The sequence below is a fragment of the Schaalia cardiffensis F0333 genome (genome assembly GCF_005886435.1).
Lineage (GTDB): Bacteria > Actinomycetota > Actinomycetes > Actinomycetales > Actinomycetaceae > Pauljensenia > Pauljensenia cardiffensis.
The window spans coordinates 288,356-345,627 of record NZ_CP040505.1; the positions used below are offsets into that span (position 1 = coordinate 288,356).

The following is a 57,272-nucleotide window of genomic DNA, read 5'->3' on the forward strand; positions in this document are numbered from 1 at the left end:
TGAACCGTTGTGAAGCTCTGAGAGCCGCAGAATCTTGCGGTTTTGGGACTTATGTCCACGGAGTTGTGAAGCGAGTGGGAGATCTAAATCCGTGAGGAGAGAGTTAGGGAAATGGGCTCTCACGTGTGCGGTGGAGAGGACTCTCGCGGGTTTCTTTCCTTGTGAGGACGAGGCCGCGGGCAATGGGCGCTCTTGAGTGTGGGTCCGAAGTCCTCCCTATAGGCAGGTGGGATTTTGGTGGGCGGCACCGGGTGAGTGAAGAACTCCTATTTAATAGGGGAGTGTTCACTGGCATGAAGGAGCCTGAACGGCCTGAGGGAACGTGAACGGCCCAGGGGAGGTCAGGGCCTGGAGGGACGTCCAGAAGCTGAGGAGTGTCAGGACCTGGAGGAGTGTCCAGAGGCTCAGGGAGTGTGCCTATCGGGTAAGGGGCCGGGGGCCGGAGCGTTAGGAGTGTCCAGAGGCCCGGGGAGTGTTCCGGTCGCGGTCCATCTGCGCTAGGGCGACGAAGGAACGTCCCCAGAACCGGGGAGTGTTCAGCGTTGGGAGAGCTCAGGAACCTGAGGGCGTACACCACCGACGACCCCTCGGCCTCCTTGAAGACGGAGCGCTCAGGCTCCCGAGGAATGTGCAGGCACCTGAACGCTGTCAGTGCCGTGAGCGTTCGTGGCCTTCGAGAGTGGGGAGCTCTCAAGGTTGCGGAGCATCCGGGTATTGCCCAAAGTATTGGGCTTGTAGGAAGCGAGGTCGAGGAACTCTTTCACTCCGTCGTCATGTGAACGCAGCATTTCGAGGAAGGCGTCTTCACCGACGGGAGTACCTGAGATTTCGTAGAAGCCGTGGCGCGCGAAGAAGTCGACTTCGAAGGTGAGGCAGAAGACCCGTTGGAGTCCAAGCTTTTGTGCGCGTGCGAGGAGGCTTTCAAGAATCGCCGAGCCGATCCCCTTGTGAAGGAACTCGGGGGCGACGGCGAGGGTGCGAATCTCAGCGATATCATCCCACATGACGTGCAGAGCGCCGCAGCCAACGAGCGCGTTCGTTTCCTCGTCGATCGCGACGACGAACTCTTGGATGTCCTCGAAGTAGGCGATGAGTTCTTTGTGTAAGAGGATGCGGCGCATCGCGTAGGGGGTGGTGAGTTCGGCGATGCGGCGCGCATCTTTGGGGCGCGCGTCGCGAATGCGAATGCTCACCTTCCGGTGCCTTTTGCTTGTACTGCACAAGAACGGACGAGTTCGAGAAGTTCGCGCGCAGCGCCATCATCGAGGACGAGGTCGGTGATGACTTTTGCTCGCAGAGCCCCTAGGAGGGGAAGGGCTTTCGAGGCGCCGGCAACAACGCAAAGGCGGCGGGGGATTCGGCGAAGGGTCTCGGGGGTGGGGCCAGACGCGCGCGAGTTCAATGCCATATCGGTCGAGCCGTCCTCGCGCAGCAGGACGGTGCACACATCGCCGACGACTCCGTCGCGCTGGGCGGCGGCGAGTTCTTCGGTGTCGAGGAATCCTCCTGAGTAGACATGCGAGGGGAGGCGTGCGGAAAGGGAGCCGATACCGAAGAGGGCGATATCGCAGTCCTCAATGGTTTTCAGGACTGCCTGGACGGAGCGCTCGCGCCAAAGGGCGTCTTTTGTTTCCGCGTAGTCGAAGAAGGTGGGGACGGGGAAGTGGACCATGCGCCCGCCGATTGCGCGAGCAGCGCGGGAAATGATCGCGTCAGCGTAGGGCATGCCTGATTCGGTGGCGGTGGCTGCTCCATTGAGTTGGACGACAGTGGAGCCGGGGAAATTCACTCGAGGCATGCAACGGGTGATTTCTGAGGTCGTATTGCCCCAGGCGATGCCAAGGGTGACGCCCGGCTTGAGCATATCGATGAGGCGTTCGGCGGCGACAAGAGAAACATTGTGGAGGCGGTTGACTTCGGTGTGGACGTCATGAACCGGGACAACGGAGGTCTGTACGCCGAAAATCTCGGAGATCTGCCCTGAAAGTGTGCCCTTGTTTCCGGGAGCCGCGCTGACGGAGATTCGAACGAGGCCGGTCTCGCGCGCGTAGGACAGGAGACGGGAGACTGAGGAGCGGGAGACTCCGAGGTGTCGGGCGATCGTTTCCATGGTTTGCCCTTGGAGGTAGTACATGGAAGCGGCTTCATGGGCTTGCTCGTCACGAATCGTCACGTGCCCTAGTGTGCCATGCACAGGCGTGCAATGGCCAGGCTCTGCATGTGCAGGGCGTGGATATGTAGAGCTGGGAGCGGACACGTATGACCGAAAGATTGATAAATCGTGTGCACAATTGGCCATATGGTCCGAATCGATGTGCATCGCCTGTCATACTTATTGTCGTCCTTGTGAGAACGTTGTCGTTCATCGAGATCGCAGTCTGAAGGTGCCGCTTGGAAAAAGAGCGGTTTTTCCACAATGAATCCCAAAGGTTCAAAGGAAATTCTCGGATCCGGGTGAGCCGAAAGCTGCGAAGGTGAAGCTCAACGCTCTCACTCTCGGAATAGTCGAACGGCTCACCGTTCGAAGATCCAATGCGATGAAGCGTTGGAGAAAGATAGGGAAAATGCTCGCAACACTTCTTCCCATGGCGCCGCAAGAGGTGACGATGACTCAGATCTTCATGTCGGAGTTCATGGGGACGGCAGTCCTCCTCCTCCTCGGTGGCGGTGTCGTCGCCACCAACCTCCTTCCAAAGTCGAAGGGGCGTAACGGAGGCTGGCTCCTCATCAACTGGGGGTGGGGTCTCGCTGTTCTCGCCGGTGTGTACGTCGCTTACGGCACGGGCGGCCACCTGAACCCGGCCGTGACGATCGCGAAGGTCGTCGGCCACATGTTCAACCCTGAGGTCACCCTCAATGGTCCGGCGCTCGCTGAAGGCGGTATCCCCGTCACCGTCGCCAATGTCGTCGTCTACATCGTCGCCGAGTTCCTCGGAGCCTTCGTTGGCGCGATCCTGTGCTGGCTGACCTTCAAGCAGCACTTCGATGAGGACCTCGACCCGGCCCTCAAGCTCGGCGTCTTCTCGACCGCCCCGGAGATCCGCTCCTACGGTTGGAACACCCTCACGGAGGCCATCGGCACCGCCGTCCTCATCCTGTGGATCTGGGTTTCGGGTTACACCCAGACCGCTATCGGACCGCTCGCTGTCGCGCTCATCATCGTCGTGATCGGTAACTCCCTCGGCGGCCCGACCGGATACGCCATCAACCCGGCTCGTGACCTCGGCCCGCGTGTCGCGCACGCCATTCTCCCGATCAAGGGCAAGGGCGGCTCCGACTGGGGCTACTCCTGGGTTCCCGTTGTCGGCCCGACCATCGGCGCGATCGTCGGTACCGTCATCGCCTTCGTTACCGGCCTGGCCTGATCCGAGCATCCAGAGATGGCGGGGTCCCGGGCGGACGCCTCCGGGACCCCGCCTCCATCTCCATCCTTATGAGAGCTCGCCGTCGAGCTCCATCTTTAGCTCCGTATAACACACACGAGGAGCAGGGGCCTTCGTGCCCCGTATTCCACTAGGAATCGTCTTCACCACAAAGAAGTGACAGAAGGGAATTCGTCCATGTCTGAAGAGAAATTCGTTCTCGCGATCGACCAGGGCACGACCTCAAGCCGTGCGATCATCTTCAACCACTCCGGCGAGATTGTCGCCGTCGGCCAGAAGGAATTCACTCAGATCTTCCCGAACCCGGGTTGGGTCGAGCATGACCCGGTCGAGATCTGGGAGTCGGTCCGCGCCGTCGTCGCCTCTGCCCTCCAGAAGGCTGAGATCAACGCCTCGCATCTCGTGGCAGTCGGCATCACCAACCAGCGCGAAACCACCATCGTCTGGGACAAGAACACTGGCGAACCCGTCTACAACGCCCTCGTCTGGCAGGACGTGCGCACCGGCGACATCGCCCGCGAAATCGCTGCCGGCGACCCGCTCGGCACCGAGCGCTACCGTCAGATCACCGGCGAGAACATCTCGACCTACCCCTCGGCCACGAAGGTCAAGTGGATCCTCGACAATGTCGAGGGCGCCCGCGAGCGCGCCGAGGCCGGAGACCTCCTCTTCGGTACCCCGGACACCTGGGTCCTGTGGAACCTCACCGGTGGCGTGAACGGCGGCGTCCATGCCACCGACGTCACCAACGCCTCTCGTACGCTCCTCATGGACGTTCGCGAGCTCAAGTGGCGCGAGGACATCTGCAAGGACTTCGGCATCCCGATGTCGATGCTCCCGGAGATCAAGCCCTCCGCCGCGATCTACGGTAAAGGCCGCTCGAACGGTCTCCTCGCAGGCGTCCCGATCTCGGGCATCCTCGGCGACCAGCAGGCCGCGACCTTCGGCCAGGCCTGCTTCGAACCGGGTGCGACGAAGAACACCTACGGCACCGGCTGCTTCACCCTCATGAACACCGGCACCGAGCCCGTCTTCTCCAAGAACGGCCTGCTCACCACCGTCCTCTACCAGCTCGGCGATGAGGCTCCGGTCTACGCCCTCGAAGGCTCTGTCGCCGTCGCAGGCTCCCTGGTCCAGTGGCTACGCGACAACCTCGGCATGATCGTCAAGTCCTCGGACATTGGCGCCCTCGCCGAGTCGGTCAAAGACAATGGCGGCGTCTACTTCGTCCCCGCTTTCTCCGGCCTCTTCGCACCCTACTGGCGCGATGATGCCCGCGGCGCGATCGTGGGCCTCACACGCTACGTGAACAAGGGCCACATCGCGCGCGCGGTCGAAGAGTCAACGGCATTCCAGTCCGCTGAACTCATCGAGGCGATGAACGCCGATGCGGGAGTGCCTCTCAAGGAGCTCAAGGTCGACGGCGGCATGACGCACGACGAGCTGCTCATGCAGTTCCAGGCGGACATCTCCGGCTGCGACGTGGTTCGCCCCGTTGTTGCTGAGACCACCGCCCTCGGTGTCGCCTACGCGGCCGGTATTGCCGTCGGATTCTGGAGTAGCACCGAGGATGTCGTTGCGAACTGGCAGGAAGGCAAGCGCTGGAGCCCGTCTATGGACAAGGCTGAGCGCGACCGCACCTACCGCCTCTGGAAGAAGGCCGTCACCCGTACTTTCGACTGGGTTGACGAGGACGTGAAGTGAGCGTCTGAGTCCGCTCACACGGGGCACTCTCTGACTTTTGTTCAGGGAGTGCCCCTTTTTCGCGCTCGGGCCGTAGTGTTGAGGTATGGGAATGTATTCATCTAATGGCAAAACCTATTTGATCGTTGATGGTGAGAACATCGATGCGACCCTCGGTCTGTCGGTGCTCGAGCGTCGGCCCAGCCCTGAAGAGCGCCCCCGATGGGATCGTGTCCTCGAAGGTGCACGTCGTGCTTTCGACGAGGAAGCTAAAGGACTGTTCTTCCTCAATGGTTCTTCCGGCGCCCTCCCAATGGGCTTCGTTCAGGCACTGACCGCAATGGACTACACAGTGATCCCCCTGTCTGGACCGGAGGATGTGAAGGTCGTGGACGTCGGCCTCCAACGCACGATGGAGGCGATCGGGGAACTTGAATCCGGTGATGTCATCTTGGCCAGCCATGATGCCGACTTCGTTCCCCAGGTTGAGCATCTTCTCGACCTGGGACGCAATGTCGCGGTCATGTGCTTCCGCGAGTTCCTCGCCTCGGGTTTGCATGAGCTGGAGGAAAAGGGCCTCAAGGTCATTGACCTCGAGTACGACGTACACGCCTTCCAAGTGACCTTGCCGAGGCTGCGCATCATTGATGTCGACGACTTCAACCCCTTCGACTTTTTGTGATCCTCGCCGGGCGTCGCTCAAGCTGGCGCTCTTCGTGTCAGTGTTGTTGCGGCGCCCGTGCTGCATGCTGTGTTCGTGCGGCAGTCGCCACAGGGGGAGGGTTCGGATCAATCGGCCTTGGTTCGCCCCTTCGTTTACTCTCCCGCCTGCGAGTATGCGTGCCGAGACTCCAGTGACAGGGAGCTGGATCCCAAAGCCTTCCCTCCCCAGCCGACCTGCGACCATGCGAGCCGAGAGTTCAGTGACAGGCTGAAGGAGTACCCACCGCGAAGCACAGCCCGGCCTCGCCCACTAGAATGGGCGGAGGTCTGAACATGACCCCATAGTCTTCTTGAGGAGTTGCAGTGCCCACTGGAAAGGTGAAGTTCTTCGATGCCGAGCGCGGTTTTGGCTTCATCGGAGGCGATGACGGCGTCGAGGTGTTCCTCCACGCCTCGGCGCTGCCCGAGGGGGCTGCGGCGCCCAAACCGGGGACTCGAGTCGAATACGGGGTCGCCGATGGGCGCAAGGGCCCGCAGGCCCTGACCGTGAAAATCTTGTCGCCGACTCGTTCTGTTTCAGCGGCCCGCAGGCGCAAGCCCCAAGCGATGGTCCCCGTCGTCGAGGACCTCATTAAACTCCTCGACGCTTCCTCCACCGCCTTGCGCAACGGAAAGTACCCCGAGAACTCACGGGCCATCGCGAAGGTTCTTCGCGCAGTGGCGGATGATTTCGATGCCTAAGGAAGCCACCCGGGCCGTGCGGACACGAGCCCCGAAGATCGATCAGGTTCTCGCCAAGGCTGTTGACGTGGCGAGACAATCCGCCGAAGCCCTCGCATACCCGCGCCCTATTGGTGAACACTTGGGCTTCACAATGGATGCTGAGCGCCTCGGCACCCACTGGTTCGCTTCGAGTGACCCGGGCTATGTTGGCTGGGCGTGGGCTGTGACCCTCGCCAGGGTTGCGCGCTCGCGGACGGCGACCGTGTGTGAAGTCGATATGATCCCCCGCGAGGGTGCGCTTCTCGCTCCCGAATGGGTCCCCTGGGAGGAGCGGCTTCGCCCCGGTGATCTCTCACGCGAGGACGCCTTGCCCTACCAGGCGGAAGACGCCCGCCTTGAGCAGAGCTTCGAGGACGTTGGCGACGATCCAGATATTGCGCAGTTCGCTGAAATTGGTTTGGGACGTAAACGCGTCCTCTCTGACGAGGGACGTCAAGCGGCTGTGACACGCTGGTACAAGTCCGACCAGGGGCCCAAACCGGGGCGCCCCCCGAAGAACACGTGCTCAACCTGCGGTTTCCTCGTGAAAATGTCGGGTTCGATGCGCACGATGTTCGGAGTGTGTGCGAACGAGTGGGCCCCCGACGACGGGCGAGTCGTCAGCCTCGACCACACCTGCGGCGCGCATTCAGAAACGGATGTGCCCAAGCAGGCAAGCGTGTGGACTGTGCGCCCCTCACGTGTCGACGATTCCGCTGTCGTGAGCGAACCGATGCCCAAAGCGGGACCAGCACCACAGGAGTAAAGCTCCGAGGCCCGTGGACCTTTCGTGGAGATCGGATAGAGAAGGGGTGCGAGCGGCGGAGAGGCGAATGAAGCGCACTTCTCTCAGTGGACAAGGGCGAACTGAAGACGAGCCTATGCTGTGAAGTGTGTCGCGGCGCACGAATTTTGCGCAGATTCGGCTCAAAAAGGCACGATTAGCGCGTGAGCACACAAAAGAAGACCGTCGCATCCCCATCTGCGACGGCGTCCTCGTCGACCATCGACCGTTTCTTCCATATCACTGAACGAGGCTCGAGCATCGCCCAGGAAGTCCGTGGCGGTTTCGTCACCTTCTTCGCGATGGCCTACATCCTCGTCGTGAACCCGATCATCCTCTCGACGACCCTCCCAGCTGAAGCGGGCTTCGCCTTCGCCGACATCGCTGCGGGAACCGCCCTCGTCGCAGGCATCGTCACGATCCTCATGGGCCTTGTTGCGAACTTCCCTTTGGCACTCGCTGCGGGAATGGGCCTCAACGCCGTCGTCGCATTCACCCTCGTCGGAGGCAATGGACTGAGCTACCAGGAGGCCATGGGCCTCATCGTGTGGGAAGGCATCCTCATCACGATTCTCGTCCTCACCGGCTTCCGTGAGGCCGTTTTCAAAGCCGTTCCGCGCCAGCTCAAGACCGCGATCTCCGTCGGAATCGGCCTGTTCATCGCATTCGTCGGACTCATTAACGCGGGCATCATCCGCCCCGGCGGCACCCCCGTCCAGCTCGGCATCAACGGCTCTCTCGCCGGACTGCCCGCCCTAGTCTTCGTCTTCGGACTGCTTCTCACGGTTGTTCTCTACATCCGTAAGGTCAAGGGCGCCATCCTCATTGGCCTCCTGTCCTCAACCGTTCTCGCGATGATCTTCCAAGCGATCTTCCATGTGTCGGCCATGAAGGACGAGACCGGTGAGATCGTGAACCCGACCGGTTGGGGGCAGACCATCCCCGAGCTTTCCGGTTCGATCGTCTCCCTGCCGAGCTTCGGCTCGCTCTTCCAGGTCGATATGTTCGGCGCCTTCTCCAAGCTCGGCCCCGTCGCTGTCGTTCTTCTCATCTTCTCCCTCATGCTCGCCGACTTCTTCGACACGATGGGCACCATGGTCGCCATCGGCGGTGAAGCGAAGCTCCTCGATGAGAACGGCAACCCGCCGCGCTCGCGTGAAATCCTCCTCGTCGACTCTCTCGCGGCAATCGCAGGCGGCGTCGGCGGCGTGTCCTCGAACACCTCCTACATCGAGTCTTCTGCGGGCGTCGGAGAAGGCGCGCGCACCGGTCTCGCCTCGGTCGTGACAGGGCTGCTCTTCCTCGCTTCGACCTTCCTCTCGCCCCTCGTCGCTCTCGTTCCGACCGAGGCCGCATCCACGGCTCTCGTCTTCGTCGGCTTCCTCATGATGATGCAGGTCGCGGACATCGACTGGTCGAAGGCTGAGATCGCGATCCCCGCCTTCCTGACGATCGCATTCATGCCTTTCGCATACTCGATCACGGTCGGCATCGGCGTCGGCTTCGTCACTTACACGCTCATTCGCATTGCGAAGGGTCAAGCGAAGAGGGTTCACCTGCTCATGTGGCTCGTGTCGATCCTGTTCATCGTCTACTTCCTCCTCGGTCCGATCGAAGCTTTGATCGGCTGAATGATCGCCTACTGAAGCGGAAAACGCGGGCCCGCGGGAGTGACCTCCTGCGGGCCCGCGCCTCGTAAAAACGTGACCTGGAAAAGGAAGAGCGACTGGACTCATACGGGATGGCCCCGCTCAGGGTTTGTCGACGAGCTTGGCGGACTTGTCGACGACTACGCCGAGTGCTCGAGGAGCCAATTGAGGCACGCCACCAGAGCCTCAACATCCGAGACCGGCGTCGTCGGCCAGGTCCCAATGCGCAGCTGCTTGTCTCCGACCCCTCGGTAGGGATCCACATCAACGATCCCCTGTGCGCGCAGCGCCGCCGAGAGAGCCTTCGTATCAACGGACTCGTCGAATTCGAGGGTCACGACGACATGGGAGCGGTGAGAGGGCTCGGACACGAAAGGCCTGACCAGGGCAGAAGAATCCGCCCAACGGTAGAGCACCTCAGAAGCCGCGCGAGAACGCGCCTCCATGCCATCGAGGCCACCTTCATCCAACATCCACGCGATCTGCCGATCCAACATGATGAGCGTCGCGATCGCGGGAGTATTCAGAGTCTGATCCTTGACAGAGTTCTTCACTGCAAGGGAAAGATCCAGGAAGGACGGCATCCAACGATCTGAAGCACAGTGGAGTTCTTCTGCCCTCTCCATTGCCCGAGGAGAGACAAAGGCGAGCCACAGGCCCCCATCGGAGCCGAAAGCTTTTTGCGGCGAGAGGTAGTAGGCATCCGTCGCCGAAACATCGACCTGAGCTGCTCCCGCAACAGAGGTTGCGTCCACCACAGTCAGCGCATCATCACAGCCGATCCTCTCAACCGGGCTGAGAACACCCGTCGAAGTCTCATGATGCGGGTAGGCGAAAACATCCGGCGAAGCCCCGTCCTCGTTCGTCTCGGTGCCGGTGAGACGAGCCAGGGCCCCGGCCTTTGCACTCACACGGATTGCAGCATCGAGATGTGGTGCCCGATCAACTTCAGCTGCAAACTTGGAGCCGAACTCGCCGAAAACTCCGAAGGCTGCGCGTTCACGCACGAGCGAAGTGACGGCGACATCCCAGAACGCTGAGGCGCCGCCATTACCGAGGACGACCTCGTAGCCCTCGGGTAGGGCGAAAAGAGAACGCAAGCCCTGCCTGATCGAGGCGACAAGGGACTTGACCGGGGCCTTGCGGTGAGAGGTTCCCATGAGCAGGGGAGCGTGCAGAGCTTCGATCTGCTCGGGGCGGATTCGGGAGGGGCCGGAACCGAAACGGCCGTCCTTGGGGAGCAGATCGGCGGGAATGGGTGCGATATTCACCATGTGCTCAGCCTAGTCGCCTTGCCGTTCACGGCGTTTTCAGTACCGGGACTTGAGTGAAATAGGCGCAGGGCACGAAAATGCGACGAATGGAAAATCGCATATTTTCCCACTTGGGGGGAGGACTGTGACACAAGACCATATCCTTGAGGCACACAGGAGAGGCGAGAACGGAAGGGGAGGGTCGGAGTGGGCGACCTCATTGACACCACCGAGATGTACCTCAAGACCATTTTCGAGATGGAAGAGGATGGAGTCACGCCCTTGCGCGCGCGGATCGTCGAACGACTTGAGCATTCTGGCCCGACTGTTTCTCAGACGGTGAATCGTATGGAGCGCGACGGCCTTGTGCACGTGCTGGGAGATCGGCGCCTCGAACTCACTCCCGAAGGGCGCCGCCAAGCTACTGAGGTCGTGCGTAAACACCGCCTCGCCGAACGTCTTCTCATCGACGTCATTGGACTGGAATGGCAGTGCGCCCACGAGGAGGCCTGTCGTTGGGAGCATGTCATGTCCGACACAGTTGAGGAACGTCTTGTCTCGCTCCTCGAGGATCCGAAGACCGATCCTTATGGCAACCCGATCCCCGGCTCTGGTGAGTCCCTCCCCGGCGAGTCACTTGAGCTCGCGGTGAAAACGCGCGAAGGTGAGGCCTTGCGCCTCCTTCGAATCGGGGAACCGATCCAGGCGGACAAGGGGATCATTGCGAACTTCGCCGCTTGTGAGGTGAAACCGGGTACACAGATTGAAGCTGCAGCTGAAGGGAACTTCGTCCGTCTCCGTTCTCTTGAAGAAGGCGCCGATATGCAGGGCTTTAAGATCCCGATGGCACTCGCTTCGCACCTGTTCGTCACGCTCTGAGTGTTCGGCATGCTCTAAGCGTTCGTCACACTCCACGTGTTCTTCGCCATAGTGTCGCTGCTGTTTCGCGTCCTGCGTGCGGACGAAGCTACTTCTTCCTCGCTGTTCTCGGCTGAGATTCTGCTGTATGCACGCTGTGAATCCACTCTGGGTGTAGCTCACATTCTCGTTATGAATACGTGACATTTGGGGGTGGAGCGGTTTACAGTGGACCTCGGCTGATAAAGCCAACCGTCTCTCAGACACCGAAGTCGGACCCTGAGAGAACGGCATCACAGGTCCGACACGGGGGAACCACTTATGGCCGAAAGGCCTTGGGGTGAAGCCTGAATCTTCAGGCCGGGCTCTCCTGCCCGAATCCGACAGCTGACCTCGCAGGTAAGAAGGAGATGCATACCAGGTGACTACAGTTAGGCCAGCGCCTCGACACAGGCGCGCCCGCCGTCCGCTTCAGCCTCTCACCGATATTGCGGACACTCTCACCGCGATGAGCCCCGTTCGTCCGGCGGCTATCGCCTCAGTGACCGGTCTTGCGCTCACCGCTGTTGTCGGTGGCGCGGCACATGCGGCCCCCGGTTCAGCCCAGTCGGGCGAGGATACGGCAGCGCCGACCACTACGACCGCCCCAACCACCACGGCGACCACCGTCTCGGTCCCTGATATCGCTTGGACCGCCGAAGAGATCACGGCCACCGCTGAAGCTCCTGCGAGTGCAGCCGCTCCTCAAGCGCAGCAGGACGCCGCTGCGGATCGTTCTGAAGCCCGCCCTGAACTTTCGGTCGACTCGGGCGCAGCCGCCCGTTATAACGCCGCAGGAGCCGATGTTGTTGCCGCAGCCCTTGCTCTTACCGGCATTCCCTACGTCTGGGGCGGCGAAAGCCCTGCAGGTGTTGATTGCTCAGGTCTGACGAAGCTCGCTTACGCGGCTGCTGGAATCACTCTTCCGCACTCCTCCTCCGGTCAGGCCGCGATGGGAGTTCGTGTTTCCGCAGCCGAAGCCCAGCCGGGCGACCTCATTGCTTACCCGGGCCATGTGGCGATCTACATTGGCGGCGGCCAGATGGTTGAGGCCGTCGACTTTGGCACCCTCTCTCGGGTCTCCGCGGTCCGTGGCGGAGGAACCTTCATCCGCATCTGAATCTCAGGCGTGAACGGGAGGCTGGATCACATGATCCGGCCTCCCGTGTTTTCACAGGTCTTCACGTATTTCCACCCTGGTTCAGTTCCCTAAAGCGGGCTCATGGGGCACAATGGTCGTGACATACATCACGAGGAGGCCATGATGGGTTCCACCGAAGTCACTCTCGTCGGCGTCGACGGCTCAAAGGAGAGCCTCGCAGCCGTCAAATGGGCAGCGGATAGGGCGATCCGATTCGGCGGTCGGGTTCATGTTCTGTGCACCTACGCTCTCGCCTCGTACTCTGCGGCGGCACTCGACGGCGGCTACGCAGTTCTCGACGACGAAGCGCTCAAGCGAGGTGCACAGCAGGTCGTTGAAGAAGCTGTCGAGATAGCGAAATCCAGAGGAGAAGTGCGAGTCTCCTCCTCGATCGAACCGGGTGACCCTGCGGGCGTCCTCGTTGAGATGAGCCGTGAAGTTGACCTCGTCGTCGTCGGCTCACGAGGTGGGGGCTCTTTCGCTGATCGCCTCCTGGGCACCGTGTCCTCGGCGTTGCCCGCACACGCACAGTGTCCGGTTGTCGTCGTCCCGCGCCACACCGCGGGCAAGAAGTTCATGCCGGTTGAGCGCATCGTCGTCGGCGTCGATGGTTCTGAAGTTCCCTCTTCGGCTCTGCGTAAGGCCGTCGACGAGGCCGAGGGCTGGGGAGCGCGGCTCACAGCGGTTTCCGCAGTCCCAATCGGGAGCGGTACCTCGATGATGGCGTGGACCCCGAATGTCGATCACTCGGCTCTGCTCGACAATGTACGCAAGGGGATGGGAGAGGCCATCGACCAGGCTCTTCACGGGCGCACGATGGAAGTCGCGCGCCACGCTCTCGACGGTGCCCCGGCTTCGCTCCTCATTGAGTTCTCGACGGCCGTTGACCTTGTTGTCGTCGGTACGAGGTCGCGGGGTGGACTCGCAGGCGTCCTGCTCGGCTCCACATCGCAAACGGTTTTGTCGCACTCGACCTGCCCCGTCATGATCGTCCCCTCCGATCACCTCGGTAAGGCCGAATCCGCGGCCGCACCCGACTGGGGACGGCGCTAGTAGCGCGTAGCCCAGCAGGGCGCGAAGAGCTTGGGCTCTTCGCGCCCTGCGCTTTGAGATGCCGGGAAAAGCGTGACTGTGGAGAAAATGCGGGGGAGCACACGCCTCAGCTCTCGGCACTGGTAATCAGCACGAAAAGAACGCGGATGTACCGGTCTTGGGAAAGGGCGACAGTGGGCTTCGCCCTCGATCCTTGGGACTGATAGAGTAAGCGGGCTCGGCAACGCCGGGCGGGCCCTCGTAGCTCAGGGGATAGAGCACCGCTCTCCTAAAGCGGGTGTCGGACGTTCGAATCGTCTCGGGGGCACATCCGCGGTCCCGCAGGATCTCGCCGTTTCTGGCGGCCTGCGGGACCGCGCTTTGCGCAGTCCGTGAGCCGCGAACCAGTGAAAAACCAGTGGGCGGAGAGTGGGAATCACGATTCACCGCTCCTTCCACGGGTTAAAGGACACCTCGTGTTGGTCTGACTGGGACTTTTCGTTGTGCTGGTGCGGGAAGGTCTGGGTTTTAGTTGGTGGCGGCCAACTATGAGGGTGGACAGAATGTGTTGGTCTGATCGGGGTTTTTCGGCTCTGTGGTGCGGGAAAGTCCGGGTTTTAGTTGGGTGTGTTTGCCTCTCGGGGTGAATACTGCTTCGTGCCCTGTGTGTGGTGGTCGGATGACGCGTCATGGGAAGACGTCAGCTGGACGGCAGCGGTGGAGGTGTACGGCCTGCAATGTCACCGGTCTGAATGAGATTGACGCGTCGGCCAAGCACCTGGGCGAGTTCCTTTCCTGGTTGCTCAGCGGGGCCCGTCAGGCGGATATGCCTGGGGGTGGGCGGTCGTTTCGGCGGCGGTGCCAGCACCTGTGGGAGGTCTGGCCTTTCGCTCCCGTGGTCGATGAGGTGCACGAGGTCGTGTTCGTTGACGGGATTCATCTGGGCCGCAAGGCGGTCGTGGTGATCGCTCAGACGCGTGAGCATGTGGTGGGCTGGTATGTGGCCAGGACGGAGAACTCGCGCGCCTGGGAGGCCCTCATGAGCAGGATCGCCCCTCCGGAGCTGGTGGTGACCGATGGGGGGAGTGGGTTCGAGAAGGCGCGTAAGAAGATCTGGCCGGATTCGCGGGTGCAGCGGTGCACGTTTCACGCGTTTTCGAAGGTGAAGGAAGCGACAACGACCCGTCCGAAGCTGCCTGCGTCCAAAGAGCTGTACGCCCTGGGCAAGCAGCTCATTCGCGTCACGGATCTTCCGCAGGCCGAGGCGTGGGTGGAGGACTACAGGGGGTGGTGTGAGCGGTGGGAGGCGTTCCTCGCCGAGAAGACACCCAGAGACGATGGCGGGTGGGAGTACACGCATGAGCGGCTCGTGCGCGCCCGTAACAGCCTGAACCGGCTACTGGCGAGGGGTGTGTTGTTCACGTTCTGCGACCCCACCTGGGGGCAGGCGATGCCGGCGATGAACAACCAGATCGAAGGAGCCACGAACGCGCCCCTGCGCCAAATGCTGCGCGACCACCGGGGTATGCGGCTCACGCGCAGGATCAAGGCGATCTTCTGGTGGTGCTACATGCACACGGAGCACCCCTTGTCGGCCGCTCAGATCCTGAAAGTCATGCCCACCGACACCCAGATCGAACAGGCCTGGCAACAGGCCTCACGCGACCACCCCGCCGCCGGCATCATCCCCCAATGGGGAGACGCCATCGCCTGGCATGAACTCCACCACCACAGCCCCTACCGCACCGACTGGGACTAGACCCGACCAACACATTTTGTCCTATAACCCCCTTCCACTGTCAATGCTAGGCAGGCAATCGACCGCCGTCCACAAGTGAGCGTCGATCAAATGGCCGTACAGATCTACCGTCATCTGAGCACTTCGGTGGCCGAGGATCCGCTGAGTCGCCTTGATGTCGGCACCTGATGCGATGAGCAAGCTCGCCGCCGTATGGCGCAGATCGTGAAGCCGAAGCCCTGGCACCCCGATTGCCTCCGTCGTCTCCTTCCAATGACACGCACGCCGGAAGTTATTGCCCCTCCATATGCTTCCTCGTCTGGTGGGAAACAGTGGGGCGTCTGGTGGTGCCGCGCGGCACCGCCCCTCCACGTACTCCACGAGCGCAGAAGGAACTGGAACGGTCCGACTGTGCCGGTTCTTCGGAGGCCCTTCGATGAGCCGACTCGTCACGCGCGATTCGGTGATCGGGCGGTGCACCCTCAACGCCCAACCGTGCTTCGTCAGGATGGCGTCTCTCACCTGGAGTCCGGCCATCTCCGAGAAGCGAAGGCCCATGAGCCCCAGTGCAAGGACCACCACGCGGCAATGTGCCGGAACCGAGCTCGCAAGTGCACCGAGCTGCCCAACGGTCAGCCAGTGAGGCTCGACGACCGTCGCTCCTTTCGGAGGCGTTACCTTCCGTGCCACATTCACGTCGATCCGTTCGTCCATGACCGCATAGTCAAGAAGCAAACGAAGGACCGAAAGAGTGCGCCGGAGCGTGTTCACTGAGAGCCCCCGAGTCGTCATCCGCTCCAGGACGTCTGTGACATCGGCGGCGGTGAGCGAGGCGACCGGCCGCTTCCCCAGGACCGGGAGGATGTCCCGATCGAGAAGGAAGCGCGTGGTCTCCTGACTACGAGGCGCCAAGTGATCCCGAGATCGCTGCCAGGCCTCAGCCACTGAAGCGACCGTGGCCTCACCGCGCCGAGGATCGATCCAGGTACCCTTGCGAATCCGAGCGGTCTGTTCCGCCTCCCAGGCTTTCGCCTCCGCCCGGCGCTCAAAGGTCTTCTGTGCGGCGATCCGGCCATGAGAGTAGACCCGAACCTCCCAGCGAACAGCACCCGATGGCCGAACGCGTCTAGTGAGCGCCATCTCTCTCACTCCCTTCTGTGATCCACCATCGTGGAATCAAGACGACTGACCCGACCTGCCGTGACGGCACATCTCCGCGTCTCGCAAGCCTGTAGAGGGTCGAGGGAGGCATTCCGAGAAGCCGGGCGGCCACCGGCACCCTCACGAACAGAGGTCGCGCTTCAGCAAGCATGGGAGACCACCTCCTTCGTAGAAGAGCGAGATCGTCGCTTTCTGGACCGTTCTCGCTTCGCCTCACCGGCGGCTTCAACGAGTTCCTTCTCAATGGAGGTCAACCAGCCCATCCCGGCGAACTCGAAGGCCGACACCGTCAGGAAGTCATCCGAATCCTCGATGAGCACGTCCCCATAGGTCGTCCGGCGGTATCGTGCTCGGGCTTCTCGCAATGCCCGCATCGTCGTTGAGAAGTCTGGTGACTTCGACACAACATGTCCGCGGAATGCGAGTTCCTGAGCGCAGCGCCTCAGATGGGCGTACTCATCACGGTGACTTCCAAGCTCGGCGCGAGAAGCCAGCTCTCGAGTACAGTCCCTCAGCCGACAGAAGTGGCCATTCTGCCGCCCCCCGGGAGAATCCCCGACGCTCTTCGTCGAGTACTTCGCCAAGTAAGCGGCGAGCTGCTCAGGCGAGCGCTGATGTGCCGCATCGCCGATGGCTTGCACATCGACTTGCCTTCCGAATCGAATCCGCCGAGGCTCGTCTACCTCGTCGATCGGTATCGTCATGACCTCCACACCGGCAGCACTCATTCGTGCGGCTTCGGCGAGCAAGTCCGAGGTGACCCTGTCAGACCATGCCCCAACGCCCTGTGCAATAGCGTCGGCCCGCACAACCACATGAAGATGCACCGCGCCCCTTCGCTGAAACTCGACGACCTTCAGGAAGCGCAGCTTCAGCACAGGAGTGAGGGACCGCTGCGTCACTCCCAAGAGCGAAGCGAGCGCACGCACCATAGCCGTCGGGAACCGATGCCACAGGTCTCGGGCCGACCAGTTCCACAGCACATGCCCCGCATAGTCGTAACACTCCGGGCACAGAGGCATACCCACGATCTCCGAATCGGGATCATGGCAGGCTGTGCATCGTCTCGGCACGCCGTGAGGGCATACCCCGGAAGCGGCCTTGAGGTGACACTGTTCTCCGGGCCGACATGCCCGATGAACCGCACCGAAGCTGGGAGCAGTGAGGGTCAGAAACACCATGGGATGCTCCCGGACCTCACTAGGAACACCTTTGCGCCCCCCGACAAGCCCCGCATACGCCAGTTGCCAGGCGTCACCCGCATAGGTGAACGCACACGACGGGCACCTGTCCTCTCGACGATCCCCACATCGCACGTACATCACACGATCAGGTTCTCGGCAGGTGTCATACTGGGACACAGCTTCGCCGGAAGCCCGATCCGTCCGGATCGAGTAGCCGCGAAGCCTTACGGGATGCGAACAGTATCCGGTCTGCGCCGCCTGCTGGGTCCATCTTTGAACGTGGGGACCGAGCAGGCGGTGCAGCGCGAATGGGCTGACGCCACTCATCGGGACCACTCCTCGCAGCCCCGAGCGGCCTCCTTCACCTCGCAGGGGAACACCAGCAGGGAACCTCCCAGCGAGTACACCCGCAGTCCCGTCAACGGGACCGAGTCCCTATGCGGCCGGATCTCTCGCAACTGCGGAAGACACGCCCTCCGCAAGTCTGCATGGCCTGCCCAATCGGACACGCACGCCCCATTGGACTCAACGGCAAGCCGCCGACTCGTCCAGGCGTCGAAGATGTCGGCGCTACACCCCGAGGATGCAGTCACCACCTCCGATCCGCTGACGATCCGACCTCCATCCGTCGGCAGACCCGTTGCAGGATCAAAGCCGAGATTGCATCCTGCATCGGACACGGCCTCCGCCAGGCCACGCGCGCCAGCGGCAAAGACGCTCCGATCGTGAGCAGTGAGCGCGTAGTCCGCGCCGACGATACCGGCCCCGACGAGAACCAGAGCCGCGGCGGACGCCACAAAGCGATTGGTCTTCTTCATGAGATTGTCTCCTTCGTATGGTCAAGGTCGGTGCCAGCGATTTGCGTCGGCACGGCCTGTTCGGTCAGAAACTCGATGTGCTGATCAGAGATCCAGAAGGCGCGGCCCAAGACGGGGCCGTCAGCCTTGTCGGCCACCAGATACGCCATGCCGGGACGATCGTTGGGGATCAGGTCCGGACGCGCGCCGGCGGCCTGAGCGCCGGCCCCAAGAACCATCGGGATCTGTGAGCCCTCGGCAAGACGCAGAGCAACTCGCTCGAAAAACAGCTGACGGAGGCCGAGAACCTCTTTCGATGGGTCTTGAACGCAGGCGACCACGGTGAAGCCGAGTGCGCGCCCTTGTGTCAGGAGCTCGCCCAATGCGGCTTCGATGCGCTTCCTCTCCTTGCTGTCCCGGTTGTAGGCAGTCAGGGCCGCAAGCTCATCGATGAGGATCACGACGTGGGGACTCTCCCGAGTCGGCTCGTGAAGTCGGCTTCTCCCTGCCATGACACGAGCCCGAAGGCGCATCGCGGCCGCCGCCTTGTCCAGAAGATCCGCAGCCCCGCTAGGCGAGGTCGCAAACTCAGCGAACAAGGGGCGTCCCGAAGCCAGCTCCAGACCGCCTTTAGCGTCGATCGTCCAGACCTGCACCGAGCCGTCACGCAGCCGCTCGGCAAGGGCCCAAAGAATCGACCAGAGGAAAGAGCCCTTCCCCGATCCCGACTGCCCGGCGATGAGCACCTGACTGCCGCGCAGACGCAGAAGGAACGGTGAGCCATCGACGGTGACACCGATCGGCACGCAAGCGAGGTCGGCCAGGCCCCCCAATGGTCCGGGGGCAACAGGTGTGACCAAACGCGGTACGTAGTCGATCACGATGCCCGGACACGGCCCGCTGCGACGCATCACCCTGACCGACACCGCACCTAGGGCGCTCTCCAGGCGATCGGCAAGCGCAGAGACATCCTCCGGGACCATCCCTGCTGGAAGGATCAGACGCCCCTCCCAGTGGCTCAGATCGGCGCTTACCGTCTCCACCTCAAGCAGAGGAACCACGTCAGCGCGCACGACACCAGCCGCCCACGCAGCACGAGTCCACCCGGAAGTCATCTGGCGGACAGCTCGCCGGAATCGACGCCGTTCAAGGAATCTCTTCCAAAGCGGAGAACGCAGCAGCGCCATGCACAGTGCCACGGCGAGCATGTCCCACCAAGGCCACCCAGCATCGAGCAGCTTCAGGACCATCCAGAGGATGCCAGTTCCTAATAGGAGGATCGGCGGGCCAAGGGCAAAGACTCCCAGCACTAGCGCGACAACGCGAGCAAGGGACACGAACGTACCTCTCACGACGCATCACGACCCGATTGAGGCGCACCATCAGGCACCGGGTGAACGCCCGTTGCCGTGAATGAGTACTGCATCCGAGAACGCCCGTCGCGATCAGAGATCCACGGAGTCGCCATCAGACCCTCGAAGGTGACGCGAGTAAGGGGGAATCCGCCACGCGCCGGAACAACCGGCGGCGTCTTGGAAGCGATCTTGATCGTGGTCACCGAGTTCCGCTCGGTCGTCTCCGGATCGAGGATGAAGGCGGTCAGCCGCCACAGCGGCACCCCCTCATCCGTCTTGCGCTGTACATCAGGCGCATTGCGGTCCTGTTGGAACTCGGTCAATGCCGGAACCTGACCCGGCTTCGCCCAAATCTCTGTGCCCAGAACGCTCGCATCGACGGGCAGATTCTTGAGGTTGATGTTCACCATGATTGGTTCTCCTTTTCTGATGGACCGCCAAGTCGGTGGTCCTCTTGCCTTCACTAGGAAGACGGCCTGTCTAGAAATGGTGCTCTGACGTTGGTTCCCGAAGGCCGGTGACCTTCAGATCTGCAACCTCCTATTCGTTCTCAGTGCGACTGGCCCCAAAAGGGCCTTACATACGGAAGAGAGCCCTCCGAACCACATGAACGTGACATGCATGTGATGCACGTCATATCTGCGGGCTCCATGCCCAATACCTCCCTTCCGTGGCCGAAGCCGAAGCCCCCTCTCGTATTCGGTTGTGCTCGTGCCGTAGATCCCTTACACACCTAAGAACGCCTCTTATGGGGGAATGCGTGACAAGCGACTTTGAAGATGCGAGCCAGGGTGCGTCTCTGGACCCTCGTGCCCACTCCTCGTCTCGCCTCATCCCGAGGCCATGCGTGAAGAATTTCCTTACTGGATCAAGGCGGGCGCTTCGCGCCCGCGGGCAGCCCCTCAGCCTGCGCGCCGTCCTCGCTCCGCTGCGGGCGGTGCTCGCCTGAGCCGCCGCCCGAGAATCGCGCCCAACGTGTTCCATAGCGACCTACTGATCCCCACGGAGCCAGCCAGGACTCACCGCAATCGGAATGAACGCGATCTCCCGCCCGATGAGCACGAGACCGTCACAGGTTCGCCGTCCACCGTTGGATCCCACGGCGAGCACACAGACGGTGCCGAAGTAGGGCAGAGCCTCATCAAGCGTTGCCGCCAGATCGATGCGCCCCTGGACGCGGATTGGCTCCACGATGGTGGGCTCCCAAGGGCTGTCATCGACAAAGACCGGCAGGACGCTCAACCCTCCAGGAGCGAAGACCTCTTGCAGTGAGGAAACGACTTCGTCGACCGTCGGGTGTCTAGGTTCGTTCATCGTGCTCGTCCTTCCAGAAAACCAGTGAAAAACCAGTGGAAGGAGTGGAGCCGCGGTAGCGATGCCACTAGAGCGACTGCTGCGAGACCTGATTCCTCGGTTCGCATCCGCTCCGCCGCTCTCCTAAAGCGGGTGTCGGACGTTCGAATCGTCTCGGGGGCACCGAAACCTCAAAATGCCCGGTGAAGAATCCGGGATGCCGGACACAAAAGGGACGGCGCCAGCTGAATACGGCTGGCGCCGTCTCGTCATCTGCGCACCCTTGGCAGATACGCCCAAACCCTTACAGCAGAGCGTGAACACCTCAGCTTCACTTGAAGTAGGGCAGCGATCCGCAGATCACGCTTGCGCCTCCCGGAAGGTTCACGCTTCCCCCGGTAGCGTGGGAGCGTGGCTAATGGTTTCTTCTCTCGTCATCCGAAGAACACATCTTCGGAGTTCGCGGACCCAACCCCTGTTGAGGCTGTCGCATCGGCTCCGCACGCGAAGCTTGATGACGCTCTTGGGGACTGGAAGAACCAACTCGCGCGCCTGACACGCATCGACGGTGAAGATGCTCCGCGTCTGACCATGAACCAACCGCATCCGGGTGGTCTCGCCCAGCTCTACACGGATCATCCGACGCGCCTGTCACTCCTCATCCGTGAGCCGACATCCCACCAGCGGGCAGTCGAACGGGCTCGGACCATCATCGCGCGTTCACATGAACTCACCGCGCGTCACGGCGTCGGCATCATCCACATGGCGATCGGTCACGCCCGCTGGTTCGAAGCAGGACGCGCCCAATCCTCAGCCGCCCTATTGCGCACGGCGCGCCTCAGCGAGAACGGCGCGGATATCACGATCACCCTCCTGCCCGGCTACGCCCTCGATCCGCTCCTGGCTTCCGCCCTCGCCAGACGCGGAGTGCACATCGAAGCCGAGGACCTCGTTGCGAGGGCCAGCACCCAGCATGGATTCTCTTCCTCCAGAGCCCTGTCTGAACTGCGCGTGAGCGCATCCGTCCTCGAGCGCTTTGAACTCAGAGATGAGCTCGTGCTCGGGATTTTCGAACACCCTGCCTCAGAACTTCAACGCGAATACGAACATTCTGAGCATCTGCTCGCCTCCCCGATCGTGCGGGCGCTCGCAGGAGAAGAAGAGGCGCGTACTCAAACCCTCAAGCCCCTCAAAGCTTCAGATCCGAAAGATCGCGATCCGTGGCGCGAGCGCGGCGCCGGGGATCTCACCCCCCGTCAGCTCGACGTCGTTGAAGCGGTCGCCGAAGGCCGTTCCTTCGTCGTCGACGTCCCCCACGGTGCAGACGATACAGCCCTCGTTGGCGCGATCCTCGCAGATGCAGCCGCCTCTGGCCGTCAGACCATTCACATCGGCGGCTCCCCCTCACGGACAACTCGCGCCGAAGACCGCCTGCGTGAACTCGGCCTAGCGGAGGTGGCGACGCGCATTGACGGGACGACCGCCTCCGGTGAGGAACTACGTGCGCTCTTGCGTTCAGCACTGAGTGATACCACCTCCGTCACGGATCCTCGTGAAGTCGACGAAATGCGCACTCGTCTTCGCGACGTCCGTGAGGGCCTGTCCTCGTACACAAGCTCCCTGCACCGTCCCTTCGGCGTTTTCGGGGTCAGCGCCTACAACGCCCTGCAAGTCCTCACCGACTTGACTGCCGCGCATCCAGCTCCCAAGACGCGTGTACGTTTGCGCGAAGAGATTCTCCTGGCGATCGCCGCTGACCAGGGGGCATACGCGCGCGAGCTCCTCCATAAGGCTGCTGCACTCGGGATCTTCTCCCGTTCCGCCGCGCACACCGCGTGGAAAGGGGTCGTCATTGGTTCTGAGGAGCAGGTCCCTGATGTCCTTGAACGTATCCACCGCCTCGCGAAGGATACTCTGCCCAAGCTCCACCAGCAGATGAGAGCAGTCGCCGCTGAAGCCGATATTGCTGAAGCGACAACACTGAGTGAATGGCGAGACCAACTCGCCATGTTCGAGGGCGTGCGCGACGTGCTCGATGTTTTCCTCCCCCAAGTCTTCGAACGCTCTGCCGCAGACATGGTGATCGCGACCGCGCCGAAACAGTGGCGCACCGCCCACGGCATCTCCATGAAACGCTCCGAGCGCGTTCGCCTGGTCAAACGTGCTCAAGATTTCGTGCGTCCCGGAACGCACATTGAGGACTTGCATTCCGCACTCATCACAGTCCAAGAACACCGCGATGCGTGGCGCGCCTACGCTGCTGACGAGGGCTGGCCGATTCTCCCGCAGCGCCTCGACGAGACCCGCGAACTCACCGAATCTGTCCTCGCTGATCTGAAGGCTCTCGCACCGGCGTTTTCCACCGTGCATCGAGACTTCACCAGCATGTCGATCGAGGATCTTACGAACAGGCTCGAAGCCCTCGATGCGGACCCCAAGGGCGCACGGGAACTGCCTAAGAGAGTCGAGGTCCTCAAACACCTCTCGGAGGCGGGCCTTTCCGCCCTCGTCAATGATCTGCGGGAACGCCACGTCAAAACGAAACTCATCGATTCAGAACTGGACCTCGCGTGGTGGGCGTCGATCCTTGGCCTCATGCTGGCGAGTGAGCCGGAACTCGGCGGTTATGATCCGGCCCACCTCGAAGAGGCTCTCGCCGCTGGGCGTTCCTTGGATGCTCTCCAAGTCCAATCATTGGCTCCACAGGCCCTCGACCAGTTGCGCCGACTGCGCCTGCAAGCAACGGCGACCCGGCCAGACCAGAAGACAACTATCACGCAATTGTGCAGCCGCTTCGATTCTGCACTTGAGGTGTTGACCTCGGTGCCGCTCGTGCGTCTGCTCGTGCCAGTGGTCTTCACAGTGCCGACACTCGTCCCGAAGATCGTCCGCCCGGGCCACCACGTCGACCTGCTCATCCTCGACGATATCGATGGTTTGCCGCTCGCCGAGCTTGTGCCGATCATTGCGCGCGCCCGACAGGTCGTCGTGCTCGCCGACCTGTCGGCGGGCAGCGAGGAGGGGGCTTCCGCGATTTTGACGACGGTCCTGCCGAAGACTCGGATGGATGTGACCCCGACTCGCCTCAACGATCAGGTCGCCCTGCTCTTGGCGCGCCACGGCGTTGACCACACGGGCGTCCCGGTTCCTTGGACGGCCGCTTCTGCTCCGGTCACCGCCGTGTGGTGCGAGGGCACGGGAATGCCCGCCCCCGGCTCTCACGCGATCGAGTCGACCTCGGCGGAAGTCAATGCGGTCGTGGAACTCGTCGTCGCCCATGCGGTTGAGCAGCCTGAGCGTTCCTTGGCGGTCATCGCTCTGAATGCGCGCCACGCGGAGCGGATCCGTCACGCAATCATGAGGACGAGGGCGAGTGAACCTGGCTTGGGTGACTTCTTCGACGCGACCTCGGCTCAGCCTTTCCTTGTTGTGGACCCAGCAGAAGCGCGTGGACTCGCCCGCGACTGCATCATCGTGGCCGTTGGCTTTGCGAAGACCCCGCACGGAAGAGTCGTTCACGATTTCGGTGAGTTCTCCACTCCCGAGGGCGTCAAGGTCATGTCGGACGTGTTGCGCTCGGTGCGCGGTGATCTCATCCTCGTATCCTCGATCAGAGCCTCAGAGATTGATCGGAGTCGTCTGAAGGCCGAGGGTGCTCATATGCTCGTCGAGCTCCTTGAGATCGCCGAGGGACAGTCAGGTGTGGGCAGCGGCGCCTGGCCTGTTCTCGAAGTAGAGCCGGATCGTCTCCTCGTCGATCTGGCGGATCGCCTGTACGGCATGGGCTTGGAGGTCGTTCCGAACATCGGCATTCCCGGTGGGATGCGCATTCCCCTCGCGATCGGCCACCCAGAGGTTCCTGGCCGTCTGCTCGTCGCGATTCTCACCGATGACGACGCTTACGTTGCAGAGCCCTCCTTGCGAGTTCGGGACCGGATGTGGCCGGCGATGCTCGAGGCTCAGGGGTGGAAAGTCCACACCGCCTTGTCTATGGCGGTTTTCATTGATCCCGCGAAGGAGGCGGACACGATTGTCGAGCTCGTCCTTGACGCGGTTGATGAGATCAACGGTCCCTTCGTTCCCCTGACTCAGGTCCCTGACAGCATCGACTTCGAGTCCGACTCCGAGTATTTCCTCGAAGGGGCGAATGGGGACGAATTCGCGGGGAAGTCTTCTGCTGCGCTCGTCGTAGGCGACCCAGGGCTCGAAGATGGCGCTTGGGGCGAAGCCGCAGAGTATTCAGCTGCCTGGAATGCTGAGGAGGGGACTGGGGAGACGGCTCTTGATGAGCTGGTTGCAGCTACGAGTGACGCTCGAGAGCGTGCCGATGTGTTCAACACCGGCATGCTCGAAGTGATCACTCAGCAGGCTCCGCCCTCCAACCGGGGGCCGCGTCCTGCGATTGCTTCCGGCCTGCCGCTCGCCGCCTATTCGGATGATCAGCTCGACGAGATGGCGCAATGGGTGCGTTCGGACGGAATTGAACGAACTCGCGAGGAAACCGTTGAGGAGCTTCGTGAGGCCCTGGGGATTACACGCAGGGGTTTCCAATCCGACGCGGTTCTCGGCAATGTCGTGCGAAGGACTGAAGCTGCGGCCACTGTCGCCAAGGAGACGGGGGACGAGGCCGGGGCCGCGGAGGGCGCTGTGCAGGCGGAGGAATGATGAGCGAGGAGCTCCACAGCGGAGACGAAGCCGGCCAGAGTGAGGCTGATGCTTGCAAGAACCGTGTTTCTGACGAAAGCCGGGGTGCAGGTGCAAGGCGGGGGAGGCGCCGCCGTGTCGCCACCTTCGTATCAGATGTTGACCAGCACCTGATTGACAAGGGACTCGCCCCCTCGTGGGAGGACCGGGTGACGGACGCAGATATTCGTCCTGGTTCAATGCGCGATTCACCCGATCGTGGGGACGGGGCGAATGATCGGCGTCTCATGGAGAATGTGCCCCCGCATGCGCAAGCCCGCGCCTGAATGCCTCAAAGACTCTCCGCATGACTCGGACGCCGGGAACGTGACTCGGATGCTCCCAATGTGAGTCGAACGTTCCTACTGTGATTCGGATGCTGGGAGCCTGTGAATCCGGCATGCGCGTGTGTTGTACCGGGGAGCACCACGAGGAGCATTCTCTCGTCCCCGCCGGCGCGCGTGGGTTCCCTGCGTAGGCGATACGGGGTTTCGTGGTTCCGCCTCGTCCCCGCCGGTGCGCGTGGGTTCCGATCACCTGCAGCGCATCAAGGAACTCGAAGAGCCGCGTCCCCGTCCGTGGGCATGGGCTCCTGACCTGGCCGCCGACCTTCACCTTGGCGGGCGCTGATTCCCGTCCGTGCGCGTGGGCTCCTCCAATCACGCACTCACGCTATTCACCGTCCAGCGTGCTTCGGTCCCGTGCATACGAGAAGACCTTTCAATCTCTTCCCTCTTCGATGCGAAGGGGCCCGCACCTGAGAGTGCGAGGCCCCTTATGGCTTTCTCCTTGAGTCGCGCCGCCCGGGGCGCTACTCCATTGAGAAGAATCAGTTCTTCTCGGCGAGCAGGTCACGGATTTCGCCGAGGAGCTTGACGTCCTCTGAGGGCTCCTCGGCCTTTTCGGCCTCTTCCTTGGCCCTGCGCTTCTTGAGCGCGTTCATCGGCACGACGATTGCGAAATAGAGGGCGAAGGCCACGAGAAGGAAGTTCACAATCGCGGTGATAATGGTTCCCGGCTGAATCGGATCCGAGCCGTTGATTGAGAACTGGAGGACCGAATCGAAGTTCGGCTGGCCGACAACGGCGCCGATGATGCCCATGATGACATCGGTCACCGACTTGACGATTGGGGTGAAGCTCGCACCGATGATGACAGCGACGGCAAGATCGAGCACATTGCCCTTCGAAATGAATTCCTTGAAACCCTGAATCATTGTGTTCTCCTCAGCGGGATGCCCCGCTATCCCTTGTGAGATGAACTCAATGCGAGGCTGAGTGCCCCAGCTCCGGAATATCCGAGCAGCGATTCGACTTGCGTTGACTTGATGATCAGGTCAAGGCGGACACTCGTCGACGAATCCCAAGCTGGGGCGTCTTTGACCGAAATCGAGGATATGCGAGCATTCGTCGCGACTCTTCGAGAAGCACAGCCGGATTGATCACACTCCCCTGAAAGAGCCCACAGATCCGCCACGTCACCGGCTTCTACAGGGGGCAGGCGTGACTGATCGAACATGAGGGTGACGAGGGATTCATCCGGCGCTAATTCCCGGCCTAAAGCGGAGCCCGCAAGCACAGATTCGCTCAGGATCGTTCCCGCTTTCACCGGTTCGGACGGCCATGTGTCCGGCAGGGGTGTTCCCGGAGCGAGAGCGTCTGCGGGAAACAGTTCGTCGGGTACCTCGAGCTTTCGCACGGCCTCGGGGCCGAAGGCATCCCCTTTCGAAAGGTTGCGTGAAAGGACGAGGACCGGATGATGGCCTCGAGCGGGCAGGAATCCCACGATCAGAGCACCCAGGGCCATGACTAAGGCGAGGATGAGCAGGACAGTGGGCGCGAGACGGCGAAAAGAAGAAGGCATGGCCCCATTGAAGAATGCTCATGCCCAATCGACGAGCGTGCATCGGTGCAGCTGTGAATAGTGAAGGGGCAATGGGGGCTTGTGGATGACAAGAGGTAAGTCTGCGAAAACGAGGCGTGAAGAAGGGGCCTGACGCGAAAGAAAACCGGCCCCGACAAGCGCGAAAACAAACTCTCAAGCAAAGGACAAATCGCTTGTAAGAATCCTGAACCCACTGGGAGTCACAACTGCGTCAACGCAGACATCATGAGACAGACGAGGCAGAGGCTGAGCGCTCCACTCATCATCGAAGATCACAGCGACAATCGGGGCTCCGGGACGCGCATGCTTGAGCGCACGGTCGTACCACCCTCCGCCTTGACCGATCCGAGTCCCGTCCTCGTCGACCGCGAGCGCGGGAAGGAGAATAATATCTGCTTGTCGCAGAACCTCAGGGCTCATCGGTGCACCCAGGATCTCGAGCGGACGTGGCAGAGCCTCCACGGAAGGCGCGTCCCACATCACCCACGCCGGATCGGGCAAGCGACACCCGTCCTCTCCGACGAGGGCTGGCACAAGACAATGGGAAACGGCGCTGAAGAGCAGACGAATATCGGGCTCTGTAGGAGTGGGCAGGAACAAAGCGGGAAGAAGATCGGCATAGGTCAGGCAAAGGGAGCGGAGGAGCCCCCTCCAGGCTTCCATCAGAGCAGGGCCCTCCGGGTGAATCTCGCAGGGCAACGACTCAGCAGGGGAGAAGGGCCCCTTACCAGCCCCGGTTTCAAGGCCGCGAGCTGCCAATTCGTGTTCTCGACGCTCATGTCGCTTCGAACGGGCCTGTTGACGGATCGCCTGTTTACGCTCGTCGCACACGCAGATTCTCCTTCCTCCTCGCTAGTGTGGTCATCATGACAGAGCAGAAGCCCCCCGTCGCCCACGCGGTGATCCCAGCAGCGGGACGCGGCACGCGGTTCCTCCCGGTTACGAAAGCAGTCCCGAAGGAGATGCTGCCGATCGTTGACCGGCCCGCCATCGACTACATCATGCGTGAGCTGCACGATGCTGGCCTCGAAGATGTTCTCTTCATCACGCGCGCCGGAAAACAGTCAATCGAAGACTACTTCGATGCCGATCCTGCTCTGGAGTCCGAGCTTGAGAAATCCGGGAAGGACGCTTTTCTCGCCCTCGTCAAGGACTATCAAGAGCTGCCTGGCGTTCACTCGGTCCGCCAAGGACATCCGCTGGGGCTCGGCCACGCGATCCTTCAGGCGAAGGCCCATGTGGGAGACGCGCCCTTCGTCGTCATGCTGCCCGACGACCTCATGGAGCCCGGCGCTCAGCTCCTGCGCCGCATGATCGAAGTGCGCGCAGCCCTCGGCGGCAGCGTCATCGCCCTCACGAAAGTCACTCGTGAGCAGGCGACCGCCTACGCCTCCGTCGCCTGCACCCCCATCGACATTCCCGAGGGAGTGCAGCTCGCTCAGGGCGCGCTCGTGCGCATCGACGAGGTCGTCGAGAAGCCGAAGCTGGAGGATGTGAAGTCCGAATACGCCGTCATTGGCCGCTACGTTTTGGACGCCGCCGTGTTTGACGCGCTCGAAACCATCGAACCGGGAGCGAATAACGAGTACCAACTCACCGACGGCTACGCGAAGATGATTGATCTGCCCGCTGAAGAGGGTGGTGGCGTGTACGGCGTCGTCATTGACGAGCGTCGCTTCGACACGGGTGACAAGCTCGGATACCTCAAGGCGACTATTGCCTTCGCCCTCGAGAACCCGGAATTGGGCGCGGAGCTGCGCGCCTTCCTTGAGAACGAATTGGATGGAGCTCGATGAGGACCGTCGCCGATTTCTACCAGGACTGTCTCGCAGCAGTCGGCCAGCAGCCCCCTCTGGAGGTTCAACTCGCCGACGCTGTCTCCTGCGTCCTCGCAGAAGACGTTGAAGCGCCCTTCGACCTGCCAGTCGCCGACCTCGCCGCCTGCGACGGCTACGCGGTTCGATCCGAGGACCTCGTGGGAGCTCGCCCCAAGGAGGAGGTCGAGCTGCCCGTCACGGAGGAGATCCGCGCCGGAGACGTCAACCCTGCCGCTCTCGTCCCGGGTTCTGCGATCCGCATTGCATCGGGGGCGCCGATGCCCGCAGGCTCGGACTCGGTCATCGCCTTGGACTTCACGGATCGTGGCCTCGCGAAGGTGCGTGTGCGCACCCAGCCTGCCATTGGTGAGAACATTCGTCGTCGCGCTGAGGACGTTGAACGCGGTGAGGTCGTCTTGCGCAAGGGCACGCGGGTCGGCGCACGCCAAGTCGCACTCCTCGCGGGAGTCGGCCGCTCGCGCGTTCTCGTCCACCCGCGCCCACGGATCGTCATCCTCTCAATTGGCGACGAGATCGTTGAACCGGGCTCGAAAGCCCGCCCGGGCACCGTTTTCGATGCGAACGGGCATGCCCTGTCGACCGCAGTTGCCGATGCCGGTGCGCAAACTTTCCGGGTTGCCGCCGTCCCGGATGAACCCCATCTTCTCCGCGAGACCATTGAAGACCAGCTCGTGCGAGCAGATTTGGTCCTCACGACCGGGGGTATCTCCTACGGCTCAGGGGACACGGTCCGTGAGGTCCTTTCCGTCCTTGGCACCGTTCGTTTCGATAACGTCGCCGCCTGGCCCGGGCATATCCTCGGTGTCGGCACCGTCGGTGGGGACGAGGACGGTAAGAATGGTATCCCGATCTTTTGTCTGCCTGGCGATCCGGTGTCCGCGCAGGTGTGTTTCGAGGTGTTCGTCCGTCCGGCCCTGCGTCACATGCAGGGGTGGACGCAGCTCACTCGTCCTTCAGTGAAGGCCGCGGTCGACCGCGCCTGGTATTCACCCAGAGGACGGCGCGAGTTCGTTCGGGTGCGTCTCGTCGGTGACCCGAGGAATGGCTATCAGGCGAAGGTTATGGGGGCACCCGCGTCGCTTCTCCTCTCCGCGCTCGCCGAGTCGAACGCGCTCGCGGTCGTGCCTGAGGCGACGACGAATGTGCGTGTCGGCGACATGCTGCAATGCCTCGTGCTCGAATGAGGGGGCCGCGTGTTTTTACGCAGTGTGTTTGTGGGCATTGTGTGAGGCGCAGGAGCCAAGCCGCCGGATGCTGTGCTCTAAAGAGTGCGAGCCTGAATTGTCGGCATCGACGAAGCGGCCTCGTCCCTTTCCTTCCTGGTGTCATATGGGCGCGGGCTCGTTCATGGCATCGTGCCCGCTTCGGATCAGCTTTCCTTCCTGGCGTCACGTGGGCGCGGGCCTGTGAAAGTGTTGTAGTCGGAGGTGGAGATGAAGCTTGACTTCTTCTTGCGTCCCTTCGCTCGAGTCTGGGGGCGCCCTCTTGATGCGCTCCGCCTCGAAGTCTTTGACCCGCTGGGGCAAGGACTCTTGCACGCCCCGAGGCCGTTGCCTCCTGAAGCTTCAGAACACGTCGACTTTCGCTTGGGAGTAGTCGACTCGCGCCCGGGAGTAGAAGGGGCGCCCTCGTCCCGAGAAACGCGGAGGATCGACTCTGTCCTTATCCGCCCGGCCTGGGGAAGGGACCACTTCCGCATCGATGCGCTCAGACAGGACAATGCGCAATGGCTGCGCCGTTGGGAAGCGAGCATGCCGCCCGAAAGCGATGAGCCCATCCCGGACCTGGGGGAGTACGCGCGAAGAATCGACCGAGAACAAAAGCGCGGGCGAGCCCTCATTCTGGCGTGCGAGGTTGATGGTGTCCTTGCCGGTCAGTTCTCCGTGTCGAACGTGGTCTGGGGAGCGATGTCTCAGGGGATGCTCGGATATTGGCTTGCGCGTGACTTTGTCGGTCGTGGACTGGGAGCTCTTGGAAGCGCGATGGTCATTGATCTGGTCATCGGGGAACTTGGGCTTCATCGCGTTGAAGTCGATGTGTGTCCCGAGAACGAACGATCCCTTGGAGTGTGTCGGCGCCTTGGCTTGAGGGAAGAGGGGCTGCGTCCTCGTTTCATGCATATCAACGGCGCGTGGGCGGATCACCTCTGCTTTTCAATCGACCGCGAATCGCTTCCCGAGGGCGGGCTCGTGCGCTCGCGGATTCTTGCCGAGGACGACTGATCCTGGTGGAGGCGTGACGAGGACGACTGATCCTGGTGAAGGCGTGACGAGGATGACGGATCCTGGTGCAGCGTGACGAGGACGACTGATCCTGGTGAAGGCGTGACGAGGATGACGGATCCTGGTGCAGCGTGACGAGGACGACTAACCCTGGTGGCAAAATGAAGTGGAAGAGACACGAGGTGGAAGAAGGGCCGTTGCTTTCTTTCCGTCTTCCTTGCTTCCCGTTCGTTCGGGCTCGGTTTTCATTCGCTTCAATCTCTGCCGCTTGTCGGAGAATTGCCCGCGCTCCTCTTCGTTGTTGCCTTTTCGAACATTCTCGGGGCTGAGCCGTACATGCTGCGAGCTGTCCCACGAGAGAGCCAAAATGTGGCTTGTGTTGCTGGTGTGACAATTGTGAATGTGGCGCGAATGGGGACAGCCAACACGCGAGCGTGCCACCGCCTCCTGGGGACAGAAAACGCATAGCGTGGCCCTGTGGAGTTAGGTGGAGTCATCATCGTTGCAGCGGTATTCGCGCTGCTCGGTTTGATTCCTCTGCTCGTTGCCCGTCGTACCGCGATCACTCAGAACCGTGAGAACGACCGATTCTCCGAGCATCTCAGACTCCTGACGAACGACCCTCGGGAAGTCGAAGCGTGCGGGAAATCCACCGGACCTCTTCTCGCACGAAAACGGACTCTCCCCGAAACGAATGGAGGCGTCATGGCTCAGCCTTCCGCGAAGAACTCCGCGACTCGCGTTGATCGTCGTGGCAGTGCGGCGGTGAAAGAAATCGCCAGGCTGCGTGCTCGTCGGGCCGCGCGACTCGCAGCCGAGGCCGCTGCCGGTCAGCGTCGCCTCCTCGTATCTGCGATTGTTGCGCTCCTCACCCTCATCGTCGCTGGGGCGGTCGTTGCGGCTTCAATCTCCTGGGCGTGGACATTGATTCCAGCATCGATGCTCACAGCCTCCCTTGTCGCTTCGCGAATCGCTGCGATCCATTCAGAGAAGATTGGCGCTGCTGAGCTTGAACTCCTCAACGAGCTGCGGTCCCAGGCCCCGCAGCGGCGCGTGAAGAAGTCCTCCGCTCAGGGAAGTGAAAACGAGGATGAGGATGTAGCGGAGACTGAACCGCCGAGCGATTCTGCCGCACTCGCACTCCTTCGCGCAGCTGTTGAGGCCCGCGCGAACGAAGTCATTGAGCGGCCAACAGAGACAATCGCTGTGGTCGCAACCTCTCGAGAAACCCGTGCCGATGAGGTCGTCGAAGCTTCGGCTGAAGTGAGCAAGGATGAGGCTGGAGAGCGCGAAGCCGAGGCGAAAGAGCAGGGAAGCGACCCTGATCCGATTCCCGCGACGGCTTCGGTGGAACGGTGCATGTGGTCGGTGAAATCCATCCCAGCTCCCTCATATGCGATGCGCGGCCGAGTCGTGGGGCGCGCAGTTCACGCCGACACGGATCTTCGGGGCATCCCGAAGGTTGACGCTCGCGTCCCAGCTCGTCCTTTGCAGGCGAGCGTCTCCGGGGCGAACGCGCTTTCGACGGAGGATGTCGTCGCGGATCAAGCGGTCGCGCTCGACTTGGACTCCGTCCTCGACTCGCGCAGGGCGCAATGAGTCGGGGGACTGCGCGAGCTGACAGGCTGCTGTGAGTCGCTGAAGCTTTGCCATGAAGGACGGTGGGCCGCTCAGAAGCGGCCTCGTTCTTTTGAGGGAACTCTCGTTCGGTATTGAGTGGCGCCCGTTCGACACTGAGCGTCGATTGGGTCGCTAAGCTGCGCGAGCAGGGGTTTTCGTGAGAGCCAGCGGACGGCTGCGAATCAACGGACGTTCCGAGTCGAGGGGCTGCATGAGGGCCGACGGGAGACTACGAATGATCGGATGTTCTGAGCCGAGAGATGCTGTGAACTCCTGATTCTTCACCGCAAGGGGCGGGGGCGCGCACAAGCGTCCCTGCCCCTTTGGTGGGCTGCTCTCGTTCGGCATTGAACGTGGTTGAGCCGCTGCAAACTGCCCCGTTCCTTCGTGGGGTCTCCATTTGTGTTTGCAGCATGCCTGCGCCCTCGCGGTTCTTACTGAATGAGTACCCGAAGAGCCCCACTGTGCTCGGAGCGTATCGGCGTGATCCGTGTAGGTCGTGTGACTCTCGCGAGCGGCCCCTTGACTCAATGCCCGCCACCCCTCGAGATGAATGCTCGCCGCTCTTATCCCAATTCCGCTTCGCGAGCGTGACTCAGTTCGCGGTTTTTCGATTTCACCGAAGCCGTGAGGGTGGTGTTATGCTGGACGAGTACTTGGGGCTATGGCGCAGTTGGTAGCGCGTCTCGTTCGCAATGAGAAGGTCAGGGGTTCGAATCCCCTTAGCTCCACCATCAGGCTCTTACACGAACCTGTGTCGAAGAGATTGTCTTGGGTTGCTCCCTCGGCGTATGCCGAGGGAGTTTTCGTTTGGCGAATCGTAGCCATGTTGGCAGAAGCTAAGAGCTCGGGACTGGCAAGCTGGTCGAATGGTGCTGCAGGGTGTGGTGTGGCGGATCGGTGGGGTTCGGAGGTTTCGTCGTCTGCTGGGTGGATATCAATGTGGTCAAAGAAGACCATGTTGAGGAGTTTCTTGAGGTTATCGGGGGCGTGGGTGTAGAGGTGGTGGCAATCTTCGAGGAGGTCGAGAGCCTGAGATAGGTGTTCTTTCACTTTGTCCTGATCGGCAGTCAGGGAGCGTAGATCTTTGTCGATGACGGCCAGTTGCCTGGCGATTCTTGCCTGCTCCGCCTTGAGAAGATCGAGGGGGATGGCGTCGGCGTAGTGGGCGTGCAGGAGTTTGGTTTGTTCGGCTTGCAGCTTGGTCTGCTGGTCGTGTAGGTCCTTGGCGTGGTCGTGCTGGTGGGCGTAGATGCGGTGGAGCTCTTCGGTCAGGTATCTCTCGATGGTTCGTCTGTCTTGTGCGCTGATGTGGATGCGCTCGTAGATTTCAGTGACGCGGGCGTCAACCTCATCGATGAGTACAGCTTTGAATGAGCATGCATCGCGATGACGCTGACGGTGTGAACACACGAAATAGGGGTAGATCTGTCCGGAGCGGGATTTGCATTTGTGGATGATGAGGCGCCCACCGCACTGGCCGCAGCGGACAGTGGTTTTCAGGTGGTGGTTGTGAACGCGTTGACGTTCGCCGTAGCGGTGCTGGTTGAGCACGGTTTGCACTTGGTGCCAGGTGGCATCGTCGACGAGGGCTTGATGCTTGCCGGGGTATTCAACGCCTTGGTAGGTGACGACACCCCGGTAGTAGGGATTGCGCAGCAGGTCCAGCAGTTTGTTGTGGTCGAGAGGGTGTGAGGGTCTGCTGGGGGTAGCGAGTGTGGTCAGGCCGCGCGCTGTGAGGTGATCGGTGAGGGTGGATAGTGTCCACTGGCCAGTTGCATATTCGGTAAAGGCCAATGCCATGAGAGGGCCGCGTTCGGGGTCGACTTCTACCCAGCGGTCTTCTCTGCCTTGTTCGTCGTGGCCTTGCTTGTTGAGATAGCCCAGCGGTGCGCGAGAGATCGTTCCGCCGCTCTTGGCTTTTTGGGTGAGTCCTTTGACAACTTCATTAGCGAGGTTGCGGCTGTAGAACTCGGCGATGGAGCTCATGATGCCGTGTAGAAGGATGCCGCCGGGTGTCTGGTCGATATTCTCGGTGGTGGAGATGAGACGTACTCCGGCTTGGTCAAGCACTCGATTGATGTCAACGTCATCGGCGCGATTACGAGCCAGACGGTCGAGCTTGTGAACGATGCAGTAGTCGATGTCGCCTGTTTCTTGGATATAGGTGAGCATCTTTTGGAGTTGAGGACGGTTGGCGCTGCGGGCGGATTCACCGCGGTCGACGAACTCTTTGACAATGAGCGCTCCTAGAGTGGCTGCCTTCCTTTTGTTGGCTTCACGTTGTGCGGGGATTGAGAATCCTTCGGCTGCTCCCGCTCGTGCTGCTTGCTCGCGGGTGGATACGCGAATGTAGGAAATTGCCCGCTTAGGGATCAGGGCTTGGCTCATGGCGTCGAACGGGTCGAGGTTGGTAGGGCTCATGAGTGCGTTCCTTTGCTGGTGGCTGCCTCTCCGCGGCGGAGGTGGACGATGGTAGCTCCGTGGGCAGTGAGAGTCTTTTCGAGGTTGCTGGTTTGGCCCTCGGTGAGGTGTTGTGGTGGCCAGTTGGTAGTGAAGATGTTGGAGATACCCGGCCCCATAGCTGCCTGCAGCTGTAGGAGGCCGTCTGTTTCATTGCAGGGGTCGTGAAAGCATGCGAGCAGGCTGATGCTGGCCATTCGGCAGTAGTCCCGTATGAGGCGGATGTCCTGCTCGTGGTGTTCGCCGTAGGTGTATGCGAGGGCTTCTGGTTGGTGTGGGGTCATGGTCATCTCCTTTCCAGGTGTTATGTGTCGTTTTTGCTGGTCAGCAGCAATTTGGTGACTATGTCCTGTTTCTATTGACGCTCATTTGGCTTGAATAGTCCAGTGGTTTTCCACAGCAACATGCTGGTCGTAGGTGAGGACAGCGCCGAGATGGTCGATGTGGCAGGTGGTGAACATACCGTCGGGCAGTTCGGGGCGCCTGGCGATCAGGTCGTGGATTTGGTGGGCCCTGCTGATGGTGGCGGTGACCCACACGATGGCAGGGTGGACGCCGCGCGTAACTTGTTCGCTGCCGTCTTCGTAGTGGCGCAGGTAGGCGTGGGCTTTGGTGAGGAGGCGTTTGGGATGTTCTGTTCCTTGGTCGATCTCCAGCCACCAGTGATCCTCGTACCCGTCGAGCGTGGTGGTCAGGGCGAGGTCGGGTTTGACCCATTCGATCTGACCATGTGCCCCGAGGTGGCGTCGCCAGCTGAGGGGTTCAGTCTCGATGTAGATTAGGTGCATCGCAGATGTACGGGCTGCTTCTTCGGCTTGGACTCTTGCTTCGGTGATGGCCAGGGTGTGGGCCATGAATGTGGGGGATGGCTCCATCTGACGATGGCGGCGATTGGTGGTGTTACCCGCTCGGATTGCGAGGATGCGGTATCCGGCTTCGGTCAGATACCAGATGAGTCCGGTTGAGCCAGCCTTTTGTCCACCGATGCGCCGCTCGAGGTGCGCGGTCAAGCGCTGGTCAGCAAGGTGGCGCATGAGGCGGGAGGTTTGCCGCAACGCCGAAGCAGCGGTGGCATGGCGGTCTTGGTGATGTCGGGCGAGTTGGCTGGTGGTAGCGAAGCGGTGTTCGGCCAGGAATGACAGAGTGTGCCATGCGCGCTGGTCGAGTTGATCGGTCAGGTGTTGGAGATGGCGACGCGAGAGCCTGGACGGCGGGGGGATGTCTGCATGAATAGGCAGACAGTCACCTCCCTTGTTGTGGTGTTGGTGGCCGTGTGGCGCGGATTGGTTGATGGTGTTCATTACTGCGGCTCGTCTCCCGGTTCGTCATGATTGGTATTGGCTGTAGTGGCTGGTTTTCGACCGAACTGCCCGGCGGGTCGGGCCGTGTGTTTTGGGTGGCCGTGTCCAGTGATGGCAGCGAGCTGGGCTTCGGTGGTGGCGGCTGGTGTGCCGTAGGTTTGGGCGGATAGTGCCCGTGGTTCGATGGCGTTGCGCACTGGTGGTGGCGGAGGTTTGGTCGCTCCGGATATCCAGCCGGTTTCCCTGCCCGTTATCCAAGTAGTGGAGTAGATGGCGAAACGCGGCAGGCGGATGAAGTCGAGAGCTTCCAGGTTTGGAGCGCTGGCAGCCATGTCTCGTGCGTCGGAGGCGGATAGCCCGAAGCAAATCTTGTTGCGGGCGTTGGCGTCGATAGCGGCGCGCATGGTGGGGGTGAGCTGAGCACGGTACTGGTGGGCCATGTGCCAGGCGACACCAAGAGAACGGGACTGCGCCAAGGCGTCGGCCAGATCGCCAGGTATGCCATGGATGAAGTCGTGGACCTCGTCGACATAGATGCTGGTCAGGTGGCGGCGCTGGGGCGGCAGTTTCGCACGACCCAGGATGAGTGGCCAGAGCTGGCCGATAAGAAGCGAGCCGAGCAGCCGGGCCGATTCTGTACCGATAATGCCTTTGTTGAGCGAAACTAGAAGGATCTTCTTCTTTGTGAAGACGTCGGCAAGATTGAACTTGGTTTCGGTTTGCCCGAGGATGGCGCGCATTTGGGGGCGGATCACGAATTGTTGGAGCTTGTTGAGGACGGGCGCAATTTCCGTGGATTGCTGTTCGGGACTTTTGGTTTCATATTTTGCCCAGAACGCGGAGACTCCGAGTGGATCGTGGACAGCGCGAGTGATGCTGTGCCTGAACGCGGGGTCGGTCAGTAGGCTGGGGATTGCTACGAGAGTGGCAGCTTTTCCGCCTGCCCTGGCAAGAGTGAGTAGCGTGGCGGTGAGGATCTCCTCGGTGCGTACGCCCCACGAGTCCGCAAACAAGGCCTTAAAGCTGGCTAGGAGGGTGTCGACCGTCAGTTCGGGCGAACTGGAGTTACAGCTGAGCGGGTTCAAGCCGATGGGTGTGGGATCGGTGGGGTCAAGGACAACCACATCATCGAGGCGATGGACGGGGATGCGTTCAAGGATGTCGGTTACGAGGTCGTTCTTCGGATCGATGACCACTACGGCTCGACCTGCGTGGATGTCGCCCAGTATGAGGTGCAACATGGCGGTGGACTTGCCAGATCCCGTCGGCCCAAGTAGCACGGTGTGCAGTAGCGAGTCACTGTTTCCGATTCCGATAGGGATGCTTTCACCGGGCGCAGTGGTAGTGGCGAAGGAACGTCCTTTGATGAGGTGTCTAGAAGTGGCGAGCCAGGAGGGTGGTGGCAGAATGCGCGGAGACATAGGCGGTAGACCGGGTAGTTCACCTTCCCCAATGGGCCAGGCGCACATGCAGGCGATTTCGCTGGCATTCAAGTGAAGGGGGTAGCGCCACGGGCGGCGTGCCTCGCACAGACCTTGGGGTTTTTCGCGAGTCAGGCGCAGGCGCACACCGACGGATTCAGCGACCCGTAGTCCGCCAAACAGACGTTCAATGAGGCTGTTGGCTTTGGCGTAGGTGCTTGCGGTTGCTCCCAAGCGAATGGCGACCAGTGCGCCGTGCCGGCGGCGGCGCTCGGCCACTCGGGCAGTTTCGGTGTGGCTCGCTTGTTGGACGCCAACGTTGAGCAGACTCCACCACGATTGGCGGTCTCTAGTGGGTTGGTCGGTTACGGCGGGCGCCAGTCGCCTGCCGATCATGATGTGGATAACGAGGCGTTCGTTGCCATCCAAGCCCGACATTGCCGCCAGGACGGCTCTGGTCAGAGCCTCAACGCGGCTGGTGTCGAGCGCCATGGATGGTTGAGACACGGACAAACGGGCTGCTACCTGCACCGGGGTTCGCACCGCGGTTGGGGTAGTCAGTTGTACGCCGGGCACGAGGTCCGCTACCAGGCGCGCCACTGTCTCGATACGGGCAGGGTCCGCGCCGATCCGGTACTGGATGCGTGAGTGGGTGGCCCGAGTTTCGAAGATAACTGTTCCCAGTGATGGGTCAGCTACCAGGCGGTGGACCATATCCCAGGCGATGTCCCATCTCAGGGGGCGTGGCCAGTGGATGATCCGCCAGCTCCATGAGGACTGCGTACTCATGACGTTATCTCCTTGTCCGTGCTGTCCGCGGTGTCTGCGTGGCTGGTTGCCGCAGTGGTGCCGGGGTGGTCGAGCCGCCACAGGATGTAGGCAGCCAATGCTTTGGCAAGGTCCTCATGGGGTGTGGGGGTACGCCAGGTGGGCACTGCCCGAATCCGCGAGGAGCGTGAAGTGCCCAGATCGACTTCCCTCCTGCGGCCCTGCCTAGCCATGCGCACCTCCTCGGTTTCGAGCTACCAGTCGTTCTTGTGATGCCACCACGCCAGCAGCATCCACACGAGAGCGGTGACGACGCCGATCGCGGCGGCGAGAATTGCCAGGGGCTGCCACATCTGGATCAAGAGCTTCAAGGTCGCGTGCACGCATACGACGATCAAAAGGACGACGAGTGTGACGCGCAGTAGGTTCGAAAGTGGGCCGGAGCTCCCATTGGTCATAATCATCTCCATACGTGCGGGTCATGATGCGCCTCCACTTCCACTCGGACGCGAAGAAACAGGCCGGGAATGGTCGGAAGGAACTGGGTAACCGGGGATAGTGATGTCGGAATCGACTTCCATCCCCCACACCGACCAGTCGGCCCGCGATTCGGGGCGGCGACGGGCGAACAGCTCCAGGTATGGGCCGGAACTGATCCGCTCGATGATGGCGAACTGCTCGGCAGGTTTTCGAGAATGCTCCTGCACTGGGGCTTGCAACCATGTTGGCTGGGAGCGGAAGTTCACCGGTGCTTTGCCGCGCGTACAGAACAGCAATTGTTCAGTGGCATTACGCAACTGATACTGACTGGATAGACCAAGGCGGAACTTCACCCAGGTCAACGGGCTACGTACAGTGAAACCCCAGGATTCGGCCACTTCATACCCCTCCCGCAGGAGCCCATTGGTAGTCCACAACCACAGATGAGCATTCTGAGCAGCCAGATCGCTGACTGGCAGGGCTTTGATCTGCTCGATATCCATCGTCTGGTAGTGGCGTTCCCCGCTCTGGGCGGGCCACGGCGGATCCGCCAGGATAGTCGTGAATGTGGTAGGGGTGGATTTGGGCATAGTTAACCTCACTTTCATGAATTAGGTGATATACAGAGCCATAGCCGAGAGCCGCACGAGTGACACTGCTGGCCAGGGATCCTGCCTGTATTACGAACCATGTGGCTCGGGAATACAAGACCCTTCAAACCCTCAATGACCAGCGACAAGACTAAGGTGACAAGGTGAAAAGTCAGATGTAGCAAGCGCGGTAGGCGGGGTGAGGCATGGTGACAGAGGCGCAGAAAGCCGCTGTTGTAGAAAGTGCAACAAGGCTCATAATTGAGTACTGCAGGTTCAATTAAGTGGCCTGATCATCGGAGTAACGGCGTGCCACTTCTCGCATCTGTCGAGTTGCCTGGAAAGCCATCATTTCCTGATAGAAGCGCAATTGGCTTGCACGGCGGTGGACGTCCGCCTTCTCTTGCCTCATCCTGTCCTGAAGTGATTCGGAGGGTAATGCAGTGTCGCCGGTATCTAGGTTTAGATAAAGAGTTGAGTCGCTGTTAGTCCCTCGCCACCAACGCCAAACCAAGTAGCCGAGTCTGATTATCGACAGCAATGCGACGACCAAGATAGTTAACGTATCCATCAGGATGCTTCTTCACAAATGAGGAGATCAGAAGGATGCGATCGCTCGGGCAGCGCCGAAGCCATACGCTTTAACGATAGCTTCGTAGTACGGTGCGCCCGCTGGAGCAGCCTCGTAGCATTGCTCAGCCAAGCTCACCAGGGCCGCAGTATTGCTCAAGGCCGACGACGTCAACACCGCCCTCGCCTGATCCACGGTGTGAGCCACTTCAGCGCGACCCAACACCACATCCACCTCCCGCCGGCTCTGACGAGCCACCGCACGCGACGACGGCCCACCGAAAGGCATCACTCCCGTCGAGTAGGTCTCCGGAACTTGAGTCACGATCTGATTCGACATGATGACATCTCCATTCTCAGTTGAGAGGCCGAACGCTTCGGACCTCGTGACACCAAGTGAAATCTGGACGAGTCTGTCCTGTCGTGACAGCTTTGTGACAACCTGGTCGTGTGTGGGTGTGGTGGGACAATGAAGGGTATGGAGACCATCCCTTTCGCTGCGAGTGAGCCCTCCGTGCCCACGGTTGACCCGGCAGTTGTAGGGCGAATCCACGCTGAACTGGTAGCTCTCCGCAAGAACCATGGCCAGCTAAGCATCACCAAACTGGCCGAGAGCCCCTTGCTGGTCGACATCTGTGGAGAGGGCGACCTGATCGAAGCCTTTATGGTCTTCCGCCGCGAGCTTGAACGCTTCACTCATGGCGACAAATATGAAGCAGCAGCTGCTCTGTCGATAACCAGCCCGGCAGAAACAGTCCTCGACCGCCTGACTATGTCAGCCGAACGCTTCGACTACCAAGACCAGCGCACGATACGCCGCTGGTCTGACAAAGGCCTGCAGCGAATAGCTGAGAGCCTAGTTGCCATCGCGAACCTGCGCGGTCGCCTCGGCAAGGAGTTGTTAACTCTCAATCTCGAAGGCGATCTGGAGACAGGAGTTCAGCTGGTCATCGACCAAATGGACTTCACTGACCTTCCGACCGCAGCGCCAGACATCACTATCTGGGCCTGGCAAGACGAGGACAACGCAAGCGAACTCCACATTGACCTCAACCAGCAGGCAAGTCGCAGCGCTGAAAATCCCACCTACCGCAACCAGCGTTACCGAATCGCCCTCCCCAACGAGCACCTTAAGCGTACGGGCCCAGGTCGCCTCATCACAGTGGCTGTTCAAGGGCGATCAGCACCCAGTCGTACTGTCATCTGGACCCAAGAGGCAGTCCTGCCACCTGAACTGCGAGTGGAGACGACTGTACACAGGACGATGGTGATGATGGAGATCAGCACTGCTGGGTCGTTGTAGAGAGATGAAGTAATGGCGAACATGCAACTATTGTGACCAATCTCACACAAACTGCACCATTGTAATTACTTTAGGTCTTTAGTCTTGTCAAAAAACTGTGTCATACTCTCTGTTCAAAGAGGCTTCAGCACTGCCTGCAGCTTCTTAACAACTGCAAGAGAGTGTGATGGGTGGTCCCAAAGACTTCGTCAGCCTGTCATACTACGAATCGATCACGAGAAAAGAGGGGGCAGTGAGCGGTTCTGATGGTATTTACTTTAGCTTTGCGCTTTGTTAAAGTAAATATTACGTGAGTAGTGAACATTGTATTCCATCAGAATTTAAGGACGAAAACTCTCGCAAAGATGAGATACTTTGTTTAAGGTGTCAGCGAGAGATGGGGGCTCGATCGCTTGAGGAAGTTTTTATGACAATAGTTAACTTTGTTGATAAGAATGCGGATTTATCGAGCCGAATTCGACGTCCGGCACGATCTTGGCGGCCTGGTGACCCGATCCAATTGAAGGACGATGTTGACGAGAGCGACCTATTAGCTTCTGTTAAAGACAGATCTTTGCGGTTACGATTGTTGCGCCGAAAAATGACAGCGCCGGAGGTGACGACAATCACTAGAGTAAGCCCTTTTGACTCGGCTATTGAAAGGTTGAAAATTGTCGAGAAAGAATCTGGAGCAGAAGGGTGCTCGACCTGATCTATTCGCCAAGATTCAAGACTTGGAAGAGTCTCCCGAGATCTGGCAGCCTCGGACGATTAGTACCATCGATCTCAGTGAGGGTCTTGATACCTACATTGAACATTTGACGATTGATGTAGATCAAGACTATGTTTCACCGGTGGATGACTATTACTATCTGCCTGTAGGATGGCGTAAACGTGAGTCTTTTCTTGAGCTAGATTGTCAGACAAACTCAGGCGATTCGATGCAGCTTATGCCACTTGCCTTTCGTCGGGACTATATGGAATGGAAGTTCTGGGCCGTCTGTCATAAGTTGGGTCTAGTAGCCCAGTTGCCGAAAGTGTGTGATTGCTTAAGAGAGCACCTTTCGAAAATTATAGCAGATCCGACAGAAGTACGGTCGGGTGGACAGGCATCGTCGTTGCATGTCCAGTGCAATCGGAAATGGCAAGAGATTGAACGAGATTTAATTTCTAGAGAGCTCCTTGCAAAGATTAGGATGAATGAGCCACTGATCTTCCGTGTGCGTGCGTGTCGGCATAGTGGTTGCGAGTCGGACATTTCGATATTAAAGATATCGGAAAGGAAGACGCTGTTCGCTCCAAAAGATCCAGGATTTCGGCGATACGGCTCAAATATGTGGGGAATGATCTCATCGTTCTCGGCGAATACTAACAAAGTTGTTGCGCCACGCGATGTGCGCCTTGTTCGGGGACATTGTTACGAAATGGTGGTGGGTTCAGATTCAAATGAATTGGAAGCGCAAGCCGTTGAACCATTTGCGGACGGAAATTGGCTACATCTCCGGAGGGAAATTTCGTCTCCAACGCTAGTATGGCTCATCGAATTTAGGCCTAGACGAGGTTTTCTGTATAAGCCTGGTCGTACGACCGTTCTCTTGAGTTTGCTTGCGACGGTCAGCTGGCTGTTGCTATTTAAACAGTCCTACTGGGAGCATTGTGAGGGAATCTTCGTTTCGTCATGCGATATCGCGACTTTTGCGAATAGCAAGGAAATTGTTAAGACGGTTATGTCCAGCATTCCTTTTGGCCTGCTATTTGCCTATTATCTGACGCGATTACCTTTATTTCAACAGTCGCAAGATCGATCTTTTCTATACGATGTCTGGACAAGGCCGCACTTTAGGCTTTTAGCCTGGGTTATTGGGCTCGCTATCTTGTTTCCTTTCCTAAATTCTTTTGACTTTCTGTCGGGCGGCAAGGCGTTTTACGGCAAATTTGTTTCGGTTGCAGATCTGATCCAGGTTCTTATTATCGCCTTCCAGACTTTTGTATTGGTCATATTTCAACGAATGTGTTATAAGATTCGCCCTAACGTGGCCTCGTAAAGTGTTGCTGCTTGAGTCGTCTCTTGGGTCGAAGGTGGGTTGCATAAATATCGGCATATGGATTTATTAAAAGAGATAGACAGGTCTTAATTTGAGCTCACCCCATCAGTTCCTCCACCTTCACGCCCATTCGTTCGGCGATGCGTTCCAGGCTGCGTAGGGTGAGGTTGCGTTCTCCTCGTTCCAGTCCGCCCATGTAGGTACGGTGCACACCGATGTGCTCAGCGAAGGCTTCTTGAGACAGTCCTTTCTCCAGTCGGTAGGCACGGATGTTCCTACCCACCTTCTTCTGGAGATTCCCTTCTGCCACAAAGTCATAGCGTCATCGCTTGCTACTTGAAGGTCTACAGACTGATGAGTAGCATCGTTGGTATCTCAACGGAAGGAGGGTGTCATGGGCGGCGGAGAGTGATGATGCTTTGCTGATTCAGGCTGCCTCGTGACCGCGCTGGTCGCGAGGCAGTTCTGTTTCTAGCGTCCAGGTGATCGCAAAACCGGACTTTGGCATGAGCCAACCTGGTGCGTTCACAGCGATCTCTCTACCAGGAGTGCCCTCAGGCGGGCGAATCACTTGTGGCGACCGAGAGGTGGCGATGGTGTCGCTAACACGGATGTCTGCGATGCTGGTGTTGGTGTAGTCCAGATACAGCGACATGTTGCGAGCGGGTTGCGGTAGCTCGAAGAAGAGGCGATGTCCCCAGGTGGGCGTGACTGTGCGGAACACCTGCCGGATTCGAACCGGCTTGCCACTGGTGGCATCTCCGTCGAGCTGAACCGTATAAGTCTGTCCTGTCTTGCGTGTGGTGCGACGGATGGATTGTGGGCGACCGTCAACGGTGAGCTCTAGGAGTTCGTAGGACTCCCTGTCACCGGCGTTGACTCCTGGTCGCTTTTGTATGAGCCATGGCGAAGTGGTCGGTAGCTCAAGTAATAGTTCGCGGTATTCGTCGCGATCGGACACGCACGCGAAGCGGCGAACTGTGCCGGATGGAATAGTGGTGTATTCCCATTCAACAGTAACGTCGAATAGAGGAGTACCAAAGGTACTCCTCTCTAGTGCACTAGAGAGTCGGATTCGAACATCGACATCGTGCCACCGCTCAACAGCCCGAATTGCCTGGTCGCGAATGTCTGTGTAGATCTCGCGAGCGAACTGTTCATCGCCCAAGCGTAGAGACATGACATTGGAGGCGATGTTGTCGAGCAGGTCTGGGTTGGCGACGCGCTTGAGGTCTTCAGGGTGGATGGCAAAACCTTCGATGACGGCATCGCGCATACTTGGAGCCTGCTCTTTGATTATCTCGCGGAACTGCTCGACGGTTGCCTCTTCTTGATCCTTGCGGAATGAGTATTCGAAGAGTGTACTGAGTAGCCCTGCGCCAAAGAGTGTTCCGCCCAGCTCACCAACTGGCAGAATATGCAGCCACTCCCAGCTGCCGAGATTAAACTCTGCGATCCATCCGTTGAGCATCATTAGAAGAATTCCTGCCAAAGTGAGCGATACTGCAACTAATGCCGCCTTAAGTTTGCGCAGCTTAAATTCTAGAGACTTTCTTGGTTTATGCTTATGTTTCATACACTTCGATTATATCGAAATATTATGAAATTGTATAGATTGGTTGTCTAATCTATCGCCAGTGAAGTGATAGGATGTCAGAAATCTTATGTATCGGTTAGTAAGAGTCCGTAAATATTGACGTCTTTATGGATGCTGTTATGGAAGTAGCGGTTTCTAAGTTTGCCTTCGCAAGTAAATCCTAGTCGAGCGAATAATGTCTCTGAAGCGGTGTTGCCTTCAAGGATCCAGGCTTCAAGCCGATGTAGATCCAAGTCTTCTTGTGCCCACTGGATGACATGTTTTACAGCGGAACTTCCATAGCCTTTGTTTCGATCTGAAGGATTCCAGATGCAGATACCCACTTCGCCATGTCGGTTTCGCCAGTCGATGGTATGAATTGAGCACTCGCCAATCAAGTGGTCGTTGTTGATGATTACGAAGTCATACTCTGAGGCCAATTGTGGACCTGCTGTAGCAGCAATCTTGCGATGTAGTTGAGCGCTACTACGTGGTCGCCAATATGGTGGGCCGTACTGAGCTAGCTCTTGCCAGTCTCGGCAGGCATCGAGGATATCTGGTACGTGCGCTTCAGCTAGGGCAACAATGCTCAAAGACACGCTAACGCCACCACCTTACTTAGGGTTGATGCAATACCACTTTCTGGCGTATTCAACCCGATGCTACTCATCAGTCTGTAGACCTTCAAGTAGCAAGCGATGACGCTATGACTTTGTGGCAGAAGGGAATCTCCAGAAGAAGGTGGGTAGGAACATCCGTGCCTACCGACTGGAGAAAGGACTGTCTCAAGAAGCCTTCGCTGAGCACATCGGTGTGCACCGTACCTACATGGGCGGACTGGAACGAGGAGAACGCAACCTCACCCTACGCAGCCTGGAACGCATCGCCGAACGAATGGGCGTGAAGGTGGAGGAACTGATGGGATGAGTCAGTACTTCCAGCGCTCGAGGAACCAATCCGTACTGTCTGGAATGATGCTGGCCAACTCATCGGAAACCTGGAGGTCGTGAAGCGCTGCGATCTGCCCCGCTTGCGATCCAACCGACACCCAACTTGCCTGGGGGAGGTGAAAGACAGGTGCGGGTGCCCTTGCAGTGGCAGAGATGTACATCAAGACATCCCCGGTCGGGGTCGTAGGGGCACGTCTTGAGCAAGAAGACACGTACGAATCGTTGTTGCGTGCACGTTGAAGTGACCGGCTATGGTGGCTAGTGAGTCTCCTGCGCGATAGCGACGAGCCGCTTCAAGGCCCTGCTCGGGACTTAGACCACGCTGCCGAGGCCTTACGCCCGCCGCGCGTGACAGGCGGTGGACAGTGACCCTGGTTACCCGGTGCGCCTTGGCGATGTTGTTGACGGGCACACCCTCGTTACAGAGTTGCGCGATGTCCGCCTTCTCTTCAGCGGTAAGCTGTCGGTAGTTCTGTTGGCGAGCTATGGCTGGCGTGGCCTCAGGTGGGACAGAGTCTCCCTGTTCCCGTCCCGGCCAGCCCTCGCGCTTGGCAGTCCGCAGGAGGTCTATGAGTGGCTCGACTTCTTTCGTGTCAAGCTCACCGAGGGCCACCACCAGGGTCTTACACGAAACTGGGTCGAAGTGAATAGGGTTCTGGGCTCCCTCGGTGTTCGCCGGGGGAGTTTTTGCGTGTGTGGAGGCAGGCACGGTGGTTGTGGTGGCGTGGATGAGTGCGGGGTTGGTGAGGTGGTTGAAGGGCGGTGCGGGGTGCGGGATGGCTGTGCGGTGGGGTTGTGGGGCGTCGTCGTCCTGGGGGTTGACGGTGATGTGGTCGAAGAAGATGGTGTTGAGGAGTTTCTTGAGGGGCGCAGGGGCGCGGGTGTAAAGGCGGTGGCAGTCCTGGAGGAGGTCGAGGGCTTGGGTGAGGTGGTGCTTGACGGCGTGGTGGCTGGAGGTGAGAAAGTGGAGTTCTTCGGTGATGGCGGCGAGTTCGCGGGTGATGCGGGTCTGTTCGGCTTTGAGCAGGTCGAGGGGGATGGCCCCGGCGTAGTGGGCTTGAAGGAGTTTGGTTTGCTGGGCTTTGAGTGTGCCCTGCTGGCGGGTGATGTCCTTGGTATGCTGGTGGGCGGCGGTGTGGAGGCGGTCGAGTTCGTAGTGGAGGTGTTCTTCGATGGTTCGCCTCTCCTCGGGGGTAATGGTGATGCGGCGGTAGATGTCAGTGACGCGGGCTTCGACTTCGTCGATGAGGACGGCTTTGAACTGGCATTGGTCGCGGTGGCGCTGGCGGTGGGAGCAGACGAAGTAGGGATAGACCTGTCCGGAGCGGGATTTGGCCATGTGGACGATGAGGCGTCCACCGCATTGCCCGCAGCGGATGGTGGTTTTGAGGTGGTGGTTGTGGAGGCGTTGGCGCTCCCCGTTGCGGTGCTGGCTGAGGACGGCCTGGACCCGCTGCCAGGTGGCTTCGTCTACGAGGGCTGAATCGCTCCGGGTTTGATAGAGGCAGTGATGATTGGAAAGGATCACTGCCTCTATCAAACCCGGAGCGATTCACGGTCTCGGGCCGGGTGGTGGATGTGTTGGTGGGGCCGGCGGGGGCCGGGAAGACGACCGCGATGAATGCGCTGCGCCGGGCATGGGAAGGAGAGCATGGTGCCGGTTCGGTAGTAGGACTGGCCCCATCCGCGGTGGCGGCGCAGGTGCTGGCCGACGATCTGGGGATCGCCACGGAGAACACGGCGAAGTGGTGGACTGCCCACCAACACACCGGCGCCACGTTCCAGGCCGGTCAGCTGGCCATCATCGACGAAGCCTCCCTCGCCGGCACCCTCTCCTTGGACCGGATCACGCAGGCAGCTGAGGAGGCAGGGGCGAAGGTACTGCTGGTCGGTGACTATGCCCAGCTCCAGTCCGTCGATGCTGGCGGTGCGTTCAGTTTGTTGATCCACGACCGTGACGATGCTCCCGAGCTGGTCGATGTTCACCGCTTCACTCACGCTTGGGAGAAGACCGCGTCCCTGGAGCTGCGGCACGGCCGCACCCCGGCCATCGACACCTACCTCGACCACGACCGCATCCACGATGGTGACGCCGACGCCATGGCCGATGCCGCCTACACCGCCTGGCGCCGTGACCGGCAGGCGGGGTTGGTGTCGGTGCTGATCGCCGAAACCCGCGAGAACGTCACCGCCCTCAACGTTCGCGCCCGCGCCGACCTCATCCTCGACGGCACGCTGAAGCCCGGCCCCGAAATCACCCTGTCCAACGGATCGGCAGCGGGCGTGGGTGACACGATCATCACCCGCCGTAACGACCGGCGGCTGCGCAACCGGCACGGCTGGGTCCGCAACGGCCAAACCTGGACCATCACCGCCGTGCGCGATGACGGGTCGGTCACGATCCGCCGACCCGGTGCCCGGTTTGGCAACAGCATCGTCCTGCCCTCCGACTACGTGGCCGAGCACGTCGCCCTCGGCTACGCCGTCACCGCCCACCGTGCCCAAGGCCTCACTACCGACACCGCGCATGTGCTGGTTGAACCCACCACGACGCGGGAGAACTTGTGTGTGGCGATGACGCGTGGGCGGGAGTCGAACCGTGCCTACGTCATCCTCGACCGACCCGACGACCACGCCACCGCGCATCCGGGCGACAACCCCGACGCCACCGCCCGCACAGTCCTCTACGGCGTCCTGCAACACAGCGGTGCTGAGCTGTCGGCGCACGAGACCATCACCGCCGAGCAGGACCGGTGGGGCTCGATCGCCCAACTCGCCGCCGAATACGAAACCATCGCCGCCGCAGCCCAACACGACCGCTGGACCACCCTGGTCCGCAGCTCCGGACTCACCGCCGAGCAAGCGCAAGCAGTCATCGACTCCGACGCCTTCGGCGCCCTGACCGCGGAACTGCGCCGGGCCAAAGCCAACCACCACAACGTCGACACCCTCCTGCCACGCCTCATCCAGGCGCGCGGGGTCGCCGACGCCGACGACATCGCCTCCGTCATCCACCACCGCCTCGCTCACGCCACCGCACGACCCGCCGGCTCGGGCCGCACCCGCCAGGCACCGCGTCTCATCGCCGGGCTGATTCCCGAAGCCACCGGCCCCATGACCCCCGACATACAGCAAGCCCTGACCGAGCGCCGCCACCTCATCGAAACCCGAGCAGAAGCCGTCCTCGACACCGCCCTCCACACCGACGAGCCATGGACCACAGCACTCGGCCCGACCCCAGCCGATGGGCGGGAGCGGCAGCACTGGCGACGCCGCGCCCTGGTTGTGGCCGCCTACCGTGACCGGTACCAGATCACCGACCCGGACCCGCTCGGCGCCCAGCCAGAGAGCACAGCGCAGAAGATCGACCGCGCCCGGGCACTGGTCGCTGCGGAACGAGCACAGGCGCTCGTGCCTCCGCGCAGCTCCAGCACCGCTCCAAGATCCGTGGCTGTCGAGAGGAAGCCCGTAGGTCCGACCATGTGATCGGCTTCTCCGGCCGGGCGGCATGTCACGTGACCTGTTCTGGCCACGGAGTCGAGCCGCACCCCGAGAACGCAGAGTCGGGCTCACTGGCGGTACCCGAGGCGACACGAACGCGGAGCGAATTGACCCCGGGAGGTCCGAAGCTCCTGCTTTTACGAGCGATCACATGGCCACGACACACGCGAGATTGACAGATTTGTGAGTGCAGCTGAAGTGTAGGGTAGTCTGGAGCCATCACCGAGAGGAGTCCCATGATCGGGCAGCACGAACGCCAGGACTGGCGCGGCGAGTTCACACGAGAGGAACTATCTGCAATCCGCCGGGAAGTTCCGCATGCGATCCAGAGGAGCCAGGAGCGTTCCGCCCGAGCCCACACGGAGTACGACGACCCTGATGGCGACCAAGACGTCTACGGCGCCGGCATGTCCCGTGGTGTGCAGAAGGAACTCTGTACTCTTCTCGCGAACTTCCCCTCCTATCGCGAGGTGCAGGTACCCAGGAGTCGCCGCACGCTGACTTTCCTCGGCGATGCACTGATCTTCCCACTTCGGGTGGGTAAGCAGATGCCTCGAAACCACCGCCGCATCAGACTCAACTATCTCTCGGAGTCGCGTCGCGAACTCTTGGCGCAGGCCAGCAACACCAAGTACGTCGATGCCGGACTGTTCGAGCTTGACGAGGCTCTCGGTGTCGAGCAGCCCGCCCGACTCGGCGATGCGCTCGCCGCCCTCAGTGAAGGTGACACGCGCGCAACACTGTTCGTGCCCTACTACAGCAGCTCGCCCCAGGGCGTCGGCACGATCTACTTCGCTCCGGCACAGCTGAACGGCCGCTACCTGAGGTTCACCGACCCCGAACGCCTCACTTATCAGGTGCCTGCTGCGGGTGAGACGCCCGCAGCCGTGCTCGCGCCTGTTGGCAGCTTCGCGGAAGGTGATCGCCCCCGCACTACCGTGAAGCTTCGCCCTCGCCCGGTCGAGAAGGAAGGCAGTTAACGATGGGCGACCCCCGTAGTCAGTCCGCAGACGCGGCTGATGTTGCACGACTTTTCGACCCAGCCCGACTCACCCAAGCTCGACGCATCAACAAGATGTCCAAGGCAGAGCTCCACCGCAAAGTCGGCGTCTCCGCCGCCGCTATTGGACAATACGAACGCGGGGAGGTCCGCCCTCGCGCCGAAACTGTAGCCGCGCTGGCCGACGCTCTTCGCGTTCCGCCGGGATTCTTCGCCCTTGGGCGCCCTCGCGCCCAGGTCGACATCGCCGAGGCTTCCTTCCGGCGTCTCCGCTCCACCAGCGTCGCTCAACAACAGCAGGCCACTGCTTACGTCGAGCAAGCCTGGGAACTGGCGTGCTATCTCGAAGAGAGCGTCGAGTTTCCGGAAGTCGACCTTCCGGAGTGGGCCAGCGTTGACTCAGCCGATGTTCCGGACCCCGTGACTGCGGCACAAGCTGTTCGGCGACACTGGTCCTTGGGGAGCGAACCCATCCGGCACCTTGTGTACCAGATCGAACAGCACGGAATCCTGACGGTCTTCTTCTCCATGAAGCAGGACGACAGCTTGGACGAGAAGAGCCGTATTGACGCGTTCTCGACCACGGCACTCCCTCGCCCGATGATCGTGCTCACACCTGACAAGGCGAACGACGTGATGCGGCACCGCTTTTCCGCAGCGCACGAACTGGGGCACATCGTGCTACATCACGGCCGACATGGGACCGACAGCCAGTTGGAACGTCAAGCGGATATGTTCGCCGCAGAGTTCCTAACCCCGCGCGACGTGATCGCCAACGAGCTACCGAGGCGGGTCAACTTCAACCGCTACGAACAAATCAGTCAGCGGTGGGGTGTCTCGGTGGCATCGCTGCTCTATCGATCCCGTGAACTTGATCTACTCTCCGAGTCCACGGTTCGCCGCGGCTACATCACGCTGAACAGCCTTCCGCGACGGCCCATGCCTATTGGCGATTTCCCCGGAGAGCGTCCGGAGTTGCTGAAGTCAGCGATCGACCTTCTTGATGGCTCTGGGACCAGCCTCGCCAAGATCGCAGCTGACCTCCAGATGACCCCCCGTCACGTACGACGCCTGGCAGGCATTGACGATCCGCAGCCGAAATTGACTCTCTTGCCGAATCGACTGAATGACCCGAACTCGGCACTCCCACATGAGTTCATGTAGAAGAAGGGAAAGAGCATCATGGGAAAGCCCAACAAACGCGTGGTGCAACAACGCGACGACGGCGACTGGGAGGTCCGGAAGCCAGGCGCTTCGCGGGCCAGTGCGGTCACGCCAACGCAGGCCGCCGGCATCGGTAGGGCGCGCACCATCCTTGGCAATGACGGGGGTGGCGAGCTACAGGTACGTTCTAGGAAGGGAACCATCCGTGCGCAGGACACTATCGCCCCTGGTAGCGACCCGCGGTCTTCAAAGGGATGATTGCCGTGCCTGTCCGCGGAGTCCGATAGGTGATCTGGCTCCGCAGGCAGCTCCGTCACCGCCGACAGGAGCATCATGAAATCGAGACGGCTCACGTTCTACCTCCTGCGAGAGGGCATCGCCGACTTCGACGACGCCCTCGACCCGGACAAGCCAAGTCTGACCGTCGAGATCGACCCATCCACCGGTATCGACGGCCGCTTCTTCTACGTTAAGCCCCAGCCATCCGTGCCGACATGGGTTGGGTTCGTGCAACCTCTACTGACGGACCAACTCAGTGGCATCCGCTCAGTCTCCACATCGGCCCTGCTGCTCCTCCGGACGAGCGGCCGCATCTTCGCGCTCACCTTCGGATACGGGCGATCATTGGTCGACCTCTCGAAGATCGAGTACCAATTCGGTCTACGCGTAGCGCTCAACCGCATCGATCCTCGCCAGATCCGCAGCCTCGACACCAAGACGTTCGAGGATCTTGTCGTGTCAACCAACACTCAAGTGAGCAAGAGTGCTGAGCTGCCGACCTTTGGTGTCGACATCTCCCGAGACATTCTGCGCGCGGTAACCGGCGAACCCCGCGACCAAACATTCTCCAAGAGAATCGCTGGAGCGGACTCACTGGTCATGGGTGTCAAGACCCCATCGTTGGAACTTCCTGCCATCTGCGACGACCTTTTGGCTGCGTTCGCCGCGGATGACTACAAGACGGACTTCGGCTGGATCGACCAGCTCTCACTCGTGCGGGATGACGCTACTGTCGACGCACTAAACGACCTTCTTGTATCGCAACTGCGGACTGGGTCAACTGGGTCGACACACCTCGCCATGCCAGAGACGATCGACTGGGAGGACATTGACGGATTCACGATCGCCGGAACTCGCAGCCATGTCTACGAAGACTTGGACCTCGATGATTACCTGAGCCGACTTGGCGAAGACCGCACCACAATCACGCTGAAGCACCTAAAGACTAGGTCTGTCTCTGTCCGGTTCGGACGCTCAGGGAACTTCGACAAGCGATGGAACCTCTATCAGTGTATCGTGACTGAACAGCGGCTCGATGGTCGCCTTCATGTCCTCATCGAAGGGCGTTGGTTCGCTGTCAGCTCCACGCTCGTCGAGGAAGTGGACGCGTTTGCTGCTGGCCTACCAGACACGCACGTGACCTTTCCGTCGGCGCGTTCTGGTGAAATCGAAGCCGACTACAACACTCGCCTGGCGGAGTCCTCCCCACAGCACCTGCTGAAATTGGATGCGCGCATCAAACGGCCTGGCGGTGCTAGCAGCGGCATAGAGTTCTGTGACGTCCTCTCCGACCAGGGTGACCTGATCCACGTCAAGCGTAAGTCCCGCTCCGCAACATTGAGCCACCTCTTCGCGCAAGGAAGCGTCTCCGCCTCCACCTTCATCAACGACGGGGCGTTCCGAACCCAAGTCCGCCAACTGATTGAGGATGAGGTCGCGGCGGAGTCGCGCGAGACATGGCTCCGGCTCGTGCCGAGAGCCGACGAGACGGTAGATAGATCACGGTACCGCGTCACGTACGCAGTAATCGCGAACTCGACTCGCGAGGGACGCGACTGGCTCCCGTTCTTCAGCAAGCTGAACCTGATGCAGCAAGGCCGTCAACTAGTCACCATGGGATTCAGTGTCGCTGTGGCCCGTGTACCGATCGCTGACTCCAAGTAGGGCGTCACCCTGAGGCACCCACCACCCAACTCGTTGCCTCCTTTATCGAACACGGGCCTGTGGGCTACGCAGAGTCACGTCGGCGGTGAGCAAGTGGTTCCGAATCGTGCCAGCTGAGTACCCCAAGCCCCCACCAATGCGTTTGAGTGACTCGCCGGCACGGTAGAGCCGGGCCATCTCTCGAACTTCTGCGGAAGAAGGAGACGCTCCGCGGATACGGACGCCTCGCCCCCGAAGCAGTGACGCCAGCCGGTGACGGCTCATACCGACATCGTTCGCGATCGCGCGGAGCGCCTCGCCATCGTGATACCGCCATTCCAGAGTGTCGAGTGTCTCGCTACCGATGCTGCGGTGTGCACTTGCCGGTGCTGACTCACGTTGGGTAGGCCGCCCTGCGCGACTGCGGATCGTTCGGTGCAGTGACCTCATGTAACCCAGCGGCGGGGCAAGTTTCGACAAGCCTCCCGCCAGGTCCACAAGAAGAGAAGCGGCCCCGCGTCTGGTGAAAACCCGCGCGGGGCCGTTTCGTGCACACCCCTTGCTGAGCTCCTGGGATTGTGCTCGGGAGATGTCAAGCTCGGGTTATTGGCCAAAATGTGTGTATTTTTGGGCGTGTCGTGTGGGGTTAGTGGTTTTGTCCGGCCCATCCGTGACGGATGTGGTTGCCGTCTTTGGGTGAGAAGTGGGTGTCTAAGAGGGCGGGGACGAGGTCGGTCTTGGGTGTGGTGGCGGGTCGTGTTTTTCGTAGCGGTGCGTAGTGTTCGGGGGTGACGAGGCTCCAGGGGTCAGTGGGGCTTTGGGTGTGGAGGTAGAGGAAGCAGTTTGCTTTGCTGGCGTGTTCGATGGGCATGCCGCGGTGATGGTCCAAGAGGCGTTTGATCTGTGCGTTGATCCCGCCTTCCAGCGGTGAGGTAGTGCGTGGCTGGATTGCTCCTTTGTTGAGTGCGAGTCAGGGGGACAGTTGCTCGTCCTTGACGAGTGTGCGCGGGAGCGAGCGGGCTGCTCGTAGCTCTTTGTGGGTCCACCACCACTTCTTCTGACCTGGTGTTTTCTCGTATGTGCGTTTCTTCAAGGAACTGGCTTAGTCGGCATCCCACGTCTCGAATGTCCCCTAGCCATGCAGCGGCTTCATCAAGCGTTTTCACGTCCATAAGTGCCTTGGTGAGGGATGAGCAATTGCTTGCCTGCTTCAGTGCGTGGTTTGAGGGGCGTGTGGCGTCGTATCCGCCGGAAGATCTGGAAGAAGCAGCGTTGAATGGGGTTTCGGGCCAGCTGTCTTTGATCGCTGCGCGGACACCGGGCGTTCTTTTGATCACGACCAGTTGCGGTGCAGATAGGGGCTCGAGAAGGGGCGAGGTAGGCAGCTTCGCTTTCGTTCTCGCACCACTGCTATGACAGCACGTGACTCGTGTTGTAAGCGATCAGTAGGTACCACGAGGACAGGTAGGTGCCATCAAGCATGATGACTTCGTGGACCTCGCCTGTGGTGGCGGAGTGAGGCACACTTACCCGCCAGTACCACGCGATCTTGCGGAGAAAAGTGCGGGCACTGGGTGCGAACGCTTGCTGCGGGTCGCAAGAGGTGATCCACGTAAGAAACGCAGTGAACTCGGCACGCCTGGTGACATCGTTGCGGGACTTGGTTGCCAAGGCTCCACACTGTGGACATCTCCACCGTGTGCGACCTGCACTGGTCTTACCGTTCTTGACCATACGACTTGTACATACACCACACACAAGGTGATTCGTTGGACGTGACGCTGAATATGCTCCTAGAGCGTATTCGGGCCACTAAAATTACAGGTCAAGGCCTAAAATAAAGGGTTCCGTACACACACTTCGGCCTATATCCCGTTACTGCCTTCAGGTCTGTAGGGGGAGGCTTAGAGGGTTGGGCTGCCGGGTATGGCTGTGATGCTCCCGCGCATAGTGGAGGATCTCTTCGTCCGGACTGTTCGGAACGAACCTCTCTCGTTTTCGGAGAGGACCATCCGGCGGGACCTTGTCCTTATTGACAGGGACAGAGGCTGCTACCGGTAAGCTTGGGGAAGCGATAGCCAGTTTTGTAGGCGTGCTACTGAGAGGAGGTCTCCTGATGGCAACCAACGATCAGGTCAAAGCACTCGTGAAGAGCCATGCCGAAGGTGATGACCCACAGTTCTACGCCGTTGCGATGCAGGTCGCTGCTAAGGCTGCCCGTTCTGGGCAGTCGAGATTCGCTCAAGAGCTTCGTGATCTCGTCAACGACCTCCGTGAGCAATCAGTGCAGCGTTCGCGTATCGCCGCGGTCGTTCCGTTCCCTCAGCCCAAGGGTGAACTGGGGGCACTGCTGAATGTCTCGTACCCTGACGCCAGGCTGAGCGACCTCGTCCTGACAGACAAACTCCAAGAACGACTGACGCATGTGTTGCTAGAGCAGCGGCAACGTGACGCGCTTGCCCGACATGGCCTGACCCCCGCTCGGCGCCTCCTGCTCACAGGGCCGCCTGGCACCGGAAAGACCTCCACCGCGCGTGTGATCGCCGGGGAACTCGGACTTCCGCTGTTCTCGATCAGGTTGGACACGGTGTTGACGAAATTCATGGGTGAGACAGCCGCGAAACTCCGTCTTGTGTTCGACGCACTGGCACAGACGCGAGGAGTCTACCTCTTCGATGAAGTTGACGCACTCGGCGGCGACCGTGCCGCACAGAATGATGTTGGTGAGATTCGTCGAGTACTGAACTCGTTCCTTCAGTTCCTCGAAGAGGACACATCAGATAGCGTCATCATTGCAGCAACGAACCACCCCAGCTTGTTGGACAACGCACTGTTCCGCCGATTCGATACGGTGATGGACTTCGCGCTACCCGAAGATGCCGCAGTGAAGTCGGTCATCAAGAATCGACTGGCGTCTTTCCAGATCTACAACTTGAGTTGGACACGCATCATCCCGGCGGCCCGTGGTCTGAGTCATGCCGAAATAGCTACTGCCGCTGAGAATGCTGCCAAGCGAACGATCCTTAGCGGTCGCACTCGGGTAAGAACCGATGATGTCATTATTGCTCTAGAAGAACGTCCTCGTCCCCACCAGTGGGCGGATAGAATAGACTAAGCGAAATGTTCGAACGAGATCGCCCGCACATCTTTGTGACGACACCGCCCGCGTCTGAGTCGTTTACGCCAATTTCGACGCCGGTAACAAGTCGGGGCGGT

At 60.5% G+C, this 57,272-nt stretch carries 52 protein-coding genes, 2 tRNA genes, 1 pseudogene and 1 riboswitch (1 of these 56 cut by a window edge); of the genes and pseudogenes, 28 read left to right on the top strand and 27 right to left on the bottom strand.

All coding sequences use genetic code 11. The features are described 5' to 3' along the window. Window positions 1-611 precede the first annotated feature (611 nt). Entirely contained in the window at window positions 612-1,193 is a 582-nt protein-coding gene (locus FFA61_RS01120) for an amino-acid N-acetyltransferase (RefSeq protein WP_005962320.1), read from the bottom strand. Further along, window positions 1,190-2,134, bottom strand: coding sequence for a sugar-binding transcriptional regulator (locus FFA61_RS01125; RefSeq protein ID WP_005962319.1), 945 nt, complete (start codon window positions 2,132-2,134; stop codon window positions 1,190-1,192). The genes FFA61_RS01120 and FFA61_RS01125 overlap by 4 nt, the downstream gene beginning before the upstream one ends. A 430-nt stretch (window positions 2,135-2,564) precedes the next feature. Here FFA61_RS01125 and FFA61_RS01130 point away from each other — a divergent pair, with 430 nt between their 5' ends. From FFA61_RS01130 to FFA61_RS01155, 6 genes are all read left to right on the top strand, one after another. Continuing rightward, window positions 2,565-3,365, top strand: coding sequence for an MIP/aquaporin family protein (locus FFA61_RS01130; RefSeq protein WP_040313548.1), 801 nt, complete (start codon window positions 2,565-2,567; stop codon window positions 3,363-3,365). A gap of 195 nt (window positions 3,366-3,560) precedes the next feature. Beyond that, on the top strand, window positions 3,561-5,087 hold the full coding sequence (gene glpK / locus FFA61_RS01135) for a glycerol kinase GlpK (RefSeq protein WP_005962316.1): 1,527 nt from the start codon (window positions 3,561-3,563) through the stop codon (window positions 5,085-5,087). Window positions 5,088-5,178: 91 nt separating this feature from the next. Beyond that, the gene (locus FFA61_RS01140) at window positions 5,179-5,748 is read left to right on the top strand and encodes a PIN domain-containing protein (RefSeq protein WP_005962315.1); all 570 of its coding nucleotides are present in this window, start codon (window positions 5,179-5,181) and stop codon (window positions 5,746-5,748) included. Between the two features lie 344 nt (window positions 5,749-6,092). Beyond that, entirely contained in the window at window positions 6,093-6,470 is a 378-nt protein-coding gene (locus FFA61_RS01145) for a cold-shock protein (RefSeq protein ID WP_005962314.1), read from the top strand. Then, entirely contained in the window at window positions 6,463-7,257 is a 795-nt protein-coding gene (locus tag FFA61_RS01150) for a DUF3027 domain-containing protein (RefSeq protein WP_005962313.1), read from the top strand. The genes FFA61_RS01145 and FFA61_RS01150 overlap by 8 nt, the downstream gene beginning before the upstream one ends. Window positions 7,258-7,439: 182 nt before the next feature. After that, complete coding sequence (locus FFA61_RS01155; RefSeq protein WP_005962312.1) at window positions 7,440-8,906, top strand: NCS2 family permease; 1,467 nt, start codon at window positions 7,440-7,442, stop codon at window positions 8,904-8,906. Between the two features lie 158 nt (window positions 8,907-9,064). On the opposite strand, the gene serC is transcribed toward FFA61_RS01155, so the two are convergent. After that, a complete protein-coding gene (gene serC / locus FFA61_RS01160) occupies window positions 9,065-10,198 on the bottom strand; it encodes a phosphoserine transaminase (protein WP_005962311.1) in 1,134 nt (377 codons plus the stop codon). Window positions 10,199-10,384: 186 nt separating this feature from the next. Here serC and FFA61_RS01165 point away from each other — a divergent pair, with 186 nt between their 5' ends. The 5 genes from FFA61_RS01165 to FFA61_RS01185 all read left to right on the top strand — a co-directional run bounded on the left by FFA61_RS01165 (window position 10,385) and on the right by FFA61_RS01185 (window position 15,006). Next, on the top strand, window positions 10,385-11,056 hold the full coding sequence (locus FFA61_RS01165) for a metal-dependent transcriptional regulator (RefSeq protein ID WP_005962310.1): 672 nt from the start codon (window positions 10,385-10,387) through the stop codon (window positions 11,054-11,056). Between the two features lie 233 nt (window positions 11,057-11,289). Next, a riboswitch (cyclic di-AMP (ydaO/yuaA leader) is annotated at window positions 11,290-11,452 on the top strand. A 4-nt stretch (window positions 11,453-11,456) separates the two neighbouring features. Next, window positions 11,457-12,194, top strand: coding sequence for a C40 family peptidase (locus FFA61_RS01170; protein WP_175406551.1), 738 nt, complete (start codon window positions 11,457-11,459; stop codon window positions 12,192-12,194). 144 nt (window positions 12,195-12,338) lie between these two features. Continuing rightward, window positions 12,339-13,268, top strand: coding sequence for a universal stress protein (locus tag FFA61_RS01175; protein ID WP_040313547.1), 930 nt, complete (start codon window positions 12,339-12,341; stop codon window positions 13,266-13,268). A 234-nt stretch (window positions 13,269-13,502) separates the two neighbouring features. Next, window positions 13,503-13,575: transfer RNA gene (locus FFA61_RS01180), tRNA-Arg, on the top strand. Window positions 13,576-13,890: 315 nt separating this feature from the next. Continuing rightward, entirely contained in the window at window positions 13,891-15,006 is a 1,116-nt protein-coding gene (locus FFA61_RS01185; RefSeq protein ID WP_040314467.1) for an IS1249 family transposase, read from the top strand. A gap of 21 nt (window positions 15,007-15,027) precedes the next feature. Here FFA61_RS01185 and FFA61_RS01190 read toward each other — a convergent pair whose 3' ends face one another. The 7 genes from FFA61_RS01190 to FFA61_RS01220 form a co-directional block, all read right to left on the bottom strand. Beyond that, entirely contained in the window at window positions 15,028-16,125 is a 1,098-nt protein-coding gene (locus FFA61_RS01190) for a tyrosine-type recombinase/integrase (protein WP_138588742.1), read from the bottom strand. Beyond that, entirely contained in the window at window positions 16,112-16,297 is a 186-nt protein-coding gene (locus tag FFA61_RS09565) for a helix-turn-helix domain-containing protein (RefSeq protein WP_040313546.1), read from the bottom strand. The genes FFA61_RS01190 and FFA61_RS09565 overlap by 14 nt, the downstream gene beginning before the upstream one ends. After that, window positions 16,287-17,657: a replication initiator gene (locus tag FFA61_RS09530; protein ID WP_341271098.1), complete on the bottom strand. Its 1,371-nt coding sequence runs from the start codon at window positions 17,655-17,657 to the stop codon at window positions 16,287-16,289. Before FFA61_RS09530 ends, FFA61_RS09565 begins: the two co-directional genes overlap by 11 nt. Then, window positions 17,654-18,148 carry a hypothetical protein gene (locus tag FFA61_RS01205; RefSeq protein ID WP_005962305.1) on the bottom strand — a complete coding sequence of 165 codons (495 nt, stop codon included), beginning with the start codon at window positions 18,146-18,148 and terminating at the stop codon, window positions 17,654-17,656. The genes FFA61_RS09530 and FFA61_RS01205 overlap by 4 nt, the downstream gene beginning before the upstream one ends. Then, on the bottom strand, window positions 18,145-19,377 hold the full coding sequence (locus FFA61_RS01210; protein WP_051057801.1) for an FtsK/SpoIIIE domain-containing protein: 1,233 nt from the start codon (window positions 19,375-19,377) through the stop codon (window positions 18,145-18,147). The genes FFA61_RS01205 and FFA61_RS01210 overlap by 4 nt, the downstream gene beginning before the upstream one ends. A 98-nt stretch (window positions 19,378-19,475) precedes the next feature. Beyond that, window positions 19,476-19,892 (bottom strand): type 2 periplasmic-binding domain-containing protein, encoded by a 417-nt coding sequence (locus FFA61_RS01215; RefSeq protein WP_005962303.1) that lies wholly within the window; start codon window positions 19,890-19,892, stop codon window positions 19,476-19,478. A gap of 580 nt (window positions 19,893-20,472) precedes the next feature. Continuing rightward, on the bottom strand, window positions 20,473-20,796 hold the full coding sequence (locus FFA61_RS01220) for a hypothetical protein (protein WP_005962302.1): 324 nt from the start codon (window positions 20,794-20,796) through the stop codon (window positions 20,473-20,475). A 390-nt stretch (window positions 20,797-21,186) separates the two neighbouring features. Between FFA61_RS01220 and FFA61_RS01225 the strand changes: the two genes are divergently transcribed. Further along, window positions 21,187-25,440: a PDDEXK-like endonuclease domain-containing protein gene (locus tag FFA61_RS01225; protein WP_005962301.1), complete on the top strand. Its 4,254-nt coding sequence runs from the start codon at window positions 21,187-21,189 to the stop codon at window positions 25,438-25,440. 149 nt (window positions 25,441-25,589) lie between these two features. Next, the gene (locus FFA61_RS01230; protein WP_040313766.1) at window positions 25,590-25,745 is read left to right on the top strand and encodes a hypothetical protein; all 156 of its coding nucleotides are present in this window, start codon (window positions 25,590-25,592) and stop codon (window positions 25,743-25,745) included. 542 nt (window positions 25,746-26,287) lie between these two features. Here the strand turns inward: FFA61_RS01230 and mscL are convergent. The 3 genes from mscL to FFA61_RS01245 all read right to left on the bottom strand — a co-directional run bounded on the left by mscL (window position 26,288) and on the right by FFA61_RS01245 (window position 28,173). Next, window positions 26,288-26,674 (bottom strand): large conductance mechanosensitive channel protein MscL, encoded by a 387-nt coding sequence (mscL, locus tag FFA61_RS01235; protein ID WP_005962299.1) that lies wholly within the window; start codon window positions 26,672-26,674, stop codon window positions 26,288-26,290. 26 nt (window positions 26,675-26,700) lie between these two features. Next, a complete protein-coding gene (locus FFA61_RS01240; protein ID WP_005962298.1) occupies window positions 26,701-27,321 on the bottom strand; it encodes a CpaB family protein in 621 nt (206 codons plus the stop codon). A 174-nt stretch (window positions 27,322-27,495) separates the two neighbouring features. Continuing rightward, complete coding sequence (locus tag FFA61_RS01245) at window positions 27,496-28,173, bottom strand: 5-formyltetrahydrofolate cyclo-ligase (RefSeq protein WP_005962297.1); 678 nt, start codon at window positions 28,171-28,173, stop codon at window positions 27,496-27,498. Between the two features lie 35 nt (window positions 28,174-28,208). On the opposite strand from FFA61_RS01245, the gene FFA61_RS01250 reads away from it, so the two are divergent. The 5 genes from FFA61_RS01250 to FFA61_RS01270 all read left to right on the top strand — a co-directional run bounded on the left by FFA61_RS01250 (window position 28,209) and on the right by FFA61_RS01270 (window position 33,756). Further along, window positions 28,209-29,138, top strand: coding sequence for a UTP--glucose-1-phosphate uridylyltransferase (locus tag FFA61_RS01250; RefSeq protein WP_005962296.1), 930 nt, complete (start codon window positions 28,209-28,211; stop codon window positions 29,136-29,138). Continuing rightward, window positions 29,135-30,364 (top strand): molybdopterin molybdotransferase MoeA, encoded by a 1,230-nt coding sequence (locus tag FFA61_RS01255; RefSeq protein WP_005962295.1) that lies wholly within the window; start codon window positions 29,135-29,137, stop codon window positions 30,362-30,364. The genes FFA61_RS01250 and FFA61_RS01255 overlap by 4 nt, the downstream gene beginning before the upstream one ends. A 249-nt stretch (window positions 30,365-30,613) precedes the next feature. Beyond that, window positions 30,614-31,402 (top strand): GNAT family N-acetyltransferase, encoded by a 789-nt coding sequence (locus FFA61_RS01260; RefSeq protein WP_005962294.1) that lies wholly within the window; start codon window positions 30,614-30,616, stop codon window positions 31,400-31,402. 477 nt (window positions 31,403-31,879) lie between these two features. Further along, window positions 31,880-33,001 (top strand): hypothetical protein, encoded by a 1,122-nt coding sequence (locus FFA61_RS01265; RefSeq protein WP_005962293.1) that lies wholly within the window; start codon window positions 31,880-31,882, stop codon window positions 32,999-33,001. A gap of 679 nt (window positions 33,002-33,680) precedes the next feature. Next, a tRNA-Ala gene (locus FFA61_RS01270) sits at window positions 33,681-33,756 on the top strand. Between the two features lie 655 nt (window positions 33,757-34,411). Here FFA61_RS01270 and FFA61_RS01275 read toward each other — a convergent pair. The 8 genes and pseudogenes from FFA61_RS01275 to FFA61_RS01310 form a co-directional block, all read right to left on the bottom strand. Continuing rightward, window positions 34,412-35,446 (bottom strand): annotated as a pseudogene (locus FFA61_RS01275) (recombinase family protein); the annotation flags it as partial. Further along, a complete protein-coding gene (locus tag FFA61_RS01280) occupies window positions 35,443-35,769 on the bottom strand; it encodes a hypothetical protein (protein WP_040313542.1) in 327 nt (108 codons plus the stop codon). The pseudogene FFA61_RS01275 and the gene FFA61_RS01280, both read right to left, overlap by 4 nt. Before the next feature lie 81 nt (window positions 35,770-35,850). Next, window positions 35,851-36,786: a replication-relaxation family protein gene (locus FFA61_RS01285; RefSeq protein WP_005962290.1), complete on the bottom strand. Its 936-nt coding sequence runs from the start codon at window positions 36,784-36,786 to the stop codon at window positions 35,851-35,853. Continuing rightward, the gene (locus tag FFA61_RS01290; protein ID WP_005962289.1) at window positions 36,786-38,996 is read right to left on the bottom strand and encodes a type IV secretory system conjugative DNA transfer family protein; all 2,211 of its coding nucleotides are present in this window, start codon (window positions 38,994-38,996) and stop codon (window positions 36,786-36,788) included. The genes FFA61_RS01285 and FFA61_RS01290 overlap by 1 nt, the downstream gene beginning before the upstream one ends. Continuing rightward, complete coding sequence (locus FFA61_RS01295; RefSeq protein ID WP_005962288.1) at window positions 38,993-39,208, bottom strand: hypothetical protein; 216 nt, start codon at window positions 39,206-39,208, stop codon at window positions 38,993-38,995. Before FFA61_RS01295 ends, FFA61_RS01290 begins: the two co-directional genes overlap by 4 nt. Before the next feature lie 21 nt (window positions 39,209-39,229). Beyond that, complete coding sequence (locus FFA61_RS01300; RefSeq protein WP_040313541.1) at window positions 39,230-39,433, bottom strand: hypothetical protein; 204 nt, start codon at window positions 39,431-39,433, stop codon at window positions 39,230-39,232. Window positions 39,434-39,454: 21 nt separating this feature from the next. Continuing rightward, window positions 39,455-40,063 (bottom strand): MT-A70 family methyltransferase, encoded by a 609-nt coding sequence (locus tag FFA61_RS01305; protein WP_005962286.1) that lies wholly within the window; start codon window positions 40,061-40,063, stop codon window positions 39,455-39,457. 580 nt (window positions 40,064-40,643) lie between these two features. Further along, a complete protein-coding gene (locus tag FFA61_RS01310) occupies window positions 40,644-40,955 on the bottom strand; it encodes a hypothetical protein (RefSeq protein WP_005962284.1) in 312 nt (103 codons plus the stop codon). Between the two features lie 138 nt (window positions 40,956-41,093). Here FFA61_RS01310 and FFA61_RS01315 point away from each other — a divergent pair, with 138 nt between their 5' ends. Together FFA61_RS01315 and FFA61_RS01320 are read left to right on the top strand one after the other, a co-directional pair. Continuing rightward, window positions 41,094-41,918, top strand: coding sequence for a hypothetical protein (locus tag FFA61_RS01315; RefSeq protein WP_040313540.1), 825 nt, complete (start codon window positions 41,094-41,096; stop codon window positions 41,916-41,918). Between the two features lie 713 nt (window positions 41,919-42,631). Then, window positions 42,632-43,942 carry a hypothetical protein gene (locus FFA61_RS01320; protein WP_131247170.1) on the top strand — a complete coding sequence of 437 codons (1,311 nt, stop codon included), beginning with the start codon at window positions 42,632-42,634 and terminating at the stop codon, window positions 43,940-43,942. A gap of 97 nt (window positions 43,943-44,039) precedes the next feature. On the opposite strand, the gene FFA61_RS01325 is transcribed toward FFA61_RS01320, so the two are convergent. From FFA61_RS01325 to FFA61_RS01335, 3 genes are all read right to left on the bottom strand, one after another. Then, window positions 44,040-44,225 (bottom strand): helix-turn-helix domain-containing protein, encoded by a 186-nt coding sequence (locus tag FFA61_RS01325; RefSeq protein ID WP_244920179.1) that lies wholly within the window; start codon window positions 44,223-44,225, stop codon window positions 44,040-44,042. A 144-nt stretch (window positions 44,226-44,369) separates the two neighbouring features. After that, window positions 44,370-45,518: a hypothetical protein gene (locus tag FFA61_RS01330; RefSeq protein ID WP_051057799.1), complete on the bottom strand. Its 1,149-nt coding sequence runs from the start codon at window positions 45,516-45,518 to the stop codon at window positions 44,370-44,372. A gap of 86 nt (window positions 45,519-45,604) precedes the next feature. After that, window positions 45,605-46,117 (bottom strand): GNAT family N-acetyltransferase, encoded by a 513-nt coding sequence (locus FFA61_RS01335; RefSeq protein WP_083879447.1) that lies wholly within the window; start codon window positions 46,115-46,117, stop codon window positions 45,605-45,607. 142 nt (window positions 46,118-46,259) lie between these two features. On the opposite strand from FFA61_RS01335, the gene FFA61_RS01340 reads away from it, so the two are divergent. Continuing rightward, window positions 46,260-46,445, top strand: a complete 186-nt coding sequence (locus FFA61_RS01340) for a helix-turn-helix domain-containing protein (protein ID WP_244920179.1) — start codon at window positions 46,260-46,262, stop codon at window positions 46,443-46,445. A 183-nt stretch (window positions 46,446-46,628) separates the two neighbouring features. Here FFA61_RS01340 and FFA61_RS09570 read toward each other — a convergent pair whose 3' ends face one another. Then, on the bottom strand, window positions 46,629-47,807 hold the full coding sequence (locus FFA61_RS09570; protein WP_423213312.1) for a hypothetical protein: 1,179 nt from the start codon (window positions 47,805-47,807) through the stop codon (window positions 46,629-46,631). Window positions 47,808-48,052: 245 nt separating this feature from the next. Here FFA61_RS09570 and FFA61_RS01350 point away from each other — a divergent pair, with 245 nt between their 5' ends. The 5 genes from FFA61_RS01350 to FFA61_RS01370 all read left to right on the top strand — a co-directional run bounded on the left by FFA61_RS01350 (window position 48,053) and on the right by FFA61_RS01370 (window position 54,077). Beyond that, window positions 48,053-49,954, top strand: a complete 1,902-nt coding sequence (locus FFA61_RS01350) for an AAA family ATPase (protein WP_242600890.1) — start codon at window positions 48,053-48,055, stop codon at window positions 49,952-49,954. 251 nt (window positions 49,955-50,205) lie between these two features. Then, window positions 50,206-50,949: a hypothetical protein gene (locus FFA61_RS01355; protein WP_005962276.1), complete on the top strand. Its 744-nt coding sequence runs from the start codon at window positions 50,206-50,208 to the stop codon at window positions 50,947-50,949. Between the two features lie 95 nt (window positions 50,950-51,044). Continuing rightward, the gene (locus tag FFA61_RS01360) at window positions 51,045-52,133 is read left to right on the top strand and encodes an XRE family transcriptional regulator (protein WP_165544455.1); all 1,089 of its coding nucleotides are present in this window, start codon (window positions 51,045-51,047) and stop codon (window positions 52,131-52,133) included. Window positions 52,134-52,151: 18 nt separating this feature from the next. Further along, window positions 52,152-52,391 (top strand): DUF2188 domain-containing protein, encoded by a 240-nt coding sequence (locus tag FFA61_RS01365; protein ID WP_005962274.1) that lies wholly within the window; start codon window positions 52,152-52,154, stop codon window positions 52,389-52,391. Window positions 52,392-52,466: 75 nt separating this feature from the next. Further along, complete coding sequence (locus tag FFA61_RS01370) at window positions 52,467-54,077, top strand: DUF6119 family protein (protein WP_005962273.1); 1,611 nt, start codon at window positions 52,467-52,469, stop codon at window positions 54,075-54,077. A 625-nt stretch (window positions 54,078-54,702) separates the two neighbouring features. On the opposite strand, the gene FFA61_RS01375 is transcribed toward FFA61_RS01370, so the two are convergent. After that, complete coding sequence (locus FFA61_RS01375) at window positions 54,703-54,927, bottom strand: hypothetical protein (RefSeq protein ID WP_005962272.1); 225 nt, start codon at window positions 54,925-54,927, stop codon at window positions 54,703-54,705. 539 nt (window positions 54,928-55,466) lie between these two features. Then, complete coding sequence (locus FFA61_RS09575; RefSeq protein ID WP_425326408.1) at window positions 55,467-55,790, bottom strand: IS1/IS1595 family N-terminal zinc-binding domain-containing protein; 324 nt, start codon at window positions 55,788-55,790, stop codon at window positions 55,467-55,469. 382 nt (window positions 55,791-56,172) lie between these two features. Between FFA61_RS09575 and FFA61_RS01380 the strand changes: the two genes are divergently transcribed. Both FFA61_RS01380 and FFA61_RS01385 read left to right on the top strand, forming a co-directional pair. Further along, entirely contained in the window at window positions 56,173-57,171 is a 999-nt protein-coding gene (locus FFA61_RS01380; RefSeq protein ID WP_005962268.1) for an AAA family ATPase, read from the top strand. A 5-nt stretch (window positions 57,172-57,176) separates the two neighbouring features. Beyond that, window positions 57,177-57,272: the start of a S8 family peptidase gene (locus FFA61_RS01385; RefSeq protein WP_005962267.1), read on the top strand. It continues 2,469 nt past the right edge of the window; only the first 96 of its 2,565 coding nucleotides appear in the window; the start codon lies at window positions 57,177-57,179; its stop codon lies beyond the right edge, outside the window.

What these genes read in the sequence shown, in the direction of transcription:
- FFA61_RS01240 (WP_005962298.1), bottom strand. Translation starts at nt 27,321, where the DNA reads ATGCCTTCTTCTTTTCGCCGTCTCGCGCCCACTGTCCTGCTCATCCTC.
- FFA61_RS01140 (WP_005962315.1), top strand. Translation starts at nt 5,179, where the DNA reads ATGTATTCATCTAATGGCAAAACCTATTTGATCGTTGATGGTGAGAAC.
- FFA61_RS01190 (WP_138588742.1), bottom strand. Translation starts at nt 16,125, where the DNA reads ATGGCGCTCACTAGACGCGTTCGGCCATCGGGTGCTGTTCGCTGGGAG.
- FFA61_RS01125 (WP_005962319.1), bottom strand. Translation starts at nt 2,134, where the DNA reads ATGTACTACCTCCAAGGGCAAACCATGGAAACGATCGCCCGACACCTC.
- FFA61_RS01315 (WP_040313540.1), top strand. Translation starts at nt 41,094, where the DNA reads ATGGAGACCATCCCTTTCGCTGCGAGTGAGCCCTCCGTGCCCACGGTT.
- FFA61_RS01250 (WP_005962296.1), top strand. Translation starts at nt 28,209, where the DNA reads ATGACAGAGCAGAAGCCCCCCGTCGCCCACGCGGTGATCCCAGCAGCG.
- FFA61_RS01300 (WP_040313541.1), bottom strand. Translation starts at nt 39,433, where the DNA reads ATGACCAATGGGAGCTCCGGCCCACTTTCGAACCTACTGCGCGTCACA.
- FFA61_RS01205 (WP_005962305.1), bottom strand. Translation starts at nt 18,148, where the DNA reads ATGAAGAAGACCAATCGCTTTGTGGCGTCCGCCGCGGCTCTGGTTCTC.
- FFA61_RS01310 (WP_005962284.1), bottom strand. Translation starts at nt 40,955, where the DNA reads ATGTCGAATCAGATCGTGACTCAAGTTCCGGAGACCTACTCGACGGGA.
- FFA61_RS01355 (WP_005962276.1), top strand. Translation starts at nt 50,206, where the DNA reads ATGATCGGGCAGCACGAACGCCAGGACTGGCGCGGCGAGTTCACACGA.
- FFA61_RS01280 (WP_040313542.1), bottom strand. Translation starts at nt 35,769, where the DNA reads ATGACCCCACACCAACCAGAAGCCCTCGCATACACCTACGGCGAACAC.
- FFA61_RS01365 (WP_005962274.1), top strand. Translation starts at nt 52,152, where the DNA reads ATGGGAAAGCCCAACAAACGCGTGGTGCAACAACGCGACGACGGCGAC.
- FFA61_RS01360 (WP_165544455.1), top strand. Translation starts at nt 51,045, where the DNA reads ATGTCCAAGGCAGAGCTCCACCGCAAAGTCGGCGTCTCCGCCGCCGCT.
- FFA61_RS01375 (WP_005962272.1), bottom strand. Translation starts at nt 54,927, where the DNA reads ATGCCCATCGAACACGCCAGCAAAGCAAACTGCTTCCTCTACCTCCAC.
- FFA61_RS01210 (WP_051057801.1), bottom strand. Translation starts at nt 19,377, where the DNA reads ATGGTCCTGAAGCTGCTCGATGCTGGGTGGCCTTGGTGGGACATGCTC.
- FFA61_RS01380 (WP_005962268.1), top strand. Translation starts at nt 56,173, where the DNA reads ATGGCAACCAACGATCAGGTCAAAGCACTCGTGAAGAGCCATGCCGAA.
- glpK (WP_005962316.1), top strand. Translation starts at nt 3,561, where the DNA reads ATGTCTGAAGAGAAATTCGTTCTCGCGATCGACCAGGGCACGACCTCA.
- FFA61_RS01285 (WP_005962290.1), bottom strand. Translation starts at nt 36,786, where the DNA reads ATGAACACCATCAACCAATCCGCGCCACACGGCCACCAACACCACAAC.
- FFA61_RS09575 (WP_425326408.1), bottom strand. Translation starts at nt 55,790, where the DNA reads ATGGTCAAGAACGGTAAGACCAGTGCAGGTCGCACACGGTGGAGATGT.
- mscL (WP_005962299.1), bottom strand. Translation starts at nt 26,674, where the DNA reads ATGATTCAGGGTTTCAAGGAATTCATTTCGAAGGGCAATGTGCTCGAT.
- FFA61_RS01130 (WP_040313548.1), top strand. Translation starts at nt 2,565, where the DNA reads ATGCTCGCAACACTTCTTCCCATGGCGCCGCAAGAGGTGACGATGACT.
- FFA61_RS09530 (WP_341271098.1), bottom strand. Translation starts at nt 17,657, where the DNA reads ATGAGTGGCGTCAGCCCATTCGCGCTGCACCGCCTGCTCGGTCCCCAC.
- FFA61_RS01330 (WP_051057799.1), bottom strand. Translation starts at nt 45,518, where the DNA reads ATGAAACATAAGCATAAACCAAGAAAGTCTCTAGAATTTAAGCTGCGC.
- FFA61_RS01150 (WP_005962313.1), top strand. Translation starts at nt 6,463, where the DNA reads ATGCCTAAGGAAGCCACCCGGGCCGTGCGGACACGAGCCCCGAAGATC.
- serC (WP_005962311.1), bottom strand. Translation starts at nt 10,198, where the DNA reads ATGGTGAATATCGCACCCATTCCCGCCGATCTGCTCCCCAAGGACGGC.
- FFA61_RS09570 (WP_423213312.1), bottom strand. Translation starts at nt 47,807, where the DNA reads ATGGCCAAATCCCGCTCCGGACAGGTCTATCCCTACTTCGTCTGCTCC.
- FFA61_RS01290 (WP_005962289.1), bottom strand. Translation starts at nt 38,996, where the DNA reads ATGAGTACGCAGTCCTCATGGAGCTGGCGGATCATCCACTGGCCACGC.
- FFA61_RS01215 (WP_005962303.1), bottom strand. Translation starts at nt 19,892, where the DNA reads ATGGTGAACATCAACCTCAAGAATCTGCCCGTCGATGCGAGCGTTCTG.
- FFA61_RS01175 (WP_040313547.1), top strand. Translation starts at nt 12,339, where the DNA reads ATGGGTTCCACCGAAGTCACTCTCGTCGGCGTCGACGGCTCAAAGGAG.
- FFA61_RS01370 (WP_005962273.1), top strand. Translation starts at nt 52,467, where the DNA reads ATGAAATCGAGACGGCTCACGTTCTACCTCCTGCGAGAGGGCATCGCC.
- FFA61_RS01260 (WP_005962294.1), top strand. Translation starts at nt 30,614, where the DNA reads ATGAAGCTTGACTTCTTCTTGCGTCCCTTCGCTCGAGTCTGGGGGCGC.
- FFA61_RS01295 (WP_005962288.1), bottom strand. Translation starts at nt 39,208, where the DNA reads ATGGCTAGGCAGGGCCGCAGGAGGGAAGTCGATCTGGGCACTTCACGC.
- FFA61_RS09565 (WP_040313546.1), bottom strand. Translation starts at nt 16,297, where the DNA reads ATGCTTGCTGAAGCGCGACCTCTGTTCGTGAGGGTGCCGGTGGCCGCC.
- FFA61_RS01305 (WP_005962286.1), bottom strand. Translation starts at nt 40,063, where the DNA reads ATGAAAGTGAGGTTAACTATGCCCAAATCCACCCCTACCACATTCACG.
- FFA61_RS01220 (WP_005962302.1), bottom strand. Translation starts at nt 20,796, where the DNA reads ATGAACGAACCTAGACACCCGACGGTCGACGAAGTCGTTTCCTCACTG.
- FFA61_RS01255 (WP_005962295.1), top strand. Translation starts at nt 29,135, where the DNA reads ATGAGGACCGTCGCCGATTTCTACCAGGACTGTCTCGCAGCAGTCGGC.